Raw genomic sequence first — 52,300 nt, 5'->3', positions numbered from 1 at the left:
GACCGTAAGGCATTATTAGAATATAAATCCAACAACAAGAATAGTACTAAACAAGAATATACCGCTCCTCGCACAGAAGCAGAGAAGTTAGTAGCTGATATTTGGAAAGAAAGCTTAAACATTGAGCAGATTGATATTTTTAGTAACTTCTTTGAATTGGGTGGTCATTCAATAAAGGCTGTGAATGTCATGTTTAAGATTGAGAAAAAAACGGGTAAACGGATTCCTCTTTCTGCATTATTTCAACATTCTACTGTATTTGAATTTGCCAAACTACTAAACATTGATAGCAAAATATCATCTGATTGCTTAATTCCTATTAAACCTAAAGGGAATAAACCCCCTCTTTTTATGGTTCATGGAGCAGGACTTAATATCTTAAATTTTTTAAATGTGATTAAATACTTTGATGAAGATCAACCTGTTTACGGTATTCAAGGTATAGGTCCAAATGGCTATGATAACTGGTATGAATCCATAGAAGCCATGGCAGCTCATTATGTAGATGCAATTACAAAAATAAATCCGAAAGGTCCCTATGCTTTGGCTGGTTTTTCTTTTGGTGGTATCGTTGCCTTTGAAATGACGCGTCAATTAAAAGAACAAGGAAAAACAGTTAGCTTGTCAGCATTACTAGATACTTATGTCGACTCATCATATTATTATCCTACAGTTCAACAAAAAAAAATAATTAGATATTTGGATCGTACTCGTAGAAGATTCGATTTTTTATTGGAAATGCTCATGAGTTGGAAGGCTTTTAAGAAGCGCATTAATGCGAAAAAAGAGTATCTATTAAAAACACATTTTGATCAGAACAATACAATGACTGAACAAGAAGTATTAGCCCTTGAAGAATTTATTGTTGCTGATAGTATGGTAAGTAAAATAACTGACTTGTACCACCTTGTACCTCAGAATTTTGAAGTAGATTTATTCCGTGCAAAGGATGACACAAACCATAAATTAGATCCTACACATTTAGGTTGGAAAAAGGCAGCATTAAAAGGTGTTCGGATTCATAATATTCCAGGAGATCATTTAGATATTGTAGAGCCGCCTAACGATAAAATATTGGCTCGTATGCTTCAGGATATTCTAGACCAAAGACATGCAAACGTATAATTTAATCATTAATAACGACTTACCATCCTATTTAGCTAATTTCTTATTTCTAAACAGATGAACAGAGCCGATTGCTTTTACAAGAAAAAGAATTAAACCTATTTATTAATTGTACATTGGTTTTAAAATTCAGATAAATGCTTTCGAAATTAATATGAACCTTATTTTTAAAGATCTTAAAATAGGACACGCTTTTAAACCAATTAATAATATAAAAAATAAATGATTATGTAAAAAAAAACTGTTTTAGCTAAATTGGAAGTGATTATCTAGATAATTACATTACTGAAAATTATGATTTTGTAAATTCTCTAAAACATATTTACGATCATAGAGGAAGTATAAATCCTTCAAAATACTACAATAAAACCATACTTTTCACAGCATACAAACACGTAAAGAAGCCTTTTACAAGGTCTTAAGCATAAAAAAATGGTTATAAAATAAAGTCTAATTAAATCATAAAAAAAATGAAAATTACACCAATTGGATATACAAAATACCTTAAAAGAATACATAAATCTCATATGATGTTACGTCAAGGAAAAAATCTTGAAAGCCTTGCAGTAAAATCTTGGGAAATTGAGCCTGGAAATATAACTATTTCACCAAAGGCCTTTTTTCTAGATGGTCAGCTTGATCGTATAACTCATACTGAATTCGAAAATCCAATTTCTATAATGCTGGGGGGGGCAACAAAAAATGAACCGACACGTGCCTATATGTTGAAAAATACTTGGATGATTGATGGTTCCATTTATAAAGATTTACATCGATTTGTATTTCACCATTGCTCAAAACTTAGTACTAGAAAGTATTTTTTTCCACCTATTATAATAGATACCGAAATAGATAATGCATCAATTTATAATTCATATAATGGCAATTATTATTTTTATTCTTGGTTAGTTGATGATTGTCCATTGTATCAATTAGCTGCGTCTGTAGGTGATCCTGTGACTACAAATATCTTTGCATTCTCACATACACCTGAATATGAGAATGCATTAGAAATGAATCCAATCAGAACCAATGCAGCATTTATGAAAAAAGCCATATTCTTTGATGATAACTGGTGCAACAATATAGGTAAGCATGAAAGGTTTTCAGCTAATCGAAATAAATTGTTGTCTAGGTTTCCAGGAATATCACATCCAGGAGTATTTATTTTGCGCCGTGATTCGGGTGACATTCGTATAATGATTAATGAGATGGAAATAGCCGAAAAGCTTCGTGATAAATACGGATTTCGGATAGTGGATGTAACCACCCAAACTGCAACTGAAATTATTTCTGCCTGTGTAGGAGCTAAAATTCTTATCGGAATTGAAGGTAGTCAAATGGCACACGGATTTGTTGTACTTCAACCAGGTGCTTCCGTAATAATGCTCCAGCCTCCATACCGTTTTGTAGGTGCTATGAAAGTGATAACAGATATGGAAGACATTAATTATGGATTTATTGTAGGAATTCCTAAGGAACAAGGATTTTATATTAATTTTGAAGAAGTTGAAAGGACGATGGAATTATTTCCTTCAATTTAATACAAAAATTGGAAATATATTTTTTTAATTTATAAAATTATAAAAAGTGGATTTTGATTTTTGATAAATGTTTTCCTATACTTTAGCGGAATATTCTTTTGGTAGTTTTGTTGCTTTTTGAAGGAGGAAAATTAGTTTGATATTATAATGGCAAATGTGGAAAGATCGATTTCTCAAAGGAAATATTAATTGGATGGAAGGTATTTAAGAATCATATTCATAAAAAAAAGATTGCCAATTAAATAAGTATTTTAGTCTGAGCAGCACAATGATGGAACAAGATGCATTAATACTTAAACATTATATAGAAGCTAATGCTAAATCTAAAGGAAATATAGATCGCTACCGTATAAATAAACAATACTTTGACTTGGATTTTATTCGATCAAAATATGATGAACACGATAAAACAAACCCAACAAAATTTCGATGGAAAAAAGCGGTATTTAATGGTAATAAGATTCATAACGACCATTTTGGCATTTTAGATTCTTCAAATGACAAAGAATTAATACAAATGATTCAGGATATTTTAAATAAAAAACATGCAAACATCTAATCTCTTTATTACTTTTTCAAATATCAAGGGCGTTAGTTTACCGCCTAGGAAAGAGTATGCTCTAAATGAAAATGATATAATAATTTATACTATTTATTTGCCCAATTTTATAGCCTTCTCACCTTATTTATCCAATTTTCTGAATAATAATGAGCTTAACAGAGCTGATAGATTCTACAGTGAAAAAGATAAAAACCGATTCATTATTTGCAGGTCGATTCTAAAATTTGTTATAGCAGCATTTACAAATTTAGATGCAAAAAATATTTCTCTAGACTATCGTCCTAACAAAAAACCGTATTTAGACTCCCATCCTTGGTTTTGTTTTAATATTTCACATTCTGAAGACATTGCAGTTATTGCCATTTCCAAAAGCGAAGTGGGTATCGATATAGAACATATTTCTGATAATTTTGACTTTACAACCCTTCTTTCGGCAATCTTTAATGAAAAAGAAATTTCGGCAATCCAAAATGCTAATAATAAAAAACTCGCTTTTTACACTTCATGGACACGAAAAGAAGCCTTTGTGAAAGCATTGGGTAAGGGTATCGATGATGAATTTAAGAACTTTCCTTGTTTGGATGGCCATCATAATTTAAATTCCAAATTAATTAAAACTTCAGAATACTGGCAAGTAAATAGTTTTGAAATTGCTCAAAATTATATTGGTGCTATTGCATATAATAAGGATGCTAACCCCAAGAATATTGAAATGTTCAATATGCCAAGTACTATGGATAGTCTATTGGAGCTGATAAAATATAAAGTGTAATATTACTTACACTCCTATTTCTATTTATTTATAATTGAATTACACCTTGGCTTTCTCGTAGCCATACCGTTTCACATTTTTCTAGTTCATAACTATTTTCCCTCTTTTCCTAACAACCCATTTCTATCTTTCTTATTTTTGATAGTATGAGCTTAGGATGCTTAAATTCAGTTTTGTAGGTCAAATTTTAATTCCTGTTTATTCCTAAAATTGGAATTGCCTTTCTTTGATAAGACTACTATTCTATTTACAAAAAATTATGGCATTACAAACACCAGGGGTTTATATAAATGATAAAATCGCAGTCCCCAATTAAGTTGTGGCGGTCGAAACCGCAATTCCAGCCTTTATAGGTTATACTGAGAAAGCCGAATTTATTGTAATTACCTTTCAACAGCAACAACAAAAATCATAATAGCCTACTAATTCTTTAAAAAAATAATCATGGCAGACGACGGATCAAAACAAAGTGAAAATTTATGGCCCATTTCTAAATTTTACTTCACAGTACATTTAGGTGGAGAAATGCAATACGCCTCGTTTCAGGAAGTTTCTGGATTAGATGTTGAGGGACAAATTATAGAATACCGACATGGGGATACCCTATTTTTTCTAATCAAAAGATGCCCGGATTAGTGAAATTTGGAAATATAACGCTAAAAAAAGGTGTCTTTATAAAAGACAACCTATTTATCGAATGGTATACTACCGTAAAAATGAACACTGTTAAACGGACTACCATAACTATTAATTTAATAGATGAAGGTGGGAATCCAACAATGACCTGGACTTTACAAAATGCATGGCCTACCAAAGTTACTGGAACTGATTTGAAATCAGATGGTAATGAGGTCGCAGTTGAAACCATAGAAATTGCACATGAAGGTTTAAACATAGTTAATAAATAAATATTTAATTATATTAGTTTAATCAAATTGCCTTGGACGAAAAATATAATTTATACTTCATGGAGATAGCTGATTCTTTTGCAACTGCAGTTTTATATGCAAAAGGAATTTGAGAGCGTACACAAACCTACATTAACGGAATTCCATCCGACCAAAGCGAACTTCCCCCTGCTGACACCGAAATAAAATTCGACGAAGTCAATGTTTTGAGTGTTTCCTGCTAAAATGTGAATACAAACTATTTATCAAAAATTTAGAAGATACAAATAGTAATTAATGCGTGTTGCTATTTATTCCTTCAAAAACAACCCGTAAATTATAAACATTAAATATTAGCGCTCATGATGTTTTTAGTTTGACTATTTTTGTTTTTTAAAAATCCTTTAAACAGAATTGAATTGACAATCACAACTAAAATAGGAATCGGATTAGCAGCCTTGGGTAGACCTGAATACATCAATATTCGGGAAAATCATGCTATCGATAAATCAGAAAAAGCATTCCGAGAAAATGCTTTTAAAGTATTGGATTTTGCGTATAAAAAGGGTGTGCGTTATTTTGATACCGCACCTTCATATGGCAAAGGTGAGTCGTATTTAATTGATTGGAAAACAGACAGAAAACATTCGGATGTGATTTTAAGTACCAAATGGGGCTATACTTATGTTGCCAATTGGGAATTAGGATACAAAGGAAAGCATGAAGTAAAAGAACATTCTCTTGAGAAATTACTCGAACAATGGAAAGTATCTCAATCACTATTACCCGATTTAAAAATATATCAAGTCCATTCGGCTACTTTAGAAAGTGGTATCTTAAAAAATGAAGCCGTACTAAAACAATTGCACACGATTAAAAAAAATAATAGCCTTCAAATTGGAATCTCTACAAGTGGTGCTAATCAAAACGAAATCCTACTCGAAGCTATGACTATCAAAGTTGATGACGACTATTTATTTGATAGTTTTCAAGTCACTTATAATATTCTAGAGCAATCTACTTTTGACATATTAACTATATTACATTCCAAAAATAAAACAATTATCATCAAAGAAGCTTTGGCTAACGGTAGAGTCTTCAATATAGAAAACGAAACAGTCTTTCCCATATTAGATAAGCTTTCTAAAAAATACAAAGTTGGTATTGACGCCATCGCTCTACGTTTTGTAATGGAAAGCATCAATCCAACCTATGTTTTAAGTGGTGCATCGGACACGAAACAATTGGAACAAAATCTAAAAGCATTAGATAAAAAGTTGACTTTTACTTCAACAGAAATGAATCAACTAAAATTATTAACAACCAATCCAAAATCGTATTGGGAGGAACGTAGTCTTTTGGAATGGGATTAATATAAGTAGTTATTCTTTTTCAAATACGAACAATAATTAGTAGCATTGTTGAAGTCTTTACAATTAGACCTCCTATATTTAATCCTCTTTTTCCACTAATTTATTAGCCCAATTTATCGCTTGTTCATCATCTTTTTTTATTTCTAAATTATCAATTTGATGATATACTAATTCGTTATTATTTATCACTCTACATGAAAGTGTAAATAAATCGATAACTGCGTATAAAGAAATTACTCTATATGGAATCCAATATAAGAACTGTACATCCCATTTCCTAAGTATGCATAATGAAATCTGAAAAAGAACCATAAAAGATAAGCTGTTTCATTAGATTTTATTTTCGATTACAAATAGTACTTGTATAAAATATCCCTATTTGGTTTGAATTTTCTAAAAAATAAGAATTTCAATAGTAGAAAAATTAAGATCGTTTTCAATAAAAGCAGCTTATTTCATAAGCGACACAATCAAAATTTCGGAGACTAATTCAGGAATTATTCTAGTTAATTATACTTTTTCTATGATGATGTTGAAAATCCAAAACGGCTGGTGCGGGACAATCTATGGAAATATATGACCCTAGTAAAGTCGTTTTATTCACCAAGTCCAAATGATTTAAAAGGATATGAAAATAAAAATAAACCCAGAATGCGGGAAACCGTAAAATATTGAATAGTGAATAATTTATTTTTGAAACCATTAAGGACACAAGTGATCTAATTATTGATGAAAATAAAGTGATACCCATTTATAAAATATTTGAAAACTTATTAAAAAAAGAGCAAAGTGGCGACAAAAATTTATTCAGGAAAGCATTCTAACTATTCAGACCAAATCTTTTTAGTTGATAAAGGAAAAATATACAGAGGAAAATATTCAATTGCATCAGATGAATTAATAAGTATTCAGCCTGAAGGTATTCTAATTGTAAAAAACACAAAAATTTTCAAAGGGAACCATGCAACTTCATCCAATCAAATAATAACTGTATCAAATAAAAACATTTACAAAGGAAGACATGTAATTGCATCTAATCAAATAGGAGTTATTGAGGGAGACAGACTAAATAATGATGAATTTGCAAAAATTATTTATTTGTTGGCAAAAAAAAATAATTTACTCTAATTCAAAAAGAACATCGATTTAGAAACTATATAATTATATGGCAATGTCTATTTCAGAGCTCTTGAACCAAGATTTTTTTATAAATTAAAAACAATGGCAATGCATTTCCTGCACAGACTCAAAAGTAAATTTAGCGACTATAAAAGAGCCTTCTAAAATTAATCCTTACATTCTTTTTATTGGCATTAAAAGAGTATTCAAATTGTAAATAATACTTTTTAATGGAGTTCATTAAATTCATTTCTGCCAAATTATTAATACTTCTACTCTTTATTAAAATTATCATTTAATGATCTTGTTCTCCCAACCAATTCGTTTAAACAATAGCGTCTTGAAAGCGCAACTTTCATATTTGACTCATTTTATTCACCGATAGCATGAAGTAAAGTAATTCAGTTTTTTAGGATTGATAAATGTAAAAGCACTATAAAATCCAACTATAGGTCAATATTTTACGATAAAAAAAGAGTTTTTGTTGCTCTATTGAGGTAAAATCACTAGATTAGATTTTTATTCTTTACGAAAGCAAATGTTTCTGATTAAATTGCTTTTAAGGATTGATAAAATCGAATCTTCGTACAAATATCATAATTACCCAATAAAATTAATTAATGAGTCTATTTATTGAAATTAAAAGGGGATTGAATCTCAAATTGATTGGCGAAGCAGAAAAGACTATTCAGGATCTACCCATAGCTGACGTATTTGCTATTAAACCAAACGACTTCACTGGTCTCCATCCAAAATTACTAGTCAAAGTAGGTGATACTGTATTAGCTGGAACTCCTTTGTTTTATAATAAAAATAATGAAGCTATTATAGTAAGTTCCCCCGTTAGTGGAGAAGTGATTGAAATTCTTCGTGGAGATAAAAGAGTAATTTTAGAAATAAAAATACTGGCCGATAGGGAAATTAAATATGCATCCTTTCCTAAGTCAAAGCCTAATGATTTAAATAGAGAAGAAATTATTGAAAAATTACTAAACTCTGGTGCTTGGCCATTTATCCGTCAGCGACCTTATGGTTGTATCGCCAATCCAAGTGAAAATCCAAAATCTATCTTTATTTCTGCTTTTGATAGCAGTCCATTGGCACCCGATAATGATTTTATCATGTCTGGTAAAGAAATTGATTTTCAAACCGGCCTAGATGTTCTAAAGAAACTAACCGATGGAAAAATTCATTTGAATGTTCAGCACAAAACTACTCCTGCATCCATTTTTTCGAACGCAAAGTCGGTACAAATTAACAAAATTTCAGGTCCACATCCTGCTGGAAATATTGGTGTACAAATACATCATATTGACCCGATAAACAAGGGAGAAGCAGTCTGGTGTATCAATCCACAAGATGTATTGATACTTGGTAAATTATTTAATGAAGGCTTATTTGATGCAACCAGAACAATAGCATTAACTGGTTCACAAGTCAATACCCCAAAATATTATAAAACCATAGTGGGTTGTTCTATTAAAAACATTCTTGCTGACGGTGGTTTAAAAAAGGAAGAAAACAGAATTATTAGTGGTACTATTTTAACAGGTAGTAAAATTCCAGAAGATGGTTTTTTAGGCTTTTATGATTCCCAAATAACGGTTATTCCAGAGGGTAATCATTCTGAATTTATGGGCTGGTTGACTCCGGGATTGAATAAATTTAGCCTATCTCGTACTTTCTTTTCTTGGCTAACACCCAACAAAAAATATGATATGGATACCAACCTTCACGGCGAAGAACGTCCTTTTGTAATGACTGGCGAATATGAAAAAGTTTTTCCGATGGATATTTACCCGGTACAACTTTTAAAATCAATATTGATTGAGGATATCGATATGATGGAAAAATTGGGGATTTATGAAGTGGTTGAAGAAGATTTTGCCCTCTGTGAATTGGTGTGTACGTCTAAAATAAAATCCCAGGAAATCATCCGTCAAGGACTTGATATTATACGTAAAGAATTCAGTTAAGAGTAGTTTACTTTTAATTCAAATTCACTTTTTATACGATTAACATTTTTACTATAATTAAAAAAACAAATAATATATTCTGTTAGTTTAATTTTTGATTACAATGAAACTAATCTCTCAATAATCAATAAAGAATATGACAATAAGCATTAAAAACAATAGCATTTGAAACAACTTAGTAAATTACTGAACAATCTAAGACCTAACTTTGAAAAAGGGGGAAAACTGGAAAAATTGTATCCTGCATTCAATGCAATAGAAACTTTTCTGTTTGTTCCTGATCACACAACTGCAAGTAAAGGGGCACACGTTCGTGATGCAATAGATTTAAAACGCACGATGATCTTGGTTGTACTTTCCTTAGTTCCCTGCCTTTTATTTGGAATGTGGAATGTGGGTTACCAACATCATCTCGCCTTGGGTTTAATGGAAACCTCCATTACAGATAATTTTATTTTTGGAGCCATCAAAGTTTTGCCGTTAGTTCTTGTTTCTTATGGTGCCGGCCTTACAGCAGAATTTATTTTTGCAATCATAAGAAAACATACCATTAATGAAGGTTTTTTGGTTTCGGGTATGCTGATTCCACTTGTCATGCCTGTTGATGTGCCTTTATGGATGGTTGCAATTTCAACCATTTTTGCGGTTGTTATCGGAAAAGAGGTGTTTGGAGGTACAGGTATGAATATTATGAATCCTGCACTTATCGCTAGAGCATTTCTGTTTTTTGCTTATCCATCTAAAATGTCGGGTGACCAAGTTTGGATAAATACCAGTTTGGGTAAAGGACAAACTTTAGTAGATGCATATAGCGGGGCAACTCCATTAGGCAATGCCGCTGCGGGTCTTGCAGAAAAAATTCCTGGAACGTTGGAATCCTTTATTGGTGCCATTCCTGGATCCATTGGCGAAACTTCTACAATTGCATGCTTGCTTGGCGCAGCCCTTCTGTTATACACGGGCATTGGTAGTTGGCGCATCATGTCTTCCGTTTTTGTTGGTGGATTTTTAATGGCACTAATTTTTAATTTTTTTGGATTGAATACCTTAATGCAGATTACTCCATTGCATCACCTAGTGTTAGGGGGATTTGCTTTTGGAGCCATTTTCATGGCTACCGATCCCGTGAGTGCGGCACAAACCAATACAGGAAAATACATTTATGGATTTTTAATTGGAATGTTTGCCATTATGTTCCGAGTTTTTAACCCCGCATATCCTGAGGGGATGATGTTGGCCATTTTATTTATGAATGTAATGGCACCGCTAATAGATCATTATGTAGTTGAAGCAAATATTAACAGACGATTAAAAAGGATCCAGTAACAAAAAATATAAATGAATAAAGACAGTAACAAAGCCACATTTCTTTTTTCTACCGTTCTGGTGGTAATTATTGCCGTATTGCTATCTATCACTGCTATTAGCCTTGCTCCATATCAGGCAAAAAACATCAGGATTGAAAAAATGAAAAACATCTTGACTAGTGTGGACATTCATGCTGAAACAGCTGAGACCGAGCAATTATACACACAATATATTACCCAACAAATTGTTTTAAATAATAAAGGTGAAGAAGTAAAAGGTGGTGTGGCTGCATTTGATATCGACTTAAAAAAAGAATTGGACAAAGCCAAAACGGGTAAAACAGATGAACAATTGTTCCCGCTCTTCATTTGTAATAAAGAGGGAAAAAAGTATTATATCATTCCTGTTCGAGGCAAGGGATTGTGGGGCCCAATTTGGGGATATCTCTCACTTGAACCCGACAAGAATACCATTTACGGAGCCAGCTTTGGACACAAAAGTGAAACTCCCGGACTTGGGGCAGAAATTGAAACCGAAAAATTTCAACATCAATTCATTGGAAAAACAATATTTGATGAATCTGGAAATTTTGTTTCGGTAACAGTTATCAAAGGTGGTGCCTCACCAAACGACACGCATGGTGTAGATGCCATTTCTGGCGCAACAATCACCAGTAAAGGTGTTTCAGAAATGTTTAAAAGAACACTTAGTAATTATATACCTTATTTTAAAAGTAGATAAAGCGATACCATTTGTAACATAATACAACAGCACATGAACACAGAAACTATAGCAACTCCTGCAAAACCTAAAAAGCCAAAAGAAGATCTGTTTTCTCCAAAAAACAGACGGCTTTTGTACGACCCTCTGAACGACACCAACCCAATTACAGTGCAAGTACTGGGCATCTGTTCGGCATTAGCGGTTACTGTAAAAATGAAACCCTCTATTGTCATGGCCCTTGCGGTTATTGTAGTTTGTGCTTTTTCAAATGTTATCATTTCATCAATTAGAAACATCATTCCAAATCGTATTCGTATAATCGTTCAGTTAATCATCGTAGCTACAATGGTTATTTTAGTCGATCAATTTTTAAAAGCATTTGTATTTGACGTAAGTAAACAACTATCGGTTTTTGTGGGTCTGATTATTACCAATTGTATCATTATGGGCCGATTAGAAGCTTTTGCAATGGCTAATAAACCCTGGCCCTCTTTTTTGGACGGCATCGGGAATGGGTTTGGTTATGGATTAATATTGGTCATTGTATCGATGATACGAGAACTATTTGGTTCCGGTGAATTGATGGGGTATCGCATTATACCCGATTCCATTTATAAAATGGGATATTTCAATAATAGCCTTGTAATTATGCCACCTATGGCGTTAATCATTGTTGGCATTCTCATATGGATACAACGAAATAGAAACAGAAAATTAATAGAATCCAACTGATTAAAACTAACATTAAATAATCACTAACGCTACTTATTATTTTTTATGGAACATGTAAATATTTTTATAAAAGCAATTTTTATTGAGAATATGATATTTGCCTATTTCCTAGGCATGTGTTCGTATTTAGCCATTTCTAAAACCGTAAAAAGTGCTGTAGGATTGGGGCTCGCAGTAATATTTGTTTTACTAATTTCAGTACCAGTTTGTTATTTACTGGAGAAGTATGTATTAAAAGCAGGAGCATTAGAATGGGTATCTCCTGATTTTGCTACAATTGACCTCAGCTTTTTAAGTTTTATCATGTTCATTGCTACTATTGCTTCCATAGTTCAGTTAGTAGAGATGATTGTCGAAAAATATGCTCCTGCTCTCTATACATCACTAGGTATATTCTTACCTCTTATTGCAGTTAACTGCTCTATTTTGGGAGGTGCATTATTTATGCAAGAAAGGGAATACGCCACCTTGGGAGAGGCTACTGTTTTTGGATTTGGTTCTGGCGTGGGTTGGTTTCTTGCAATCGTCGCATTATCTGCCATACGAGAAAAACTAAGGTATTCTAATATTCCAGCGCCTTTACGAGGTTTGGGAATCACTTTTATATTGACTGGATTAATGGCCATTGCATTCATGAGTTTTATGGGAATAACATTATAAATTTATAATCAAAAAAGGGATGATATTTTTAGCATTTGATAGTTTAACGGTTTTTAGCAGCATAGTTGTTTTCTTAGGATTCAATTTATTGCTGGTGTTTATTATTCTCTATGCCAAATCTAAACTTACCCCTTCCGGATTAGTTAAAATTGTCATTAATGGAAAAGAAGTACTGGAAACTGAAGCCGGTTCTACCCTATTGACTACTTTGTCCAATCAAAAAATATTTTTACCCTCAGCCTGCGGTGGTGGTGGAACTTGTGCCATGTGTAAATGTCAGGTTTTATCAGGTGGCGGGGACATTTTGCCCACAGAAACTCCTTATTTCAATCGAAAAGAACAGCAATCAAACTGGCGTTTGGGTTGCCAGGTAAAAGTAAAACAGGATATGAAAATAATAATTCCTGAGAGTATATTGGGAATTAAAAAATGGGAATGCGAAGTGGTTTCAAATGATAATGTAGCTACTTATATTAAAGAACTGGTAGTGAAATTACCCAAAAATGAATTTCTGGATTTCGAATCTGGTTGTTATATTCAAATCGATGTTCCTGTATGTGAAATTGATTTTAAAAAGGACCTTTATAATATTGACGACCGATTTAAGGAAGGTTACGATAAATTTCATATTTGGGATTTGAAAATGAATAATCCTGAACCTATTTTCCGTGCGTATTCTATGGCCAATCATCCAGCCGAAGGAAACATCATTATGTTGAATATCCGCCTTGCCACCCCTCCATTTGACAGAAAATCAGGTGGATTTATGAAGGTAAATCCAGGAGTTTGTTCCTCTTATGTTTTTTCCTTAAAACCTGGAGATAAAGTAAATATTGCAGGTCCATTCGGTGATTTCCACATTAAGCCAACAAAAAACGAAATGATTTATATTGGTGGTGGTGCAGGAATGGCTCCTTTGCGATCTCATTTATTTCATATTTTTCATACTCTAAAAGAAAGTGAGAGAAAAGTGTCTTTCTGGTACGGAGGAAGGTCGTCAAAGGAAGTTTTTTATACCGATCATTTCCGAGATATCGAAAAGGAATTTCCTAATTTTCAATATAATATAGCACTTTCTGAACCGCTTTCTGAAGACAATTGGACTGGTGATACTGGTTTTATTCATAGTGTTCTTTTTGAAAAATACTTGAAGCATCATAAAGCACCAGAAGACATTGAGTATTATATTTGCGGACCACCTATGATGAATTCTGCAGTTTTTAAAATGCTTGATGATCTTGGTGTACCACCTGAAAATATCGCTTTTGATGATTTTGGAGAATAAAAAACATTTATGACGAAGTTCCTATACCCTATTCTAATATCCTTTTTATTTATAAGCTGTAACTCCAATAAGAAATCTTTACTTAAAATTGAAGGAAATGCGCAGGGAACTACCTATCATATTTCCTATGTTTCAAATGATGGAATCAATTATAAAACGGCCATCGATTCCTTGTTGAAAGAGATTGACAAATCCATGTCAACTTGGCTGCCTTCATCAATTATTTCGAAAATAAACAATAACGACAAAAATGTGATTGTTGATCCCTATTTTATTGATGTCTTTAACAAATCCATTGAAGTTTCAAAAAAAACAGATGGGCTTTTTGATGTAACGGTGGGCCCTTTAGTGAATTCTTGGGGATTTGGCACAACTAAAAAAGCTTCTATGGATGGCAAAAAGATAGACAGTCTACTCCAGTTTGTTGGCTATAAAATGGTAAAACTGCAAGGTAACAAAATTGCAAAAGCAAAACCAGAGGTAAAACTAGATTTTAATGCCATCGCTCAAGGGTATTCTGTAGATGTTTTGGGAAATTATTTGGAAAGCAAAGGAATCTTTAATTATTTAGTTGAAGTGGGCGGAGAGCTGAAAGCAAAAGGAAAAAAAGAAAATGAAAACTGGAAAGTTGGTATTGATAAACCAGATGAAAAAGCAAGCTCAGAAAGAAAATTGGAAGCCGTTATAAATTTGAAGGATAAAGCACTGGCTACTTCAGGAAATTATCGGAAATTTTATGAAGAGGGTGGCCAAAAATTTTCCCATATCATCAATCCAAAAACGGGTTATCCTGCCAAACAGAATTTATTAAGCACTACAGTAATTGCAAATGACTGCATTACTGCTGATGCTTATGCTACTGTTTTTATGGTTATGGGATTGAAGAAATCGATTCAGTTTTTGCAAGACAATAAAGACTTACAACTTGAAGTCTATTTTGTTTATGACGATCACGGAATCTGGAAAACATATACATCCGAAAGCTTAAAAAAATGGATAAAAGAATTGCCTTAAGAGTTGCATTTTTCTTCAGGCTTTGCCCCACAAATTCCGCATGCTCCACCCTCCTTTTGAATTAATGGATTATTGCTGCTACAAGTACCAGAAAACCTACCGTCTTTTTTTAACAATATCTTGATGGCAATCCCAGAAATAGCAAGAGATAAAAGAAGAATTGAAATAATAATTGTTTCCATATTTATATTTATTATACAGCCTTAGTTCCACTGATATAGGAATCCAAATGATCAATTGTGCTTTTTTGAATTTCCATTATTGCTTTAACCACATCACCAATGGAGACAATTCCAACTACTTTTTCGTCTAACAAAACAGGTAAATGTCTAATTCTTTTATTGGTAATCAAATCCATGCAATAATTTATATCGTCAGAAGGTTTTACAGTAATTACATCCGTATCCATGATTTCATGGACAAAAGTGTCTCTAGAAGACTTGTTATTTAAAGCAATTTTTCGAGCATAATCTCTTTCAGATAAAATACCTTTTAAAATAGTATCTTCTATTATTAAGACAGCACCAACATTTCTTTCTCCCATTATTCTTAATGCTTCATATACTGTGATTGTAGAAATTATAGAATGAACTTCTTGTCCTTTTTCTTTTAATATTTGATTTACAGTCATAATAGATAAGTTTAGTGAACTATAAATTTAAAGAAAAATAGTTTATAAAGGAATTAAAACTTCAATAATATTTTAAAATATGGGGGTTTTGTAACTGAAATTCATCAATAATATTTGTTATTGACACCTACTATTTAAAATTTATTCCATCCAAGTTTAATTTTTGTAAATGACAAAACTATTCGTTTTGAGCATTGTACTTCCCATCAGTATTGTTGTCCCTGGAGAAAGTTGTATTCGTTTTTCTATACCAAAGTTGACTTTCACCGTGATACTATCTCCATCATAAGAACGGCTATATGAAATTAGATTATCAATGAATTCTAGCTTCTCATATTTTCCATATTGCAAAACTTTTTCTTTATTCCTAATTGATATTAACTCTTTGTATTTATTTAAAATCGAATTCTCTTTTTTTTCCAAATTTTGAACATTAACTTCCTTGTAATCGGAATTCATCTTAATCCAAGGTTTTCCAGTTGAAAATCCTGCAAATGCATCTCCATTCCATTGCATTGGACTACGAGATTTATCCCGATTGTGCGCATTTCCTTCTACAAGAGCTTTAACAGAATTTTTACTTTTAGCTATTGCCAAATCATAATGAGTTCTTCCTTGAATATCGACTATTTCTTCCAAGTTATTTGCTAAAATGTTATGCATTCCAATTTCTTCTCCGTAATAAATAAAAGGAACTCCTTTTGCCGTTAGGATTATCGCAGCCAATGCCACCGCTTTCTCTGAGTTTCCATCTGCAAGCCTATCAATCATTCGAGGCATATCATGACTTCCAAAAAATAAAGTTGGAAAATTGTCACTGCTTTTTTCCATACTTTGCAACTCGTCAAATATTCGTCGAGCCGAGAATTCTTTGATGCTTCCAAAGTTGAAATTAAAAACTACATCCATTAAATCCGGAGATTGGTATTGTTTTAACACCTCCATTTTATCACTTCCAATTTCTCCTACTATAAAGCGGTTATCGTATTCATTAACCACCGATTTAATTGCTTTTATGGCCGTTTGAACCCCTTTTTGATTGATGTCATTCAGATGTTCTTGACTTTTCTCTTTCATAGGATTGTCTTGTGTTATTCCATCCGTCGTTAGAAAATTAATCACATCCATGCGGAAACCATCGACACCCAAATCCAACCAAAACCGAAGCATATTTTGAATTTCAGCCACCACTTTTGGATTTTTCCAATTGAGGTCTGCCATTCTGATATCAAATTTATGGTAATAATATTGGTTTGTAGTTTGGTCTAATTCCCATGCCGATCCACCAAAAAACGATTCCCAATTATTCGGTTTATCTTTCCAGATATAATAATCACGATACGGATTATCCTTTGATTTTTTGGACTCTTGAAACCATTTTGAATTGGTGGAAGTATGATTGACAACGATATCCATAATTATTTTAATGTCCTTTTTATGGGCTGCTACCAAAAAGGTTTTGAAGTCTTCCAATGTACCATAAGTGGGATCCACCTTGTAATAATTGGAAACATCATACCCATTATCAACTTTGGGAGATTCCAAAAAAGGTGTCAACCAAATCCCTTTTACACCCAGACTCTGAATGTAATCTAATTTTGAAGTCAATCCTTTAAAATCGCTAAAACCATCTCCATTGGAATCTTTATAACTGGGCATATAGATTTCGTAAAAGACGGTTTCTTTCCACCATACTTTATCTATGTAATTCTTTTTTTCTTTATTGCAGGAAAACATTACAAACAAAAAACCGATAAATAGTATAGTTTTTCTAAAGCCCATTTTTTATGAATTACAATGTTTAAATATTAAAATAAACAGCTGAAACACTTATAATTTTTAAATCGTTATTTATAGGATACTACAATAGTATTAGCATAATATTTTCCATCCTTTAAAACAATTTGAGAACCAGAAGGAATTTCGACAATTAATCTTGAAGAAAGACTAGGTATGGTTATTTCCCCAACTTTAGTAACATTTTTCAATACGACTTGATGAGTAATTGCATCATATAAATCAACGTTTGTGGAGGTTTGAGTCAGATAAGTCACTGTTTTTTCTTCCCCAAAAGGATTGTATAATAAATAAGTTGGATAGGCATCAGTACGATAAAAATCAGTAGCCAAGCAATTCAATTTTAAAATTTCTGGAACATCTGTTTTTTCAACAATAGCACCAGCTATTCCCACATGACCACTTCCGTAGACACTAAATTGAGAAACATCAGGGTTACCTGCTATCCAGTTGGGACCATCACCAATCGCAACAGGAGCTTGTATGTTTTCATATTTTTTAAGGTGTGATTTTTTAATTAAACCTTCATAAGCAATCACTCCTTTGGTATATTCTTTTTGCTCTGGTATCGTTTGATGGTCATCAGCAATTTCATATGGATAGAAGAATTTAATGGCATTACTGGCATTCAGCATCCATTTCCCAACCACATTGGCATATCTGGGATCGTAACGAACCATAGGAACCAAAGGCCACATAGAATCATAAGTATTCATCAAAAAGGCAAAACCTCCATGATCTACAGTACTTCCCATTAAACCTGAAACATCGTAACCGTTCCAATTATCGAGAAGCATTCCCCATCCTTCTCTACATTCAGGAGTTCCGTTAAACGTCCAATCCAAAATTTTTGAGTAATCGTAGTTTCTACCTTCTTCAGCGTTCAAGCGAGCAGCAACATAAGCTCCAAAAGGCATTAATATTTCATAATACCGATTGTCTTTTTGATCTAATAGTGCCTGCAATGAAGATTCAGCTCCCTTTAAATATTTAGGTTCTTTGAATTTTTTATAGGCTGCATATAAAACATAAGCATGACCTGCAGCCACATCTTCTTGTTTGCAAATCCAGCTGTCTTTTGGTTCTAAAGTTGAATAATCGAAAAAAGAGTGGTGGTAATTTCCCGCCATTGTTGAATCCGCTTTATAGAATTTATCAGCAATAGTATGTTGAATAGTTGAATAGTCTTTTTCATTCGGATAAAAATCAGCAACAGCATAAAACATCAAATTAGGATATACATCATACCACCAATCTCTGGCATAACCACCTCCTAGAAGGGCTACTTCGGGAGAAGTGTTGTTCATGATAATATTCCATTTGGTATCACTATTGTAATAATTTTTTAGCATGCCAACATAGTCTTTTCCGTTTTGGTCGGACTTGTCGATTCCAATTAAACTCGCACCCATTACGGATCCGATACTGGCTAAAGACTCATGAAAAATCCCTTTGTGATGTTCTACACCTTGTCTTACATCTCCCATAGCAGTGTAAATCCCAAAGGTTTCCTGATCGAAATTTTTACGGGAATCATCTTTCCAGATTAATGGCCAATATTTCCCTGTTTGATTCACATCATACACTTTCGCATCATAATCTTTTGCCAATTGATTAAAATCAAGAATTTTGAATGGTTTGGGAAAATTAGGCATTGCCGTAATGCGCTGTATTGACTCTTGCTGTACCGCAGGAATCGTCGTCAATTTAGTTTGAGTTACGTGACACGAACTCAAAATAATAAAGAGTAGAAGTGTTATTAAATAAATTGTTTTACGCATCTTTATTTTCTAATTTAGTTTGTTGTTCCAATAGTTGTTTTGCAATTAATATCGAAAGTAATTGTATAAAAGCTATAATTAATAAGGCATAACGCAAGGCATCGTCCGCATTTCCAAAATAGGCTATTCCTAAGAAAGTCCCTGCTCCAAAAAGTCGTCCCACATACAAGCCAAATTCATGATTTAAGATATAAGAGAATTCATTTCTGTTTTCTATTGAAGACAATATATCAATGACTTTCAATTGTATTGGAAAGTAGGCAATATCAAGAATCGGTCTTGCAATCAATAAAAGAAAGATAAATATAATTGCTCCTGTGGAATTAAACATCAAACTATTGAAAAAGGAGGCCAAAAAGAAAAAGATAAGCCCAATACTAAAAATAACCAATCGATGTTTAGGTGATGATAGTTTGCCCAGAATTAACATAATGACCGCTGCAATAACTGCTCCTACAGATTGGGCCGTTCCTAATGCTCCTTCAGAAGCAAAAAATTTCATCATCAACATGGCAGGAGCTGTAACTATAAAACCTTGCGCCAGCCCTTTGAGTAAAGCCATCTGAAGCATTTTTGTCCAAAGTTTGTGAAATTTAAAATAAAGAAATTTTTCATTTCTGGGTTTCTCATAAACTCCAAAATGAAATACTATTGATGCCAAAATGGTAAATATAAAAACCACTCCGGTGACAACTCTATACCCTGAATTTACACTTTCATTTGAAGCAGAATCACTACCATTCATTAAATACCAACCTATAATAACAGGTACAATAACTGCGGTCAAAGTATAGAAAAAGGTATCCAGTCCATAATAGAAATTCCTCGTTTTATCAGTTGTTGTTGCTAAAACTAGATAATCTCTATTGGCCCAATATAAACCGAAGGACATTCCCATTATCAATCCTGCAGATATCAATCCCGTATAACTAATTTCATCAAGGGACATCATATATACCATAGAAACACCACTCAATAACATACCGAGTGAAAATAGTTTTTTGATATTTACAGAATTCAGCAAAAAACCATTAATAAAAAAAGTTATCGGAATTCCGGTATAAATAGCTAATTGATACATCATTACTTTAGATGGATCATTCGAATTCCGCATGATATATGAAGCCACGAAAATGTCAATTACGGGTAACACAAACGCGTAAATTAAATTGGTCAATATTAAAATCTTTGTACTCCTGGAAAAATCCTTGAGCCCTATTCTTGCTAGTTTTTCCATTATACGTGAAGTGTTTTTAAGATTTCCGCAATGGAGAATGTGGCCAAACACACAAATTCATCTGCCGCACCATAATACATTTGTATTTGATCTCCATCAACAATATGACCATTTGTAAATATAACTTCGCCAAAAAAACCAGTCCTTTCATACTTTTCTGTTGGCACCATAATGGGCTCTTCTGATCGAGCTATAACTATTGAAGGGTCTTGTAGGTCTAATAAAAGCGCTCCTAAACAATACCTGTTTTCTTTAGTTGCACCGTGATAAATTTCTAACCAGCCTTTCTCCGTTTTTATGGGTGCTGCTCCTGCTCCTAATCGTTTACTATCGAATTTTCCTTCACGAGTTTTAGCGATACATTTATGGTTTCCCCAATGTACTCCATCTGGAGATTCTGCTAACCAAATATAATTACCTCCTAATTCAGGACTGCTTGGACGATGCAAAGCATAGAATTTATTATTGAATTTTTCTTCAAAAATGGCACAATCTTTATTGTGCGGACTAAAAATCATCCCCTTTTTCTCAAAAGTTTTCCAATCCTTGGTAGTTCTAAGTCCAACACCCACACCATTTGAAGAAACCATAGTATAAGTGAGGTGATAGGTACCTTCAATTTTAGATACACGACAATCTTCTATGCCATAAGATTCATATTCGCCTTCTCCAAAAAGGGAAGAATAGGCAGGGTCTTCTTTGAAATCAATTCCATTGACACTCCAAACCAATCGCAAATGAGATATAGTAGTCAGGTAATCAATTCCATCGTATTGTATTACTCTTGAGTCTGTAGCATTTAATTTTGGATCATTCAGCTTAAAATTTTTGATTTCAACTTTACCAACAGCATTATAAATGGGTACCGATAAAAGACCTTCTTTCTGGATTGTTCTTTCGGCTACTCTTAGAAGTAATCCTATTTTGCCATTGAATTCAAATGCACCTGGATTAAGAAGGCATTCTATGATCATGTTTTCGTCACTTGCCTTTAAATCTTTGGGTGACAATAAGGGATTTTTTCTATTTCGATTTGCAATATCTGTCATAATTATGCATTTTTATTTTTTAAAACTATTATGTTTAAATAATTAAAGCGTTACTAATTCAAACCATGTATAAAACTGATTGTTAGCTATAGGTATCAATTATTTTAGCAGCTATTTTTAAGTACTTAGAAGCTAAAAAAAATCATATAATCTTTAAAATAAAAGAGCCTTGATCTGTTTTTTATCTTATTGTTTTAATTTTTCCATTTCTAATAAAATCAATAAGGATTCAATTGTCGACTCAGCACCAGAATTTTTATTTATTTGGGTTGCACTAACTATTCCATCAAAACAAATACCCGAATCATGGTTATAAATGGCTGTTCCAGCTTCATTACTACCAGACAACCAGGCCGCAAAATTTTTAGCGATTGTTAGATGATTATTGTTTTTAGAATAGCTGTAAGCTTCTGCAGATGCGGACACTATTGGCCGGATACCATAAGCAATTTGGGGAAATTTAGTACGACTGATTTCAGAGAAATTACTTCCTACAGCCTCAATAAAAAAACTTTCTGCAAAACCATTTTGAAGCAATTTTGGATAAAAATTGTCCACTTCTTTTAATGCACTATTAATGTATTCTTTTTTGTTTAATACTTTACCTGCTTTTAATAAAGCATTAGCTTGATCATTTCCATAAGCATGCCACTGATTTTTGTAACTTAGAAAAGCGTTATAGGGATAGTGATCAGCATCCCCTTTTTGCAAAATTATTATACCTTTTGCGAGTGCATCAATCATTAAAAGATCATCACTATCTGAGGTTCTTTCGTAATTTTTCAGCAATCCTAATATTAATATAGCTGCTTGATCAGCTGCATATTTTTGAGGTAGCCAAGTTGGTGTTTCTATATTGTTTATAGTTTCTTTATTCAAAGAATTGATTGGAAGATCTCTTTTTATATTTATTTTTAATTTTGATATGGATTGCTCCATTCTTAGTTTAATATCAGCATCGTTTTTCAGCAATGGATAAGCAGTTTCTAATCCCCATAATGCTCTCAAAGACCACCAGTTTAATTGCGCCACAGAATTTTGGTGCCAAGTGTTTATTGTTTTATCCCAAAATATAAAATTATTAAAATAACCATTATCGTTTTGCATAGACAAAACAAATTCAGTTAATTTTTTGATCTTGTCTAGTGAACTAGCTTCATTTCCATAAACTTGCACATATTCTGTTAACATAATTACAGCTCTTGCCACATCATCAACACATGAAATTCCTTCGTCTGGATCTTCTAATGGTAGATATCCGGGAAATTCACTATAAATACAAACCATAGCGGCTTTTTTTCCTTTGAAATCCATTTCTTTATAAAGATTGTTAAAATGCTGTAAATTAACCTTCCTTTCTACAGGAGGTGCAACAACTGTAGATTCTTCACTCTTACTACAAGAAATAAATAGTAGAAGACTATAAAAAAGGATTGTTTTGTTTATTAGGTATGCCATTGTAATTATATTTAAATTCTATAATTAATTATTGAGTATATAATAACTTCAGAGAGATCAAGAGTAATTCAAATTCTATAATTGATAGTGATAAAAAAAAAGATTTAGTGATAAAAAAATAGAGAAGTGAATATGATAAAACACTTCTCTATTCAATTTTTACATCCAATTTAACTTAACTAAAACAAGAAACTTGTTTAGTTAATTACGGTTTTTTCTCGGTGTCATAAATAGCTTTAACCTGAGCTTCAGTAAGTACAGATTTGTATATTCTGATTTCATCTAAAGAACCATGGAAAAACCCACCCCAAGCAGCAGGAATAATTTTGTCAACATCATAATTAACATCTGTTGCAGCATATTTACTAGAATCTACACCAAAAGTCAAATCATGGCCAACAACAGTGATTAAAGATCCAGGTGTATTATCCCAATCTTTAACTTTTGTACCATTAATATAAAAAACAGTATGTCCATCTCCAAAAGTTACAGATATATGGTACCAGGTATTTAAAACAAGAATACCTTCTGCATCATCCCTGTCATAAATTCCATTTGCAATTGTTGCTCCAGTAAAAAATGGTTTATTATCCCCTTGAAGTTGAAATTTGTAACCATTCCAAGCATGCAGTCCCATAAAACGATTATTATCATTTTTTGCTGTTGCGTAAATCCATAAAGAAATAGACATTTTAGTAGGATTTAATTTAGCATTATAAGGAACCGTAATCTTTGCTCCGTTATCAAACGCAATCGCTTTTTTAGCATTTCCATATCTGTCAGTTGCCCATGTTGGCAAAGCTGTTCCAGTTCCTAAAACAGATGATCCAAAAGTCCCTGTTGCATTAGTTGTAGAATAATCTTTAACTGTAGTTCCAGTTCCTTCATCAAATGTCCATTGTCCCACTAAATTGGTAGGGTCAATTGGAGTGACTTTTTTAGTCTCAAATAAAGCAATAGCTTGATTTAATTGAACAGTCATGTTGTCAATTTGTAATTGTGTAGCAGTTGAACTAGCAACTAAAACTTTCGACGCGTCTAAGACTGTTTGTAGGGCAGCTTTGGTTCCCAAAATATATTGTCCTTCAGCACTTCCTTCAAGAGAGGTGTCAAGCTTAGTTTGTGTAGAAGTGTTTAGTGTTGTTAAATTGGTTTTGTTAACAACAGGAACATTGTCCGAACTTGAACTTGAGCAACTTGAGATAAGGAATAATCCTCCCAATAGTAAAGCAAGAAAGCTTGCTTTCATGTTAATCTTTTTTGTAATTTTCATAATAATAAATTTAAATGTTAGTAGTGGTAAATTCTAATGAAATTGTTAAAATTATAATTTTGTATTAGTATCTCTCTCACTTTGAGGCAATGGGAAATATCTATTTTTTTCATATGAAAAAGCTGTTCCACTTAGTGCATTTTCCGCATACACTTTCCCGTATCTCATGATATCATAGAATCTATGAAATTCTAATCCTAATTCAACTCTTCTCTCATGACGAATTGCATTTCTCAAAGTTGACTGATCTACGCTTGTCACATCAGGAAGTAAAAGAGCAGGTACACTTCCAAAACCAGGAAGACTAGGGTCAAATAAATAACTTTTACGTGCTCTTTCTCTAACTTTATTTAAAGGAATCAACGCTTCCGATCCTCTTCCCAATTCATTTAGCGCTTCCGCTTTTATCAATAAAATTTCGGAAAATCTCATAAAAACATAATTTTTCTCACCGTCACCAATTGGAGTAGTTCCAATAACATCGTTAGCTTGTTTTTTATCCAAATAACCGGATGCTGGAGACCAATCTGGATCGAAATCTTTTCCATCAACCCATTTATTCCCTAATCTTCCAACAGAATAATCTAATCTTGGATCACTTACTAAACTTGCGGTTTTTTCAAATTCATTGACAAAATTTGCAGTTGGAGCATTAAAAAAGTAGCCATTTAAATAGGCCGGCGAAAAATACTGATTAACATAGGTTCCTTGAAAAATAATCTGATTAGAAAGATGTTGAATCTCAAAAATAGACTCCGAATTATTTTTGTGTATTAAATCAAAATTATGTGCGTATAGCGGTGTTAATACATACCCCATACTTTCCACTTGATTTGCAGCATTTAATGCTTCTGTGTATTTATTTTGAAAAAGAAATACTTTTGAAAGTAATCCTAAAGCAGCACCTTTAGTTGCTCTGCCCTTTTCAGCAGGACCATATGTTGGCGGTAGCGTATTTGATGCCTCATTTAAGTCTTTTACAATTTGAGCAACTACTACCTCAACTGCAGAAAGTGGTACACTTAAATCATTTACATTGAGTACTGGAGTTATTCTTAATGGAACGCTGCCAAAAATATTTGTTAAATGATAATAATAATAAGCTCTTAAAAATTTTGCCTCTCCTACTATTCGATCTCTTAAAACTGGGTCCATGTTTATTAAAGGCACATAATATATTATGTTATTTGCTCTAGCAATTCCCTCATAATAATGTTTCCAAAAGGCTTCAATTGCGCCATTGTCAGGATTGACTAAAAATGAATCAACATAGCCTATATCGCTTGCATCCCCGGCATTTCCGCCTTTTACGGTATCATCTGACGCCACATCTCCAAATACCCACAAATTGTTATTGGTACTATTAAATGATGCAATCTGATACGTTGCATTTATCGCGCTAATAGCCTGATCTTTAGTTTTAAAGAAAGTATCAGATGTATACTGCCCCTTGAGCTCCGTATTTAGATCGCTACAATTTACCAACAGCGTTAATAAACTTATTGTTAGAAATATATTTTTTATTTTCATAATCTTAAAATGTTAATTGTAAACCACAAAGGATTACAGTTGAATTAGGATAAGTCCCAAAATCTATTCCGGCAGCTAAATCTCCTTCTGATTTAGAATTGTCATTAGTCGAAAACTCCGGATCTAATCCGGAATATTTAGTTAATGTAAATAAGTTTGAAGCTGAGATATAAATTCTTAATTTATTTATGTTAAGAGGCTGAATAATTGCTTTATTGAAATCATATCCTAGCTGTACATTTTTCAAACGAACATAGGAACCATTTTCTAAAAATCGCGTTGAAGGCTTTGTATTGTTAGATTTAGCTGACCAAGATGCTCTAGGCTGTGTATTACTCGTGCCTTCACCTGTCCATCTTTCATCATAATACCTTTGAGTAACATTAAATGGTCTATAAAAACCTTCAATATCTGTGTTTATTTGATTGTAAATTTTATTTCCGTATGCTCCTGCAAAGAAAATCTCTAATGATACATTTTTATATTTAAACTCTGTATTCAGTCCAAAAGTTGCATCAGGAATTGAACTTCCAACATGTGATCTGTCTAATTCATTAATGATTCCATCTCTATTAATATCCTTGTATTTCACGTCACCGGGATGAATATTATTCCCTTGAAATGCACTTGTTAATATATCAGTAGTATTTTGAAAAATACCTTCCTGTGTATACAGGTAAAAGGAGCCAATTGGATATCCAACTTCCGTTTTGGTTGCATATACATTATTGTCAATTCGTCCTCCTAAAATGGGAGCTTCTAATTGTGTAACTTCATTATTCAAAAAAGAAGCATTCGCTTTAATAGAGAAGCTAATATCATCGTTAATATATTTTCGATAAGTCACATCAAACTCATAGCCTGAGTTCAATACATTTCCAGTATTGAAAAATGGAGCACTTGCATATCCATTTGAAGATGGCATCGAGATTCGCAACAGCATGTCTTCGGTACTTTTATGAAAATAATCGAATGAAAACTCAAGTTGACCATTAAAGAAACTTATGTCTGTACCAATATCTGCTTGCTTACTTGTTGCCCATGTTAACGATTCATTTCCTAAAGAAACTACTGCATTTCCTGGTTGACTAATGCCTCCAAAAGGATAATTATAATTTCTCCCTACTAAAGAAGAGTATGCGAAATTTGGTATTTGTTGGTCTCCCACTGCTCCAAATCCTGCTCTAAGCATCCATTTCTGAATTAAAGTGTTGTCTTTCAGGAAATCCTTGTCGATTCTCCAACCTAATGAAGCAGAGTAAAAATTTCCCCATTGATGGCCTTCTGAAAATCGGGACGATCCATCTCGACGCAACACACCAGAAACAAAATATCGGGAATCATAATTGTAATTCGCTTTCCCAAAATAAGACTTTAATACTGACTTGCTAGATGATTCATTTGAATTATCAAGTCCTTTGCCATTACCTAAAGTTAATAATAATGGATTTTGATCCACAAAATCTCTATCCGACGCTTCAAAATATTCTTCATTATTAACAATATTCTCATTTCCTATTAATACTGTAAAATTATGAATATCGTTGAAGGTGTGTTTATAATTCAATACATTACTAACAGTATAATTGGAAACTAAATTTGAACTAATTGTAAGTGAGTTTGGATTATTAATTCTATTTTGATCCCCCCAATTTTTATTAAATCTTCTTTGTTTGAAACTTGATTTATCTAATCCTAAAGTAGACACTACAAAGAAATCATCTGACAAATTAAACTTGAAATTTACATCTCCAAAAAGTCCGTTGTTTCTTCTAACATTATCTGTGTTTTTTAAAACACCTACTGGATTATAACCATCTCCGAAAAAATCTGGTCTTTCTGGTTTATCTACAAAGTTGCCTTCCGAGTCATATATTGGAATAGCTGGAGTTCTAAAAAACGCATATCTAATGGCACTCCCTCCATTTCCTCCAAGTCCATCACCAGAACTACCTACAATATTGTTTTCATCACTGTATACATTTAAGTTTAAACCCACATTAAGCCAACTTTTTACTTCTGTATTCATGCTCATTTTGGCATTAGCCTTATTATAAGAACTTCCTAATAAAATTCCTTCTTGGTCGAAATAGCCACCAGAAAAATTATAAGTAGTCTTTTCTGTACCCCAGCTAATACCCAAGTGATATTGTTGCAAAAGTGCTTGTCTAAAAATAGACTCCAAATGATTTATGTTTGGTAAGGAAGTCGCATATTCTGGAGTAATTTTCTTTCTTATCAAAAAGGATTGATCAGGAGAAAGAAAAGCATTATCATTATCGGCAGCCTCATTATAAATTGTTACATACTGATCTTTATTTGTCATTTCGGTCAGCTTTCCTTGAGATTGGACACCTAAACTAGAGTTGAAAGTAATTTTAACATCTTGTCCTTTTGTACCTTTCTTAGTCGTAATAAGTACAACTCCATTTCCTGCCCTAGAACCGTAAATTGCTGTGGAAGCTGCATCCTTCAACACGGAAATACTTTCAATATCCGAAGAGGATATATTATCCATTCCATTATTAGTAGGAATTCCATCAACAATATATAAAGGGGCATTGTTACCACTCAAAGATCCAACACCTCTAATTCTAATTTGTGCTCCTTCACCCGGTGCTCCAGTATTTGAAGTCACCCTTACTCCCGATACTAAACCCTGCAAAGATTGAGAAGCAAAAGGCGAAACAGATTTACTCAAATCATCAATATTTACTGTTGATATCGCGCCGGTAAGATCTTTTTTCTTTTGTGTACTATATCCTACAATAACAACTTCGTCTAACTTAGTTTGACTAATCTTAAGTACAACATTTAAATTGGTTTTTCCATCAAGTGCTATTTTTTGACTTAAATATCCTGAATAGCTAAATTCAAGTATCGCATTTGAATCTACATTTACAAATTCATAATTTCCGTCCAAATCAGACTGAATTCCTTTGTTTGTTCCTAAAACATGGATATTCACTCCAATTAAAGGTAAACCCGATTCATCAGTGATGTTGCCCTTTACATTTACTTGTTGACTTATTCTTTCTGATAAAGAAAGTTCAATGTCATTTATTAAATTAAGGGTCGTGGTTTTTTCGTAAACATTAGCTGATAAGCAATGTTGAAAAGTGAATAGGAAATAAGAAAATAATTTTCCGTAATTCCAAAACTTACTTGAAAATTCAATCATTTTACTTAATTTTTTTTGGTTGTTTTTTATGTCCATATTCATTAAATAATCTGTAATTACAAATGGAAGGTCTAGCTCTGTAAAGTTATATGAAACATAAAATTTAGGTGTACACTATTTCATCAAAAGTGTACACTGAAATTTAAATTAATGAATTACAGAAGTTTAAAACATTCAACTCTTTGAAAGATATTTGAGTTGATAATTTTTTGGAGTAATTTTATACATTTTATTAAATTCCCTGTAGAAATAGGAACGGTTATTAAATCCCGCTTGGTAACATACCTCAGATACAGTCGATACATTTTTACGCAAAAGTACGGCAGCATGTTTTAATCGTATAGTTCTAATTAAATCAACAGGAGTAAGTCCAAATATTTCTTTGATTTTTCGATATAATTGCGAATTACTTATCCCCAATTCTTTTTCAATTAATAAACTTTGAAGATTTTCGCTGTCAATGTTATTTCGTATTATTTCAATTACCTTTTTTATAAAATCCTTTTCTGCATTTTCTATGGGCAAAGTAGACAGATTTTCGATGAGAGTGTCTTGAGTAAAATGTTTGAATATAAGTTCTTTTTCTTCAATAAGTTTTTGAATTCTTACTAATAAGTGATCTGGGTGAAACGGCTTCGGAATATACGAATTTGCGCCACTTTCTATACCTTCAATTCGATGTAAAATTGAATCTTTTGCAGTAAGCATTATAAATGGAATATGGCAAGTTTTGATGTTTCTTTTAATTTTTGCGCACAACTCCACTCCATCCATCAAAGGCATCATTACATCACTTACGATAATATCGGGGATTCCCTTTTCAAGAGTTTGCATTGCTTCTACTCCATTATAGGCTGTAATAATTTTATATTTCTCCCCAAGTAATTCATTAAGAAACACATGAATTTCCTTTTCATCTTCAACAATTAATATTGTTTTACGGTTATCTTCAAGTGTATCAATGGATGTGATTTTAGTTGGTGTTTCATCTAAATTAGTTGGAATTTCTTCCAGAATGTTTTTTAAATGTTGTGAAATCAAGATGGGACTTTCCTTTATATCTAATTCTTTTTCATTAAATGCTTCTTTACTACAAGACAATAGAATAGTAAAGGTGGTCGTTTTATTCGGGATACTGGAAACCAGAATCTCACCTCGCAACACGGTTACTATTTTTTTTATATAGGCCAATCCAATTCCCGTTCTAAACAAATCCTTATCCGTTGATCTATTCGATTCTGATAAGAAGAAACGATCAAATAAGGAATCCATTTTTTCCTTTGGAATTCCTTTTCCCGTGTTTGTAATCGTAATGTTTAATTTTTTGGGGTTTTCGTCCTGAATGCAAAATTTAAGATTAATTTTCCCGTTTTCAGGAGTGTATTTAAAAGCATTTGACATCAGGTTAAACACTATTTTTTCGATTTTATCTTTGTCAAACCAACCTGTTAATTCAGAAGGTATGTCAAGATGATAGTCAATATTTTTATCCAATGCCCATTCATCGAATAATTCCGCAATTTGTTCTACCAAGTTGACTAAATCAAATTCCCTTACAGTTACTTCTAAATAATCATATTCCGCTTTTCTAAATTCGAGTAATTGTTGTGTTAAAAATAACAACCTTGATGAGTTGCGCTGAATCATATGAATGTATTTCTGATTTCTTTTATCGAGATTTGTTGCTTCAGTTAATTTTTGAATCGGACCAACAATCAAGGTTAAAGGAGTTTGAAACTCATGGGCAATATCAGTAAAAAAAGTAAGTCTGTTTTCATGAAGTTCCTCTTCTCGTTTTCTAAAAAAAATGTTCTGACTCAATGATTGACGTTTATTATAATAACTCCAAACAAATAGTATAAAAAGCACCAATAAAACTGCATAAATAATAATCGCAACAGTAGATTGCCAAAATACAGGTTTAATCCTGATATCTATGGCATGAACCGGTTTACTCCATACTCCATCGCTATTGGACCATTTTATCCATAACGAATAGTTTCCTTGCGGTACATTTGTAAAGGAAATTATTCTTCTATTATTGATGAAATTCCAATTCTTATCAAAATTCATCAGGAGATAGGCGTATTTACATTTTTCGCTATTAGTGAATGTCAAAGCAGCTAATTCAATATCAAAAAAGTTTTGATTGTATTTCAATACTATAGAAGGATGCGTATTTGAATTTGGAGATATTACTAATCCTTGATAATAAGGAATTGCTTGATTTTGACCACTTATTTTATTGATAAGAATATCAGGAACAATAGAAGACTCTTTTATTTTTTGAGGTAAAAAATAATTAAATCCTTTAATCCCTCCCATAAATATATAATCCGATTTTATACTTTGGTAAAAAGCACCATCGGCAAATTCATTGTTCTGAAGTCCTTCATTTTGGGTATAATTTATAAATTTTGATTCGTTAAGAATAAAATTAGAAAGCCCGAAGTTCGTGCTAATCCAGAGATTGGCTTTTTTATCTGAAATTATTCCGTGAATTGTATTATTTGGGAGACCCTCTTTTACAGTATAGTTTTTAAAAATTGCATTTCCATCTGTAGTAATGCTTTGTAATAAATTCAAACCAAAACTGGTTCCGATCCAAAGTCTGTTTTTGACATCCGTTTGAAGACACAAGATATCATTATTGGATAAACTGTGTGAATCATTACTTCGGTTTTTATAGGTACGAAAAACCTCTGTTTTTTTATCAAAAAGATTCAATCCGCCCAATCGGGTTCCTATCCAAAGTTGATTTTTATTTTTTGGAACTATAGCAAAAATAATATTACTACTTAATGATTTGTCACCATTCGTATTGGCCAAATATTTCTTGAACTCGGTAACTTTGAGTTTTTCACCTGATTTCTCAATTTTAAAACGAATCATTCCATAACCATTAGTTCCTAACCAAATATACCCTTCATCATCTTGATATATAGCGTAAGTAGACTTAAAATATTCGCATTTTTCAATCCCTATTATATCCGACCAATTGATCATTTTTGATTTTTTTAAATCAAAAACATTAATTCCATTTCCATCGCTTCCTATAAAAATAAGATCCTCTTTCCCTTTGCATAATGAAAATACGGCATTATTTATAGCACTATTTCCTTCGTTGTAATTAGTATATTTTAAAGGTTTTTCAATATCCTTATAAAAATTAGAAGAAAAACGAAACAAACCTTTTCCTTTTGTTCCAACCCAAATAGAATTCTCATCTATTTCCAAAAAAGCTCTTACAATTCCACCATCCAGTTCTGGAATTTGAGCCTTTGAAATTAAATTAAAAGATTTTTTTAGAGGAAACATTTTAAAAACTCCATCTCCATCAGTTCCAGTCCAAATAATATGTTCATTTCCTTGAATTAAAGTAGTTATCTTTTGATTTTTAAGATAATTTATCCAAGGTTTAATAATAGTATTTCCGTTATTATCTATAATTGAATATCCAGCTTTGCTTGAAAGAACCAATCCATCAGGAATATTTCCAATGATATTCCCAATAATTTTATTGGGGAGAACGAGACTTATTTGATCTTTTAATGAATAAAAAAAAGTATTTCCTTTCTTAGAAACAATACAAACTTTAGCATTCGACATTACCTCGAATGTTTTGATTTCATTAGAAATCAAATTCACTTTTGAGATGTTTTTTTTACCATTTTTCTGGGTTTCAAATGTCAATGCATAAAGTTCATTGTTTTCAAATAATACCAATAATTCACCCGTTAAAGTGAATTCCATTTTTTTAACTGCCCTTTTTGGAAATTTTTTGATTTTCATTTTTTGAAAATCATTACCGTCAAAATAACCAACACCCCATTCCTTCACAGCACAATAAACATTTTTAGATGCATCTAATGCCAAGTTAAATTCTGATTCTGATAAGGGTGGTTTATTTTCTCTAGTAAAATAAAAACGCTTGAAAGTGTCTGTTTTTTTATCATATTTATTAATTCCATGAATAGTCAATAGCCAGATATTCCCAGTATTATCTTCATCTATTTTCAGAATTACCTGATTGCTTAAGCTATTTTCATTATCTAACTCCGGCCTGAAAATTTTAAAACTATTCCCATCATATCGGTTTAGTCCATCCCAAGTTCCTATCCAAAGTAAATTTTCAGAATCTTGGAAAAGGGAATTAACAGAACTATTAGAAAGTCCTTTAGTATTGTCTAATTGTTCTGAGGAATAGTCTACTTCTAAAGGCTTTAAAGAGTTGAAAATTGATTTATCATCATTATAGCCTTTAGGTAGTACTTCGTGAAATTTAGTTGTTTTACTAAATAATGGTCTCGATTCATCTTTATTGTTACAGGAGACAAATATTATAAAGCTAACAACTAAAATCTTAATTTTTAATTTAAAAGATGTTTTCAATATCTTGATTTTATTTGTTCTTTGTATAAACTATAAAATTTTGCTGTAAAATATTTATTTTAAAAAGATAAGGTAAAAAAGAATTGTCAATAATTAGTCTGATATTTTTACAGTATTCACATTGTAAATATTCCGATAATACAAATATAACGAAATTGTAAATAAAGACTATATTATTATAAAAAATGATAGGATACAGCAAACCCTACATAATAGTTTCTTGGGTTTCCAGGGTAATAATACCTTGGAGCAGCTGATCCAAAACCTACAGCATTTGGCAAAATACTTGCTGCATAATGTTCGTTTAAAGCATTATTAATTCCAGAGGAAAGTTCGGCTTTTATAACTTTAAGGATATTAAATGCGTATGCAATTTTAAAATCCAGTAAGCGATACGCATCACTGTATTTTGTGTTTTGATCATTCATTGGAATTCTACTCCAGTTTCTATAAGAGGTATTGAGGCGAAACCCCATTTTTGTATTCAAATCAATCCCTAAATTCCATTGAGAATTAGGAACTCCCGTAATTGAATTACCAGAATAATCAGAACCTGAATCTATAAAATTAATAAACTTAAAATTATTAAATGCTCCTGAAAAATAAGAGTCTATTTGCCAATTTGATTTTTCAATAAGAGTATAATTTATCATTATCTCCACACCTTTATGGGAACTTTCTCCTGCATTAATTCCTACATACTGATCATCTGCGGTACGTCTGGCAACTAATTGGTTTGTAATTTGGGTGCTAAAAAAGGTAAGTTCAGTACGTAATTTGGTGTCTAGCCAATTTCCTTTGAAACCCAATTCGTAATTCCAGCCCATTTCTGGTTTTAGACTGGTATTGATAGTTCCATCTGGATTTAGAGATTCTGCGATTGTAGGTATGGCGAAACCTTTACTTACAGATGCATATATATTTTTTCCTTGTGATAATTTATAAGATAAACCCAATCGAGGTGATAAAATTTTTCCAAAAGTATAGTGTGATCTTTGGCTTGAATTGCTCTGTTGAAAAAGGTCTTCTAATGAATATTTGGTGGTATTTATTGCAATCCCAGTTTCTAGATAAAGGTTGGTTATTAGTTGCAATTCTGCTTGTAAATAATAATTAGAATAATTCCTGTTTTCACCAATGCTACTGAATTCAGCGCCAGTAATGCTGCCTTGTCCTGGATGTGAAAGATATAAATTTCCGAAAAGGGAATACGAATATTTATCAAACATATGCTCTGACCCAAGACTTATCTCAAATGGTTGTAAAAATAAAAGATCTTTATAATTTAGAGAAGTTCGAAACCCAAAAGAAGAGGTTTTGTCATTTAAAATATTAAAAGGCCTTGCTTCATTTCCTTTTTTAAAATTCGAAAAAGCACTTGCATCAAACGTCCATTTTTTAGATAATTTGTGATTGTAACCAATTCCTAAAATCAATTTATCATAAGATTCATATCCTTTTGCCGCTTCCCAGGTGGGAGCCGCTTTTTCGGGATTGTTTATAAAATTTTTTTCACTTATCGAACTTGGAATAAAGGCCTTTAGACGAGTAAAAACTCCTAAAAAAGACAAGCTCCCGTTTGAACTTATTTCTTGCTTTCCATTTAAGTTAAATGATTTTCTGTCATACCCACTATTCGATCTAAAACCATCTGTTTGTAGGTTGGTGTAGTTGGTAAATAAATTTGATTTTGAATTGCTTAATCCTGCAGCAATACTTTGTTTTAACAAACCAAAACTTCCGTAAGTAGTAGTTGTTTTTCCAAACGAATCATCAAAAGGAGTTGTTCTTGCCGTGAGATGAATTACACCTCCCAAACCCGATCCGAAGCTGGTAGAATTTGGCCCCTTAATAATTTCTATCCTTCCAATGGTTGCAATATCTATATCTTCAATAACCGTTTCGCCTTCTCCACTGGTTAATGGAATATTTTCAAAATAAGCCTTTATTTTACTGGTTCCATACTGTGTTCTTGCGCCAATTCCCCGAATGGTAATTCGATTGGTGTTTAGTGCTCCTTGCTGCATATAAAGACCCGGTATTTTATTTAAAACAGAAGTGAGTATCACGCCATCTGTTTTCTCCAAATCCTTGATTCCAATAACCGAAACGGAAGCGCTAGTGTTTTGAATAGATACTTTAATGGGTGAACCTTGAAGAATAATCGTAGAAAGAGCGGTAGTGTCTTTTTGTACTTGCCCAAAAACAGGAATGATACAAATAAAAAGCAAAAGGATGCAAATAGATTTAGATTTCATGAAATGGTTCTTAGATTTAAGTTATACATGTATGCTGTAAATTTAGCTTTTCATTTGCCAAATCAACCTATTTTTCTTTTCCAGCAGCCCAAAGTAAAGCACCAGTTAAATGTTTCCGGAACTTTTCATTATCGTACAACTCAGCTGTATGACCAAGAGCTGTAAGAAAACTTCGTCCGCAACCAATATTTTGACACCAAACCAACGGATGGTCTCCCATCACTATATTCACGGCTTTGAACCAGAGGTTTTCGTCTATATTATACGATTTTTCATCGATAGAAACCAACACTTTCATATTACTATTTTTTCTAGGATTTCTGTCAAAACTATAAAATTCGTCAGTCCATTTTATAGTGTCGGCACCAAAACACTCTGTTGCCGGATGATTTCTGTCTTCTATAATTAACGTTCCTTCGTGTACAGGCGGATGTCCAAGAAAATGAGCTCCTACCAATTTTTCGTACCAAGGCCATTTGTATTCTGTATCGGTCGCCGCATGAGCACCGACAAAACCGCCTCCGCCTTCAACATACTTTTGTAATGCAAGTTTTTCTGTATCACTCAGCAAATTATTTCCTGTAGTTAACAAAAATACAACCACATTGTATTTACTCAATTCCTTATCCGAGAACAACGTAGAATCTTCAGTAAAGGTAATTTGCCATTTATGATCATGACCAATTTCATATAATGCCTTTATAGCATTCGGTTTGGAAGCATGATAAAAGCCAACCGTTTTGGTAAATACCAATACATTCATTTCAGGTTTTTGTGCACTTAGCGTACCGAAACTCAAGAAAACAGAACATAAAATCAATAAAATCTTTTTCATAAAATATTTGTTGTTTAAAATAATAAGATAAGTTCAATTTTGATTTTTTTTTAAATCAAGCTCGCATATTAACTTAATGATGGTTACTAGTAAATTACTTTTATTTAGTCTTTAAAATTTCAAAAATTGGTTTAAAAACAATGGTTTATCAGGCAGTGCTTAACGATTATTTTTTGAGAGTTATAATTTTTATTTCTTTTCAAATCTTAAACCCTCCTATGTATTAAAAAAAAATGGAACGTCTAAATCTGAACCCAACTATTTCCTTTTTCATTAGACTCCACAACGGCATAAATAAACCTCATTCCTCTGACACCGTCATGAACGGTCGGAAATTCTCCGTATCTGAATGTTTCACCCCGTACTGATTTGGCTACACCCTTGTAAATATTTGCTAAAGCTTCATACAAGCCTTCGGGATGACCCGCTGGTAAGCTGTGACTGTCTTCGGCAGATGGATTGTTATAACTGTGCGCAGGCTTATAAATCTTTGTAGGTTCGGTATCGCTCAATAAATAAAGGTAATTCGGATTTTCCTGCGACCATTTAAGGCTCGCCTTTGAACCATAAACGGCTATTGTAAGGTTATTTTCTTCACCAGCACACACTTGACTAGCTCGAATAACCCCTTTTAGATTTTCGCCTAAACGAATTAATACCGTTCCATCCAAATCCAATCGAATACCTTCCTTTACGGGACTCAAATCTGAAAGCACTTCTTTCACCTTCAATCCTGTAGTATATTCAATCAAATTAAAAGCATGTACTCCGATATCTGCCATACAACTGCTCACTCCAGTATATTTGGGATCAAGTCTCCACACTCCCGTTATCTGGCTTTCAGTTTCATGAATGATGGAGTTAATCCAGCCTTGATAGTATTTTGCATCGACCCGCTGAATAGTGCCAAGAGCACCTTGTTCAATCAAACCTTTCATCTGGCGGATCATTGGATAACCAGTATAAGTATGTGTGAGTGCAAATGTCAACTTGTTTGATGCCACCAACTCCTCAAGTTCTTCTGCTTGCTCAACAGTAATTGTCATAGGCTTTTCACATACTACATGAAAACCCGCACTCAAAAGACTTTTTGCAAAAGGATAATGAAAAGCATTCGGAGTAACTATTGACACTATCTCGATTCGGTTTTCAACAGGCAATACTAATTCACCTGTAATTAATGCATCAATACTTTCGTAGCAACGACTAAGACTCAGTCCTTCGTTCAATGCAAATTGTTTGCTTTTTTCATAATCAACAGCAAAAACCCCGCCCACTAATTCAAAATCATTACAAATACGGGAAGCACGTCGATGGGCATCACCTATGAAAGCACCAGTGCCACCACCTATCATTCCGAGTTTTAATTTTCTCATCTAAATTTTAGTTTTTAATGATTTTACATTAATGAACCTCTGATTCTATTTAACTTTCAGTTTGCCTACACGACCGATAAATAACGAAATAACCAATAGCATGCCTGCCATAATTCCAGCTATCGGTAAACTTTGTTGGACAGTTGATCCTACACTTAAATCACCTATAAACTTTGGTATCAATGTTCCTCCCAATAATCCGGCCGAGAAAATAATACCGAAAATACTGCCATACAAACTTGGATCAAACTTGGAAAAAGTGACCCCCACGATAGTAGGAAAAATAGGAGCAAATGCTATTCCTGCAAGCAAAACAGCAATGATTCCAAGTACGGGGCCTTTAGCTACAATCATTAAAAATATTGAAACTAAAGCCAATACTGAAGAAAAAATGATCACTCTCGATCCTATGGCTGTAAGGTTTTTGATGGTCGAAGTCAGAAAGCGACCTATCATCATTGATCCTCCAAATAAACTCAAAACTAATCCTGCCTGGATGGTAGCGTTTATATTCTCACTACCTCCGAAAAGTTCTTCCATCAACTTTTTAATCCAGGTACCCATAGATATTTCCAACGACATATAACAGAATAAGGCAAAGGCTGCTAACAAAACTGCCGGTTTAAAAAGTACCTTGAATGCTTTTGAGTATGTAAAACCGCTCGGAACTTGTGGAAAGCTCGTCGAGAGTGCAAATACCAAAAAGACAAGTGATAAAACGCCAATAATGATTAAAGCCGTGGTATAGTTTAACCCCTCTGTTTGAAGTATAAAAACTATGAGAAGAGGCGTAAGAACATACCCTAAACCGAAGAAGCCATTACCAAAGTTACTGGCACGGGCAGGATCTTTTCCATCGAAAAGGACTACCGGGATAAGCGTATTTCCTACCGTATTTAACGACATACCACCAAATCCTAAAAGGATACACGCCATAAAAGCTACCGAAAATGTGGTAGCAAAAGCCAATAGAAACATGCTCAAAGCTGTTACACTAAATCCAAAAACCGCCAACGATTTATAACCGTATTTATCTACCAACGGACCAATAAGAAACTGAACAATACAACTCGTCAAAAATAAACCCATGACCAGTGAACCGAATTGTCCAGCATCAATTTTCAATGCTGCCATTAATTCGACCGATACAGAACCCAAAATTATAAAACAAATAGCCAAGGTAAAAACCGCCATAAGTGCAACAATTGCCGTCATTTTTTTCATCATTATATAATATTTATTTTTTATAGGAATATGGTATCTCCATTCTTCCTTTCTGTTTGTAATTTGGAATCATGGCGATTTCATACGTGTGAATTTTATTACTTAACGTTACTGTTTGAATACTTTTTGAAATTATTTTTCAAAAGCGGCATCAAAGGCGATATTGGAAGATGGAAAATCAATCCGGCGCACAAACTCACAAGCCTCTTTTGCTCCATGTTCACGATCCATGCCGCCGTCTTCCCATTCCACCGATAAAGGTCCTTTGTAACCAATTCTGTTTAATGCCCTGATAATTTCTTCAAAATTTATATCACCATGTCCCAGACTTCTGAAATCCCAGTTACGTCCAAGGGTTCCGAATTCGGTATGTCCGCCAAATACTCCAGCCTCTGTGGGTACTTTCGACCAAGCTACATCTTTCATGTGTACATGGAAAATCTTTTTGGCAAAAGCATAGAGAAATCCAATATAATCTACTCCCTGATAACCTAAATGGGAAGGATCAAAGTTGAACCCGAATGCAGAATGATGATCAATAGCTTCAAGCGTTCTGCGAGTGGAAGCGATATCAAAAGCAATTTCTGTCGGATGAACCTCGAGAGCAAAACGTATTCCCAGTTTCTGATAATGATCAAGAATCGGAATCCAACGGGTTGCAAAATCAGAATAACCTTCGTCAACCATGGCCTGAGTAACAGGTGGAAAAGAATAAATCAAATGCCAAATAGGACTTCCGGTAAAACCGTTTACGATATTCACTCCAAGTCGTTTAGCTGCTTCTGCTGTACGGATCATTTCCTGTGCAGCCCGTTGACGTACACCTTCCGGTTCGCCATCGCCCCAAACATAAGCAGGTAAAATACTTTTATGACGTTGATCAATCCGATCAGTAACAGCTTGTCCTACCAAATGATTAGAAATAGCATGCACGGTAAGACCGTAAAGATCAAGAATTTTTCTTTTATTCTCACAATAAGCGTCGTCCGCTTTGTCGACTTCGAAATGATCTCCCCAACAAGCGAGTTCCAAGCCGTCATAACCAAAAGATTTGGCTTTCTGACATACAGTTTCAAAAGGTATATCCGCCCATTGACCTGTAAAAAGGGTAACCGATCTGTTCATATGTGTTTTCATTAATAGTATAAAATAGTATAGTTCGCTATTATTGTTGTTTTTTGCTCTCAGTTTGAGCATAGTATTGAAAATATTTTGCTGGAAGTGATTCCAAATGCTTTATTTCAATATCTTTAAAAAACACCTCGGCAGCTTCACTTTGTAGCTGAATTTTTCCTTTTATAAGCGGAGTTTTTTTCCCATTCTGTTCGTACCTTGAATTTTCCAAAATCATTACCACATGACCATTTACAATGTGTAAACTTTTATTATCAAAACAAATCAATTCCAGTGTGTTCCATTCTCCTTCTTTATTCTCATAATTTGCGCTTCGCATGCAATAACCGGGTATTTTTTCACCCTGACCCAGAGAAATAAAAGCTTGTCCTTTATCCGCCACAGGATTCATCATTGATTCGGGAATAAATGCTTTTATGTCAATGGCAGAAGTAGCCTGATTCCAATAATCACCCATATGACCTTGCATAATCTGAAATTCTTGTGAAAGCATCCATGTTCTCCAATATTCAGCACCTAAAGGCTCTATAGAATGATATAATATACCTGTATCTTTCAACAAATTCGTTCTGGGAGTCCATTTCTTATCACCCCATTTAACCTTTAATTTGAGGTGATAATTAGCATATTCTTCTTTGGTAAAAATACATCCGTAGATTTCGCCACTAATTTTTAAAACGAGCTCGTTATTTTCTTTTATTACTGTGAAAACTTTGTATTCATCATGATTGAAACCAATTGGAGCAATCAGGTTTCCGTCCTTGTCTGTAGGCGCTTTACCATCGTATCCGGGTTGATGTTTAAAACTCAGATATGAATCCCAATAAGATAGGTCTTTGTCTAACAACTTTGTCCACTTATCTTGCGCTTGGATGGTAAAATTCGTCATTACTAAGAAAAAAAGAAATAGTGAGTATCGCATATTATTTATATTTAAGTAATTGATAATTATTTTTTAATTGATGCAAATCCATGGTATCACGATTTTCTTTGGCCAAATTTATCCAAACATTGATTTAGTCGTCTCTTTACTATTTTATGCTTCAAAAAAACACTTTTTTTAATAAATTATTCTAAACATAGATAACCAAAATTTAAAAATAGATATAATTGACTGAAATTAATTATTTAGGGCATGAATGGGAACTTATTTTATTGTTTTTAAAATATAGGTGGATGATGCAATCTAGATGATTACTTTAACTTTTTAATTTTTATGTTCTTAAATTCGATCCCCTGGCCTTCTGCCTGCAGCGCAATATAACCAAGTGTAAGCGGCTTTCTATCAATTTTAATGGCAGGATCGAAACCAGTAACTACTTCGCCCCCAATTTGTGGTTTGGTATATTGCAATACAGTATCACCTTCTACCACATGAATGACTAGCGAATCCTTGTAAACAATTAATTCTCCGCTTACCCATTTGTCCCATTTATAAGTTTTAGAAGAAGAATTTACACAATGTTGGGGTTCCATTACATTATTATAAAATATTTCCGTTCCTGGAGAACAAACATTAGCTGTTGGTCGGGGAGTTCCGGCTTTTTCCTCAGCGAGTATTTGGTATTCAACAGAAATTGGCCAATCCTGATCCTTCAAAATGGTCTTTGGATCTTGGGAATGAAACATTACACCACTGTTCCTATAGGTATACCAAGGAGCATCTTTGAGCCATTGATCAGTAAAACGGTATTCGAATTTTAGGTGATAAGAAGAAAATGGTTCGTGAAAGTATAAATGTCCATAGCTCTCATTGAATTTACCATAATCATCATAATTCACTTGAATTTTTCCGTCCTTTACCCTAAAGGTATTGGCATAATTATCACCAACTTCATGGTGGTTGATTTTAACAATCCACCCATCCAGATTTTTGCCATTAAAAAGGGTTTGCCAATCGCTATCACTACTTCCGTTTATTTTCGAAAAATAAGAGGTGCATGAAACTATAGCCATAACGATAACCAATGATAGAATAATTTTTAGTTTAATCATTTATTTAAGTTTTTGAGTTTTTAGTTATGGAAATAATATTCATAATTTTAAATGCGCATTTTTTTACAGATTCGAATATCTGGTTATCAGTTATTTTCGTTTTCCATATCAAATTGAATATCCTATTTTATTTTCATTTTGCTGTGTTTTCGTCTTTTACCTTGAATTGCGCTTAATAAACTAATTTATTGGTATTTAGATATTCTTCTGTATCGTTTTCTAATTCAGAAAGTCAACTTTTTTGAATCAGAGGGATATTTAAGTAATTCTTTTTAGTCCCTCTTTTTTGAAATTTAATGAATAGCTCCAAAAAAGACTTTTTCAGTAGTATGCGGTTCGTTTAAAGGAATAATAATAATAATAATAGTTGAAGGATCGAGGTTCGCTGGTTCATTCCACGACCGTAAAGTCCATACATTTTTTTTATCGGCAGTGATTTCTATGGCCTGAAGCGGTTGGTTACTAGTATCTATCGTATCGCTTCATGTATTAAACCAGTTATTGATAAGCGTTTTGCCATTAGCGAGACGAATAGCTATTTGTAAAAACGCAGGACCGAAAATTCCGACCCAAGTCCCGAAAATTATTGGGACAAACTATCCAAGCACACTAAAAAAACTTTTATTTCTTATTTTCCGCCATTTCCTTATAATACTTTTGCAAAACAAAAAAGGCTTTCTTTTTATTTCCTTTATCATCGATTAAGCCTTTTCTATTCCATCCTTCTTGGTATTTTGGGTGGTTTCGTTTAGGAGATCTAAAATCCCTAAGTATCCATGGGGAAAGCCCACAATAGTTTTCGGGCATTTTTTTCATCATTTTGATTTGTTCTTCATAAAACCATTCTTGATATTCTTCGCTCCATCTGGTTTCTTTGTCGGCATGATAGCCTCCTTTTGCACCTGCTCCTGTTTCGCTAAAGAAAAGTGGTTTGTCATACACTACTTTCCAATGTGCGGTTTGGGTGTCATTAGGATGTCCGCCATACCAGCCTAAATATTCGTTAACTGAAACAATATCGGTATATTGACCTAACGGATCGTCGATAGTATTTACTTCTTTGTTATAAGCTACTTCTAAGGCTGCCGAAACTAATCTTGTTTTGTCTAATTCCTTAGCTCTGGTTATAAGCGATTTCATAAAATTAGTTCGAGTTGGACTTACGGGAGTTTCATTACCCACAGACCAGATAATAAGTGATGCCTTATTCCGATCTCTTGTAATCATTTCTTCTAATTGTACCTTCGCTTTTTGAAGTACGGCTTCATTACCAAAATCGATTGCCCAGTAAACAGGGATTTCTGACCACACCATTATTCCAAGAGAATCGGCCGCTTTAAGCATGTATTCATTATGTGGATAATGAGCTAAACGCACCATATTTGCATTAAGTTCCTTTACCTCTTTAAACATTTTATCAGCATCCTCTTTGCTATAAGCTCTTCGTTGTTCTTGAGGTACTTCCTCATGAATACAGATTCCTCTTAAGAAAATTTTAGTTCCATTAAGCAGTATTTTATTTCCTGAAGTCTCGATTTTTCTGAAGCCAATTTTTTCTTTAATTTTTTCGCCATTAAAGTTAAAGCTTACTTCATACAATTTTGGATTGTCAGGAGACCATAAATGGATGTTTTTTGCCAATATAGAAAAACGAACCTCATCACCATTTATAGTAAAGTTCTTTTTGATTTTTAACTCTGGAATTTCAACTGTAACGGTAGTATTAGTGGCTACTGCATTTAGCTTGATACTTCCGTCAATTTGAAATTTATTATTCTTTAATGCTGTCTTTATATCTTGATCCTGATTCAGCGTAAGTCCATAATTAGTTATAAAGTTGTCTTTTGTAATCACTAAATTAACATCTCTGGTAATTCCACCATAATTCCACCAATCGGTATTTAAGGTTGGAATTTCATCTTTATACCTTTTATTATCGACTTTAACGACTAAGAAATTGCCTTCTTTTTGTAATAGCGCTTTAGGGATTTCAAAATTAAAAGCGGTAAATCCACCTTTGTGCATGCCTAATTTTTTTCCGTTCAAATACACATGAGCCTCATAATTTACAGCTCCAAAGTGAAGAAATACACGTTCGGTTGCATCCATTTGTGGCACATCAAATTCTCTTTGATACCAAACTGTGCCTTCATAATATTTAAATACTTCTTTTTGTGAATTCCAATCTCCGGGAACTTTTATTTCATAAGGTGCTTCATACCCATGTTCCACTCGGTCTATTTTATTTTCTTCGTTTGGTTTATTCCAATAGGCTTCCTTGTCGTCCTCATTCCTTTCTTTATATCTATAATTGTAGAATCCCGTTTCGTAGGGATCTATAATATAATGCCAAGTACCATTAAGCGAGATCGTTTTGCGTCCTTGAATATTGGTGATGAGATCATTTTGCGCAAATGAAAATTGAAGCGTACTTACTAGCAGCACTAAAGTCAAAAATAGGTTGGTGTTTTGTTTCATTTTTTTATCGTTTAACTCTTAATCCCAAGTAGTAAGTAGGGTTGTTTTTCAGTTTATTTTTATTCAATTAACTGGATGCCTAACTCCATTGAAGAAATCAGTAAGCAAGTTAATCATTATTTTAATTCTTAACCGATTGAATCGTAACTACAGCATCTGGCAACCAAGGAGAAGAAAAAGTAACTTTTATATCCCCCACTTCACCCGAAGATTGAATATAGGCCAACGTTCTGCCATGATAAACACGTTGCACATTATCAGAATAACTGGTCATATCAGTATTATTACTACTTTCTAAACCTAATAATTTCCCAGGACCATCAACTGTACAGGTTATTTCATTGTCAGACATCATCACTGGAACACCATTTTTATCAACAACTTGAACCGTTATATGAGCAATCCCTGAATCACTTTTTATGGTGTTTTCATCAACTGTCACATTCATTTTACTTGGACGTTCTGATGATTGGATCGCATACGTACAAATCGTTTTATTATCCTTATCAAGCCCTACGACTTCAAGTTTTCCTGCTTGATACGGAAGATCCCAATAAATAATTCCCGTGCTGTCATCTAAGCCTTTTATTTCGCCTATTTGCTTGCCATTCAGTAACAATTTGTTATTTGGTGCATTCGAATAGCAAACGACTCGTACCATTTCGTCTTGTTTGTAATTCCAAATAGCATTGGCATCCATAGATAAATTATCTTTTTTCGCTGGCAAAGGATAGGTTCCGATATAAATACTAGGTGCTGTACTCCATAATGCTTTACGGAAATAACCACGCGGTTTTAAAAATCCACCAAAATCCAAAAGCCCCGAATTGAACCCACGTGAAGGCCAAGCATTTGACTCTCCTAAATAATCAATACCCGTCCATAAAAACTGACCAAAAACATAGTCTTTGTCTCTTGTCGCTTTCCAAGACCTCATACTATGCCCTGTTTCACTTCCGTAAATAACTCGCTCAGGATATTTTTTATGATCTACGTCATATCGACTCTCTGTGTAATTGTAACCCGTAACATCTAAAGCAAATGGATAAGTTGTTTCATTTGACATTATTACCCCTGCCAATGCTGCAGTAACTGGTCTTGAAGTATCGAATTTTCGAACTATGGCCGAAAATCTTTTTGCAATATCACCCAATCGTTCAGCATTAGGGCTATCAGGCTTATAACCTCCATAAACCGGTTGGTCAAGAGTTGCACCATTCAAAACGGGATGAGAATACGGATCGTTTGGATAATCTACTTCGTTTCCTATACTCCACATAAAAATTGAAGGATGACTTCTGTCTCGTAGCATCATGGCTTCTAAATCACGGTCTCCCCATTCTTTAAAGTAAGAGGCTGCTCCTTGATATTCAGGAACACCTACATTCCAGCCGGTTATCCATTTTCTTTTTGGAAATTCCCATTCATCAAAAGCTTCATTCATAACCAACATCCCTAATTCATCACATAAATCATAAATATCGGAGGCATGTGGATTATGACTTAACCGAATGGCGTTACAACCAATGCTTTTCAGCGTTTCCAAACGTCTTTTCCAAACTTCCTTTGGCACTGCAGCACCAAGTGTCCCTGCATCATGATGAATACAAACTCCTTTTATTTTCGTTCCTTTTCCGTTTATAGCAAAGCCTTTATTGGCATCAAACTTTAATTCCCTGATACCAATCATTTGCTCACTTTTGTCAATGATTTTTCCGTCACTTTTAATAACCGTTCTCAATTGATATAAAAATGGCGTTTCGAACGACCATCTTTTTGGTTTGTTCAAAGTCAATGTTTGATCAAAAACGGAATTGGCATTCGCCTTAACTTTATTTTTTACTTTTTGAGAAGCAATCACTTTTCCAGTTGCTGGATCTACAATTTCTTGGGAAACTTCAATATTGGATGCTTTTTCAGAGGTGTTTTTAATAGTTGTTTCTACAGCAATATTGGCCTTGTTTTCAGATATATCAATCGCCTTAGAATAGACTCCCCATAAATTAATGTGAACTGGCGAAGCATACACTAAATAGGTGTCTCGGTAAATTCCGGAACCAGAATACCAACGCGAATCATGATCCTCGGAATGATCTACTCTAACTGAAAGAATATTTTTTTCGCCAAACTTTATATACGGTGTTAGATCATACTTAAACGAAACATAACCATTAGGACGTTTTCCCACCGATTTTCCATTTATAAACACTTCACTATGATTATAAACCCCTTCAAAATAGATGTACACTTTTTTATCTTTTTGGTTTTTTGATACCTCAAAAGTTTTACGATACCAACCTATTCCACCGGGCAAATATCCCTGACAACTCGCTTTGTCTGGGCTATAGGTTCCTTCCACACTCCAGTCGTGTGGCAAATTCAAAGCTCTCCATTTAGTGTCTATTGGTTCTAAACTTGCTCCTTCTTTTACATCCGAAAGAATAAATTTCCAATCATTGTTAAACAAAACAGCATCCCCAAAACGGGGTTGTGCCTCCAATTTAAAACTTAAAAGCAACAACAGTGTTACGGTATATAATAATTTAGTTTTCATTATTTTATATATTCTAAAGGGTTTATTATTGATTTTATTAAGTTGGTCAGACATTAAATCTATCCATTATTTTTATAATTATATTACTTTTAATTATTCATGTTAAAAATCTGTACCCTAATTCTTTTCGTCTGAATTGACGTAATGATCCTATTTCATTATACGTATTTAAAAATTGGCTTTGATTTCTGAATTTGGTTTTGCTTAATATTTTACTTGTGATAATAGCAGCTGGAAGTTCAAACAATTTACTAAACTATTTCAATTTTAATAATTTACCAGTCTAGTTTCAACAAGGATACTGCTTGTCTTGGCAACACAATATCAACTACTAAATTACCCAATGTAACGTCTAGTTTTTGAGGATTTCCAACGGTTTCCAATTGACCCGCTTTTTCTAGTATTGAAATTTGTTCAGAAGTTGGATTTTGTGGTGAGCCCATTTTTTTCCAAACTTCATATGAATTACTATGTTGGCTATCTATTGTGTAATGAGTTAGCGTTACTTTCTTGGTTTTTATTCCACTAATGCTAACACGAACAGGTTCTGCGATGCCCAATTGGTCTAGGTCATGGTAGTTCCATAACATGATACCAGCAGTTTTTTTATCAACACTAGCAAGTGCACCTATTTCTGATTGCTCACCACGGACACTATTTTCTACAATAGATTGTAATGGCGTCATGCGATCGCTTTGGACAGTTACACGTTTACCACTCATTTTGCCAAACATACGAAATACATTGAGTATCGGTTTGTCTACACCGTTAGTAGCTAAATCTCGAAATCCATAAAACCAAGGTTGGTTTTCGAATTCAAAGGACCACGAAACAGCCCCTAGAAAATTGATCCCATATTTATCGGCCAAAAGGTATTTTCTGGCAAACGATGCAGCGGTATAACTACTATACATGGTTCCGTTTCTGTAGGCATTTTGTGGGTTAGTCGCCATTCCGCAAGCGGCACATCCTTCAGGATCACTTTCACCAATGATAATGGGTAAATTCTTTGTTTCTGGATAAGATAAAGCAATTTTGAAACCTGTAGAAATATCCTTTAATTGAGGTGACATATCCATGCGAACCACACCATCTACTAAGGTTGGGTTTCCTTTAGCATGAAAAAGAAAAGCATCCAGTGGCGCACCTTTTTTGCCTGTTGCATAATTAGTACCACTGATGCAATGTTGTATAAAAGCATTCGTCCATTTTTGAGAATTTTCACTCCTTGTACCAGCAATATTGAGACCTCCTATTTTAGCCGTTGGAAGCGCTCGTTTAACAGCATCGGCTGAATAATCATATAGTTTGAAGAATTCATCCATAGTGCCTTTCCAGTAATAGTTTGGTTCGTTCCATACTTCCCAATACCAACTTTCCACTTCTTTTTTTCCATACCTTTCCACACTATGCTTTACCCATTGATATACTAATTCAGCCCATTTATTATAATCTTTTGGAGGATAGGCCCAACCTGTGAAAATTTCGCTATAGGGGTCACTCGGTTTCCAAGAATGTCTATAAGGTTCTGGTTTTGTACTCATTGCCTTTGGCATAAATCCAATTTGAGCTAATGGTTTTATACCGCGTTTGATATAGGTATCAAAAATACTGTCTATAATGCTCCAATTATATATAGCATTGCCTTTTTCATCTTCGGTATATGCATTTGTGCTACCCCATTTTAATGCGGCAACTCCATCTCCACTTACCAATAAACTGTGTGTCCGAACATATACTGGAGTAGGTGAAAGATTTGCCAGTTCTGAAAGTAGCTTTTTACCATCTTTCATATAGGTATAATTTGGCTCATCATAACCAAACCATGCCCACATTGGATACATTTCACCAACTGGTTTGTCTAGCATTATTTTTACATCGACGTACTTTTTTGATACTAAAGTATCCTGTGCTTTAACTGACAGTATTAAAAAATTGGTGCATAGACACCAAAACAAAAATTGTTTAATCATAATTTAAATATTTAATATTATTTTTAAAATAAATGCTTCCTCAAAACCGTTAGAATATCGTCTTATTTCATTAATCGTACTTCATAAATGGCAGTAATTTCAGAACTTGGTTTCGCCTTAAATTTTACTTGCAAAATTTTGTTTTTACTATTTATAATCGCGGCTGGAAGTGCTATCATTCTATCAACAAATTGCTTTCCTTCAGTACCGTTTAGGATAATCGAAGCTACCAAAACATCATTAACATAAACATCGAAACTCTTGTTTGTGTCGGTGCCAAAATAAGTGAATTGTAATTTTTGGGCTTCTAAAAGAGTGTTTTTCATGTCATAACTAAAGAAACCTTTTCCATAACGATAATGACGTTCTTTATAAAATCCTGTATCCGTTTGCTCTCCTTTGAAATTATGATCTGATTCTGGTTGCTGTTCTCCGGATGTAACAACATCAACCGTTGCTGCTTCTAATTTCATTTGAGCCTCTTCTCTACTCTTCATTGCTTTTTGTATTTCCGGCAATTTTTCTTTGGTCGTAAAGGGCCAATAAATCATGTAACGCTCATCGTGAATTTGGAAAAAAGGAACCAATTCTAAATCTTTATATTTCTCCTGAAAAATAATGTCCGAAGCGGTAAAAACAAAGGATTTACCTTTTTCTGCGATTAAGGAATTCGCTAAATCAGCATTGTTTGAAATAAGCAATGGTGCTTCTTCAATAGGGTAAATAGGTCCATTAGCAATATGCCCCATTCTACTACCATCGCCATGAAGACCAACTAAATCAGTCGTATCTGTAACAGCGGCAAGTACGATTGGTCCACGAACAAAGGAAACCCAGTTGGAATGGTCAGGAAGTTGTTCGGTTTTGTTTTGCATTGGCAACACAATCGAAATGACATCTCCCGTCTTCCATTTGCGTTTTACAGAAACATAGGAATTCGCATCTTTTTCAATCTTCATTTCTTTATTGTTGACACTTATTTTCATTTTACCGTCTGCTATCCATGATGGATAACGGAACTTTATGGCAAATTTTTGTGCTTTTTTTAGTTTCAATTCGATTGAAGTTTTTTCTTCAAATGGGAATTTAGTAGTTTGCGTTAAGCTGATTCCTTTTTCTTCCCATTTTAAAGTTGAGGGAATAAATAGGTTCACATACAGATTTTGGTTGTCGTGTGCGTAAATTAGTTCACCATATTTTCCGTGATTTTCTAGTCCTGAACCTACGCAGCACCAAAAGGACTCTTGTGGTGTTGAATAGACCCTATAATGACGAGGGCGGATTGGAGTGAAATAGACAAAACCACCATCTGGATGTTGAGATGACAAGATGTGATTATATGTTGTACGCTCATAATAATCCATATATTTAGAAGAAGGGTTAGCAAGAAACAAATGTTTACTTAATTTCAACATATTGTAACTATTGCAGGTTTCTGGACCTTCTCTCGATTCCAACATAGAAGAAAAATCAGTAGCAGGGTTAAAGTGTTCTCTTACACTGTTTCCACCAATAGAAATAGTACGATTGTTCACTACTGTATTCCAGAAAAAATTAGCGGCATTGGCCCACTCTTTATCTCCCGATACTTCAGCTACCCGCATGAAACCAATTACTTTTGGGATTTGTGTATTGGCATGCAATCCATTTAACGCATCTTTATTTTCTAATAGCGGATTTAAAATTGTTTTATGAGAAAATTTTTCGGCTAATGTCAAGTATTTTTTATCTCCTGTAATGGCCGCAACATCAGCAAAAACTTCATTCATTCCGCCATGCTCACTGCGAAGCATGTCTTGAATTTGTTCGTCGGATAAATTGGCGGTAAGTTTCAAACACCAGTCCGAAAGTTGAATCAGCATCTTTTTAGCTTTTTCATTTCCGGTTAATGTATAGGCATCTACTAATCCAGCATACACTTTATGAATATTATACCAAGGCACCCATTTATCATTCAATGAAAAGCTACCCGCATTAATTTTGCTTTTTTCAATTTCTTCCCATAAAGCTTTACTACCAGGAACACCACCTATGTATCCGTTTCCGTTTTTTTGTTGGCATTTTTCGAACCAATAGAGCATATAATCGAGTCTTTCCTTTATTTGCTCATTGCCTGTGGCGGCATACATTTCAGATAAAGCCGAAATATAATGTCCACCAATATGACCATCAAGACCTGTATTTTCCCAATTGCCGTAACTTTCCCCTTTCGTTTCTATTCCTGCCTCTCTCAAATAAGGAAACAAAAGACGATCCGCATCAAGTGCTAAAATATATTTCATGTCCGTAAGTTGGGCCTCCTTAAATGGGCCTTCCAATAAACGAACTGATGATAAGGGGAAACTTTGAAGTTTAGCTGATTGCCCGTAAAGAGTCACTACTGAAACGAATAGCAGTCCAATCCAAAGTTTTTTTGTTATACAATTGCTTGTCATTTTGTTTTAGCTGAGAAATTAATCTATTGATTGATTGATACGATATACGGTGAAGGAATAAGCGGGCAATGAAACCGAATTCAGTTCCGTTGCAATACCTTTAGAAACCACCGGTTTTGCATTTTTGTCGTTTGGCGTTCCTTTTAATACTGTTTTTATGGTTTCTGAATTTCCAAAATTTCCATCTTTCAATGCAACCGATGCATTCACAGTTACAGGCAACATATTAACCATTTTTACAATGAGGTCATTGCTTTTGGTATCGCGAACGACAGAGATGGCAATACGATTTTTTACATTTTCCTGATTGTTAGAAAGACTGATTTCAGTTGGAATATATTGGTCCCCTGCATTTTCACCATATAACTTTTGTACTTCGTAGCCAACAGTTGGCCTCACTTCGGTGTTATTGAAATAAATAAGATCAGGATTCCATTGTGTATGTTTGTCTTTCGCCAGTAAGGGCGCATACGAAGCCATGCTTACCACATCTCCATTGCGTTCAACCGAAGTTAAATATAAGGCTTCCGCCAAAGCTGTTTCTATGTTATTAGGTCTGCCCGGCAGGTGCGCAGCATATTCACCAAGATACACTTTTGATTTTGAGCGATCATATTGATCGTAATATT

The 52,300-nt window shown here is 33.6% G+C and carries 39 protein-coding genes (1 of these 39 running past the window's edge); 15 read left to right on the top strand and 24 right to left on the bottom strand.

Annotated features, from left to right (window positions below; all coding sequences use genetic code 11):
• The 7 genes from E0F76_RS16035 to E0F76_RS16010 form a co-directional block, all read left to right on the top strand.
• Positions 1-1,125 (top strand): thioesterase domain-containing protein (locus E0F76_RS16035; protein WP_220398938.1); only part of this gene is annotated, 1,125 nt, incomplete at its 5' end.
• A gap of 470 nt (positions 1,126-1,595) precedes the next feature.
• Positions 1,596-2,669 (top strand): glycosyltransferase family 61 protein, encoded by a 1,074-nt coding sequence (locus tag E0F76_RS16030; protein WP_132008433.1) that lies wholly within the window; start codon positions 1,596-1,598, stop codon positions 2,667-2,669.
• A 268-nt stretch (positions 2,670-2,937) separates the two neighbouring features.
• Positions 2,938-3,228: a hypothetical protein gene (locus tag E0F76_RS16025; protein ID WP_132008430.1), complete on the top strand. Its 291-nt coding sequence runs from the start codon at positions 2,938-2,940 to the stop codon at positions 3,226-3,228.
• Positions 3,215-4,003: a 4'-phosphopantetheinyl transferase family protein gene (locus E0F76_RS16020; protein ID WP_132008427.1), complete on the top strand. Its 789-nt coding sequence runs from the start codon at positions 3,215-3,217 to the stop codon at positions 4,001-4,003. The genes E0F76_RS16025 and E0F76_RS16020 overlap by 14 nt, the downstream gene beginning before the upstream one ends.
• A 444-nt stretch (positions 4,004-4,447) precedes the next feature.
• Positions 4,448-4,639, top strand: coding sequence for a phage tail protein (locus tag E0F76_RS19780; RefSeq protein WP_246022090.1), 192 nt, complete (start codon positions 4,448-4,450; stop codon positions 4,637-4,639).
• A complete protein-coding gene (locus E0F76_RS19775; protein ID WP_246022089.1) occupies positions 4,627-4,911 on the top strand; it encodes a phage tail protein in 285 nt (94 codons plus the stop codon). The genes E0F76_RS19780 and E0F76_RS19775 overlap by 13 nt, the downstream gene beginning before the upstream one ends.
• Positions 4,912-5,309: 398 nt before the next feature.
• Positions 5,310-6,263, top strand: a complete 954-nt coding sequence (locus tag E0F76_RS16010; RefSeq protein ID WP_342773095.1) for an aldo/keto reductase — start codon at positions 5,310-5,312, stop codon at positions 6,261-6,263.
• Positions 6,264-6,341: 78 nt separating this feature from the next.
• On the opposite strand, the gene E0F76_RS16005 is transcribed toward E0F76_RS16010, so the two are convergent.
• Complete coding sequence (locus E0F76_RS16005) at positions 6,342-6,575, bottom strand: hypothetical protein (RefSeq protein WP_132008424.1); 234 nt, start codon at positions 6,573-6,575, stop codon at positions 6,342-6,344.
• A gap of 477 nt (positions 6,576-7,052) precedes the next feature.
• Here E0F76_RS16005 and E0F76_RS16000 point away from each other — a divergent pair, with 477 nt between their 5' ends.
• The 8 genes from E0F76_RS16000 to E0F76_RS15965 all read left to right on the top strand — a co-directional run bounded on the left by E0F76_RS16000 (position 7,053) and on the right by E0F76_RS15965 (position 15,080).
• On the top strand, positions 7,053-7,391 hold the full coding sequence (locus tag E0F76_RS16000) for a hypothetical protein (protein WP_132008421.1): 339 nt from the start codon (positions 7,053-7,055) through the stop codon (positions 7,389-7,391).
• Between the two features lie 611 nt (positions 7,392-8,002).
• Positions 8,003-9,358, top strand: a complete 1,356-nt coding sequence (locus E0F76_RS15995; RefSeq protein ID WP_132008418.1) for a Na(+)-translocating NADH-quinone reductase subunit A — start codon at positions 8,003-8,005, stop codon at positions 9,356-9,358.
• A 165-nt stretch (positions 9,359-9,523) separates the two neighbouring features.
• Positions 9,524-10,684, top strand: a complete 1,161-nt coding sequence (locus E0F76_RS15990) for an NADH:ubiquinone reductase (Na(+)-transporting) subunit B (RefSeq protein WP_132008415.1) — start codon at positions 9,524-9,526, stop codon at positions 10,682-10,684.
• Between the two features lie 12 nt (positions 10,685-10,696).
• Complete coding sequence (gene nqrC, locus E0F76_RS15985; RefSeq protein WP_132008412.1) at positions 10,697-11,407, top strand: NADH:ubiquinone reductase (Na(+)-transporting) subunit C; 711 nt, start codon at positions 10,697-10,699, stop codon at positions 11,405-11,407.
• Positions 11,408-11,440: 33 nt separating this feature from the next.
• On the top strand, positions 11,441-12,121 hold the full coding sequence (locus E0F76_RS15980; protein WP_132008409.1) for an NADH:ubiquinone reductase (Na(+)-transporting) subunit D: 681 nt from the start codon (positions 11,441-11,443) through the stop codon (positions 12,119-12,121).
• A gap of 45 nt (positions 12,122-12,166) precedes the next feature.
• Positions 12,167-12,781 (top strand): NADH:ubiquinone reductase (Na(+)-transporting) subunit E, encoded by a 615-nt coding sequence (gene nqrE, locus E0F76_RS15975; RefSeq protein WP_132008406.1) that lies wholly within the window; start codon positions 12,167-12,169, stop codon positions 12,779-12,781.
• Positions 12,782-12,800: 19 nt separating this feature from the next.
• Positions 12,801-14,066 carry an NADH:ubiquinone reductase (Na(+)-transporting) subunit F gene (gene nqrF / locus E0F76_RS15970; RefSeq protein ID WP_132008403.1) on the top strand — a complete coding sequence of 422 codons (1,266 nt, stop codon included), beginning with the start codon at positions 12,801-12,803 and terminating at the stop codon, positions 14,064-14,066.
• Between the two features lie 9 nt (positions 14,067-14,075).
• On the top strand, positions 14,076-15,080 hold the full coding sequence (locus tag E0F76_RS15965; protein WP_132008400.1) for an FAD:protein FMN transferase: 1,005 nt from the start codon (positions 14,076-14,078) through the stop codon (positions 15,078-15,080).
• Here E0F76_RS15965 and E0F76_RS15960 read toward each other — a convergent pair.
• The 23 genes from E0F76_RS15960 to E0F76_RS15850 all read right to left on the bottom strand — a co-directional run.
• Positions 15,077-15,262 (bottom strand): membrane or secreted protein, encoded by a 186-nt coding sequence (locus E0F76_RS15960; RefSeq protein WP_132008397.1) that lies wholly within the window; start codon positions 15,260-15,262, stop codon positions 15,077-15,079. The genes E0F76_RS15965 and E0F76_RS15960 overlap by 4 nt on opposite strands.
• Before the next feature lie 11 nt (positions 15,263-15,273).
• Positions 15,274-15,711: a CBS domain-containing protein gene (locus E0F76_RS15955; RefSeq protein WP_132008394.1), complete on the bottom strand. Its 438-nt coding sequence runs from the start codon at positions 15,709-15,711 to the stop codon at positions 15,274-15,276.
• 156 nt (positions 15,712-15,867) lie between these two features.
• Positions 15,868-17,493, bottom strand: a complete 1,626-nt coding sequence (locus E0F76_RS15950; RefSeq protein WP_132008391.1) for an alpha-glucosidase — start codon at positions 17,491-17,493, stop codon at positions 15,868-15,870.
• A gap of 65 nt (positions 17,494-17,558) precedes the next feature.
• Complete coding sequence (locus E0F76_RS15945; RefSeq protein WP_165932727.1) at positions 17,559-19,289, bottom strand: hypothetical protein; 1,731 nt, start codon at positions 19,287-19,289, stop codon at positions 17,559-17,561.
• Entirely contained in the window at positions 19,282-20,526 is a 1,245-nt protein-coding gene (locus E0F76_RS15940; RefSeq protein ID WP_132008388.1) for an MFS transporter, read from the bottom strand. The genes E0F76_RS15945 and E0F76_RS15940 overlap by 8 nt, the downstream gene beginning before the upstream one ends.
• Complete coding sequence (locus E0F76_RS15935) at positions 20,526-21,575, bottom strand: glycoside hydrolase family 130 protein (protein WP_132008385.1); 1,050 nt, start codon at positions 21,573-21,575, stop codon at positions 20,526-20,528. Before E0F76_RS15935 ends, E0F76_RS15940 begins: the two co-directional genes overlap by 1 nt.
• A 186-nt stretch (positions 21,576-21,761) precedes the next feature.
• Complete coding sequence (locus E0F76_RS15930; RefSeq protein WP_132008382.1) at positions 21,762-23,033, bottom strand: hypothetical protein; 1,272 nt, start codon at positions 23,031-23,033, stop codon at positions 21,762-21,764.
• A gap of 205 nt (positions 23,034-23,238) precedes the next feature.
• Positions 23,239-24,306, bottom strand: a complete 1,068-nt coding sequence (locus tag E0F76_RS15925) for a LamG domain-containing protein (RefSeq protein ID WP_132008379.1) — start codon at positions 24,304-24,306, stop codon at positions 23,239-23,241.
• A 51-nt stretch (positions 24,307-24,357) separates the two neighbouring features.
• The gene (locus E0F76_RS15920) at positions 24,358-25,836 is read right to left on the bottom strand and encodes a RagB/SusD family nutrient uptake outer membrane protein (RefSeq protein ID WP_132008376.1); all 1,479 of its coding nucleotides are present in this window, start codon (positions 25,834-25,836) and stop codon (positions 24,358-24,360) included.
• A 4-nt stretch (positions 25,837-25,840) separates the two neighbouring features.
• A complete protein-coding gene (locus E0F76_RS15915) occupies positions 25,841-29,017 on the bottom strand; it encodes a SusC/RagA family TonB-linked outer membrane protein (protein ID WP_165932726.1) in 3,177 nt (1,058 codons plus the stop codon).
• 174 nt (positions 29,018-29,191) lie between these two features.
• On the bottom strand, positions 29,192-33,409 hold the full coding sequence (locus E0F76_RS15910; RefSeq protein ID WP_246022088.1) for a hybrid sensor histidine kinase/response regulator transcription factor: 4,218 nt from the start codon (positions 33,407-33,409) through the stop codon (positions 29,192-29,194).
• A gap of 176 nt (positions 33,410-33,585) precedes the next feature.
• The gene (locus E0F76_RS15905) at positions 33,586-35,667 is read right to left on the bottom strand and encodes a TonB-dependent receptor family protein (RefSeq protein ID WP_132008370.1); all 2,082 of its coding nucleotides are present in this window, start codon (positions 35,665-35,667) and stop codon (positions 33,586-33,588) included.
• Positions 35,668-35,734: 67 nt separating this feature from the next.
• Positions 35,735-36,502 carry a ThuA domain-containing protein gene (locus E0F76_RS15900; RefSeq protein ID WP_132008367.1) on the bottom strand — a complete coding sequence of 256 codons (768 nt, stop codon included), beginning with the start codon at positions 36,500-36,502 and terminating at the stop codon, positions 35,735-35,737.
• A gap of 242 nt (positions 36,503-36,744) precedes the next feature.
• Positions 36,745-37,857: a Gfo/Idh/MocA family protein gene (locus E0F76_RS15895; RefSeq protein ID WP_246022087.1), complete on the bottom strand. Its 1,113-nt coding sequence runs from the start codon at positions 37,855-37,857 to the stop codon at positions 36,745-36,747.
• 66 nt (positions 37,858-37,923) lie between these two features.
• Complete coding sequence (locus tag E0F76_RS15890) at positions 37,924-39,105, bottom strand: MFS transporter (protein ID WP_132008361.1); 1,182 nt, start codon at positions 39,103-39,105, stop codon at positions 37,924-37,926.
• Positions 39,106-39,234: 129 nt separating this feature from the next.
• A complete protein-coding gene (locus E0F76_RS15885; protein ID WP_220398937.1) occupies positions 39,235-40,239 on the bottom strand; it encodes a sugar phosphate isomerase/epimerase family protein in 1,005 nt (334 codons plus the stop codon).
• Positions 40,240-40,267: 28 nt separating this feature from the next.
• A complete protein-coding gene (locus tag E0F76_RS15880; protein WP_132008359.1) occupies positions 40,268-41,158 on the bottom strand; it encodes a 3-keto-disaccharide hydrolase in 891 nt (296 codons plus the stop codon).
• A 272-nt stretch (positions 41,159-41,430) separates the two neighbouring features.
• Complete coding sequence (locus E0F76_RS15875; protein WP_132008356.1) at positions 41,431-42,231, bottom strand: 3-keto-disaccharide hydrolase; 801 nt, start codon at positions 42,229-42,231, stop codon at positions 41,431-41,433.
• Positions 42,232-42,852: 621 nt separating this feature from the next.
• Positions 42,853-44,709 (bottom strand): glycoside hydrolase family 2 protein, encoded by a 1,857-nt coding sequence (locus E0F76_RS15870; protein ID WP_132008353.1) that lies wholly within the window; start codon positions 44,707-44,709, stop codon positions 42,853-42,855.
• 121 nt (positions 44,710-44,830) lie between these two features.
• Positions 44,831-47,263 (bottom strand): sugar-binding domain-containing protein, encoded by a 2,433-nt coding sequence (locus E0F76_RS15865; protein WP_132008350.1) that lies wholly within the window; start codon positions 47,261-47,263, stop codon positions 44,831-44,833.
• Between the two features lie 275 nt (positions 47,264-47,538).
• The gene (locus tag E0F76_RS15860; RefSeq protein ID WP_132008347.1) at positions 47,539-49,236 is read right to left on the bottom strand and encodes a GH39 family glycosyl hydrolase; all 1,698 of its coding nucleotides are present in this window, start codon (positions 49,234-49,236) and stop codon (positions 47,539-47,541) included.
• 62 nt (positions 49,237-49,298) lie between these two features.
• Entirely contained in the window at positions 49,299-51,671 is a 2,373-nt protein-coding gene (locus E0F76_RS15855; protein WP_132008344.1) for a glycoside hydrolase family 127 protein, read from the bottom strand.
• Positions 51,672-51,689: 18 nt separating this feature from the next.
• Positions 51,690-52,300, bottom strand: partial view of an alpha-L-arabinofuranosidase C-terminal domain-containing protein gene (locus tag E0F76_RS15850; RefSeq protein WP_246022086.1) — the 3' end only. 2,005 nt of this gene lie beyond the right edge of the window; 611 of the gene's 2,616 nt are visible here — the last part of the coding sequence; the start codon falls outside the window, past its right edge — the gene reads right to left on this strand; its stop codon occupies positions 51,690-51,692.

Source organism: Flavobacterium cellulosilyticum (genome assembly GCF_004349355.1).
In the GTDB taxonomy this organism is placed as follows: Bacteria; Bacteroidota; Bacteroidia; order Flavobacteriales; family Flavobacteriaceae; genus Flavobacterium; species Flavobacterium cellulosilyticum.
This window is presented reverse-complemented; position numbering and strand designations above follow the sequence as displayed.

Bases quoted from the DNA above. Each gene is read 5' to 3' on its own strand.
- E0F76_RS15900 (WP_132008367.1), bottom strand. From the start codon at position 36,502: ATGAAAAAGATTTTATTGATTTTATGTTCTGTTTTCTTGAGTTTCGGT.
- E0F76_RS16020 (WP_132008427.1), top strand. From the start codon at position 3,215: ATGCAAACATCTAATCTCTTTATTACTTTTTCAAATATCAAGGGCGTT.
- E0F76_RS15930 (WP_132008382.1), bottom strand. From the start codon at position 23,033: ATGGCATACCTAATAAACAAAACAATCCTTTTTTATAGTCTTCTACTA.
- E0F76_RS16005 (WP_132008424.1), bottom strand. From the start codon at position 6,575: ATGGTTCTTTTTCAGATTTCATTATGCATACTTAGGAAATGGGATGTA.
- E0F76_RS15855 (WP_132008344.1), bottom strand. From the start codon at position 51,671: ATGACAAGCAATTGTATAACAAAAAAACTTTGGATTGGACTGCTATTC.
- E0F76_RS15925 (WP_132008379.1), bottom strand. From the start codon at position 24,306: ATGAAAATTACAAAAAAGATTAACATGAAAGCAAGCTTTCTTGCTTTA.
- E0F76_RS15940 (WP_132008388.1), bottom strand. From the start codon at position 20,526: ATGGAAAAACTAGCAAGAATAGGGCTCAAGGATTTTTCCAGGAGTACA.
- E0F76_RS15960 (WP_132008397.1), bottom strand. From the start codon at position 15,262: ATGGAAACAATTATTATTTCAATTCTTCTTTTATCTCTTGCTATTTCT.
- E0F76_RS15875 (WP_132008356.1), bottom strand. From the start codon at position 42,231: ATGATTAAACTAAAAATTATTCTATCATTGGTTATCGTTATGGCTATA.
- E0F76_RS15955 (WP_132008394.1), bottom strand. From the start codon at position 15,711: ATGACTGTAAATCAAATATTAAAAGAAAAAGGACAAGAAGTTCATTCT.
- E0F76_RS15965 (WP_132008400.1), top strand. From the start codon at position 14,076: ATGACGAAGTTCCTATACCCTATTCTAATATCCTTTTTATTTATAAGC.
- nqrF (WP_132008403.1), top strand. From the start codon at position 12,801: ATGATATTTTTAGCATTTGATAGTTTAACGGTTTTTAGCAGCATAGTT.
- E0F76_RS15880 (WP_132008359.1), bottom strand. From the start codon at position 41,158: ATGCGATACTCACTATTTCTTTTTTTCTTAGTAATGACGAATTTTACC.
- E0F76_RS15935 (WP_132008385.1), bottom strand. From the start codon at position 21,575: ATGACAGATATTGCAAATCGAAATAGAAAAAATCCCTTATTGTCACCC.
- E0F76_RS15870 (WP_132008353.1), bottom strand. From the start codon at position 44,709: ATGAAACAAAACACCAACCTATTTTTGACTTTAGTGCTGCTAGTAAGT.
- E0F76_RS15865 (WP_132008350.1), bottom strand. From the start codon at position 47,263: ATGAAAACTAAATTATTATATACCGTAACACTGTTGTTGCTTTTAAGT.
- E0F76_RS15920 (WP_132008376.1), bottom strand. From the start codon at position 25,836: ATGAAAATAAAAAATATATTTCTAACAATAAGTTTATTAACGCTGTTG.
- nqrC (WP_132008412.1), top strand. From the start codon at position 10,697: ATGAATAAAGACAGTAACAAAGCCACATTTCTTTTTTCTACCGTTCTG.
- E0F76_RS15915 (WP_165932726.1), bottom strand. From the start codon at position 29,017: ATGATTGAATTTTCAAGTAAGTTTTGGAATTACGGAAAATTATTTTCT.
- E0F76_RS15905 (WP_132008370.1), bottom strand. From the start codon at position 35,667: ATGAAATCTAAATCTATTTGCATCCTTTTGCTTTTTATTTGTATCATT.
- E0F76_RS15895 (WP_246022087.1), bottom strand. From the start codon at position 37,857: ATGATAGGTGGTGGCACTGGTGCTTTCATAGGTGATGCCCATCGACGT.
- E0F76_RS16025 (WP_132008430.1), top strand. From the start codon at position 2,938: ATGATGGAACAAGATGCATTAATACTTAAACATTATATAGAAGCTAAT.
- E0F76_RS15890 (WP_132008361.1), bottom strand. From the start codon at position 39,105: ATGATGAAAAAAATGACGGCAATTGTTGCACTTATGGCGGTTTTTACC.
- E0F76_RS19780 (WP_246022090.1), top strand. From the start codon at position 4,448: ATGGCAGACGACGGATCAAAACAAAGTGAAAATTTATGGCCCATTTCT.
- E0F76_RS16030 (WP_132008433.1), top strand. From the start codon at position 1,596: ATGAAAATTACACCAATTGGATATACAAAATACCTTAAAAGAATACAT.
- E0F76_RS15995 (WP_132008418.1), top strand. From the start codon at position 8,003: ATGAGTCTATTTATTGAAATTAAAAGGGGATTGAATCTCAAATTGATT.
- E0F76_RS15885 (WP_220398937.1), bottom strand. From the start codon at position 40,239: ATGAAAACACATATGAACAGATCGGTTACCCTTTTTACAGGTCAATGG.
- E0F76_RS19775 (WP_246022089.1), top strand. From the start codon at position 4,627: ATGCCCGGATTAGTGAAATTTGGAAATATAACGCTAAAAAAAGGTGTC.
- E0F76_RS15860 (WP_132008347.1), bottom strand. From the start codon at position 49,236: ATGATTAAACAATTTTTGTTTTGGTGTCTATGCACCAATTTTTTAATA.
- nqrE (WP_132008406.1), top strand. From the start codon at position 12,167: ATGGAACATGTAAATATTTTTATAAAAGCAATTTTTATTGAGAATATG.
- E0F76_RS15980 (WP_132008409.1), top strand. From the start codon at position 11,441: ATGAACACAGAAACTATAGCAACTCCTGCAAAACCTAAAAAGCCAAAA.
- E0F76_RS15950 (WP_132008391.1), bottom strand. From the start codon at position 17,493: ATGGGCTTTAGAAAAACTATACTATTTATCGGTTTTTTGTTTGTAATG.
- E0F76_RS15945 (WP_165932727.1), bottom strand. From the start codon at position 19,289: ATGCGTAAAACAATTTATTTAATAACACTTCTACTCTTTATTATTTTG.